Source organism: Streptomyces sp. 2A115 (assembly GCF_052245575.1).
Lineage (GTDB): Bacteria > Actinomycetota > Actinomycetes > Streptomycetales > Streptomycetaceae > Streptomyces.
Window position 1 is genome coordinate 1 of sequence record NZ_JBQQCG010000024.1, and the last position, 57072, is coordinate 57072.

The 57072-nt window shown below is 69.1% G+C and carries 52 protein-coding genes (1 of these 52 only partly in view); 11 read left to right on the forward strand and 41 right to left on the reverse strand.

Features of this window, described 5'->3' with window-relative positions:
• Positions 1-51: 51 nt before the first annotated feature.
• The 36 genes from ACTWQR_RS21765 to ACTWQR_RS21940 all read right to left on the reverse strand — a co-directional run bounded on the left by ACTWQR_RS21765 (position 52) and on the right by ACTWQR_RS21940 (position 43702).
• On the reverse strand, positions 52-885 hold the full coding sequence (locus tag ACTWQR_RS21765) for an IPT/TIG domain-containing protein (protein ID WP_443228782.1): 834 nt from the start codon (positions 883-885) through the stop codon (positions 52-54).
• A 73-nt stretch (positions 886-958) separates the two neighbouring features.
• Entirely contained in the window at positions 959-1384 is a 426-nt protein-coding gene (locus tag ACTWQR_RS21770; RefSeq protein WP_443228783.1) for a hypothetical protein, read from the reverse strand.
• A complete protein-coding gene (locus ACTWQR_RS21775) occupies positions 1384-1665 on the reverse strand; it encodes a DUF7210 family protein (RefSeq protein ID WP_443228784.1) in 282 nt (93 codons plus the stop codon). The genes ACTWQR_RS21770 and ACTWQR_RS21775 overlap by 1 nt, the downstream gene beginning before the upstream one ends.
• A gap of 40 nt (positions 1666-1705) precedes the next feature.
• Positions 1706-2242: a hypothetical protein gene (locus ACTWQR_RS21780; protein ID WP_443228785.1), complete on the reverse strand. Its 537-nt coding sequence runs from the start codon at positions 2240-2242 to the stop codon at positions 1706-1708.
• Entirely contained in the window at positions 2242-2574 is a 333-nt protein-coding gene (locus tag ACTWQR_RS21785; RefSeq protein ID WP_443228786.1) for a hypothetical protein, read from the reverse strand. Before ACTWQR_RS21785 ends, ACTWQR_RS21780 begins: the two co-directional genes overlap by 1 nt.
• Before the next feature lie 18 nt (positions 2575-2592).
• Positions 2593-3447, reverse strand: a complete 855-nt coding sequence (locus tag ACTWQR_RS21790) for a hypothetical protein (RefSeq protein WP_443228787.1) — start codon at positions 3445-3447, stop codon at positions 2593-2595.
• A 10-nt stretch (positions 3448-3457) separates the two neighbouring features.
• Complete coding sequence (locus ACTWQR_RS21795; RefSeq protein ID WP_443228788.1) at positions 3458-4027, reverse strand: hypothetical protein; 570 nt, start codon at positions 4025-4027, stop codon at positions 3458-3460.
• Between the two features lie 149 nt (positions 4028-4176).
• Positions 4177-4638: an IPT/TIG domain-containing protein gene (locus ACTWQR_RS21800; protein WP_443228789.1), complete on the reverse strand. Its 462-nt coding sequence runs from the start codon at positions 4636-4638 to the stop codon at positions 4177-4179.
• A gap of 193 nt (positions 4639-4831) precedes the next feature.
• Positions 4832-5581, reverse strand: a complete 750-nt coding sequence (locus tag ACTWQR_RS21805; protein ID WP_443228790.1) for a GP88 family protein — start codon at positions 5579-5581, stop codon at positions 4832-4834.
• Between the two features lie 39 nt (positions 5582-5620).
• A complete protein-coding gene (locus ACTWQR_RS21810) occupies positions 5621-6868 on the reverse strand; it encodes a hypothetical protein (protein WP_443228791.1) in 1248 nt (415 codons plus the stop codon).
• Positions 6868-7134 carry a hypothetical protein gene (locus tag ACTWQR_RS21815; RefSeq protein WP_443228792.1) on the reverse strand — a complete coding sequence of 89 codons (267 nt, stop codon included), beginning with the start codon at positions 7132-7134 and terminating at the stop codon, positions 6868-6870. Before ACTWQR_RS21815 ends, ACTWQR_RS21810 begins: the two co-directional genes overlap by 1 nt.
• Before the next feature lie 83 nt (positions 7135-7217).
• A complete protein-coding gene (locus tag ACTWQR_RS21820) occupies positions 7218-8510 on the reverse strand; it encodes a phage major capsid protein (protein WP_443228793.1) in 1293 nt (430 codons plus the stop codon).
• Positions 8511-8734: 224 nt separating this feature from the next.
• On the reverse strand, positions 8735-10651 hold the full coding sequence (locus ACTWQR_RS21825; RefSeq protein ID WP_443228794.1) for an NUDIX domain-containing protein: 1917 nt from the start codon (positions 10649-10651) through the stop codon (positions 8735-8737).
• 59 nt (positions 10652-10710) lie between these two features.
• Complete coding sequence (locus ACTWQR_RS21830; protein ID WP_443228795.1) at positions 10711-10932, reverse strand: hypothetical protein; 222 nt, start codon at positions 10930-10932, stop codon at positions 10711-10713.
• A 12-nt stretch (positions 10933-10944) separates the two neighbouring features.
• Positions 10945-11598, reverse strand: a complete 654-nt coding sequence (locus ACTWQR_RS21835) for a hypothetical protein (RefSeq protein ID WP_443228796.1) — start codon at positions 11596-11598, stop codon at positions 10945-10947.
• Positions 11599-11695: 97 nt separating this feature from the next.
• On the reverse strand, positions 11696-11965 hold the full coding sequence (locus ACTWQR_RS21840) for a hypothetical protein (protein WP_443228797.1): 270 nt from the start codon (positions 11963-11965) through the stop codon (positions 11696-11698).
• Positions 11966-11976: 11 nt separating this feature from the next.
• Positions 11977-22887, reverse strand: a complete 10911-nt coding sequence (locus ACTWQR_RS21845) for a hypothetical protein (protein WP_443228798.1) — start codon at positions 22885-22887, stop codon at positions 11977-11979.
• Between the two features lie 71 nt (positions 22888-22958).
• The gene (locus ACTWQR_RS21850; RefSeq protein WP_443228799.1) at positions 22959-23171 is read right to left on the reverse strand and encodes a hypothetical protein; all 213 of its coding nucleotides are present in this window, start codon (positions 23169-23171) and stop codon (positions 22959-22961) included.
• Positions 23172-23177: 6 nt separating this feature from the next.
• The gene (locus ACTWQR_RS21855; protein ID WP_443228800.1) at positions 23178-25622 is read right to left on the reverse strand and encodes a phage portal protein; all 2445 of its coding nucleotides are present in this window, start codon (positions 25620-25622) and stop codon (positions 23178-23180) included.
• A complete protein-coding gene (locus ACTWQR_RS21860) occupies positions 25622-26017 on the reverse strand; it encodes a hypothetical protein (protein ID WP_443228801.1) in 396 nt (131 codons plus the stop codon). Before ACTWQR_RS21860 ends, ACTWQR_RS21855 begins: the two co-directional genes overlap by 1 nt.
• Positions 26018-26058: 41 nt before the next feature.
• Positions 26059-26580, reverse strand: a complete 522-nt coding sequence (locus ACTWQR_RS21865; protein WP_443228802.1) for a hypothetical protein — start codon at positions 26578-26580, stop codon at positions 26059-26061.
• An 82-nt stretch (positions 26581-26662) separates the two neighbouring features.
• Complete coding sequence (locus ACTWQR_RS21870; RefSeq protein ID WP_443228803.1) at positions 26663-27784, reverse strand: hypothetical protein; 1122 nt, start codon at positions 27782-27784, stop codon at positions 26663-26665.
• A gap of 89 nt (positions 27785-27873) precedes the next feature.
• On the reverse strand, positions 27874-29952 hold the full coding sequence (gene fxlM / locus ACTWQR_RS21875) for a methyltransferase, FxLD system (protein WP_443228804.1): 2079 nt from the start codon (positions 29950-29952) through the stop codon (positions 27874-27876).
• Positions 29953-29975: 23 nt separating this feature from the next.
• A complete protein-coding gene (locus tag ACTWQR_RS21880; protein ID WP_443228805.1) occupies positions 29976-31244 on the reverse strand; it encodes a lanthionine synthetase C family protein in 1269 nt (422 codons plus the stop codon).
• Positions 31241-34204, reverse strand: coding sequence for a lantibiotic dehydratase (locus ACTWQR_RS21885; RefSeq protein ID WP_443228806.1), 2964 nt, complete (start codon positions 34202-34204; stop codon positions 31241-31243). The genes ACTWQR_RS21880 and ACTWQR_RS21885 overlap by 4 nt, the downstream gene beginning before the upstream one ends.
• 219 nt (positions 34205-34423) lie before the next feature.
• On the reverse strand, positions 34424-34600 hold the full coding sequence (locus ACTWQR_RS21890; protein WP_443228807.1) for an FxLD family lanthipeptide: 177 nt from the start codon (positions 34598-34600) through the stop codon (positions 34424-34426).
• A 203-nt stretch (positions 34601-34803) separates the two neighbouring features.
• Entirely contained in the window at positions 34804-35727 is a 924-nt protein-coding gene (locus ACTWQR_RS21895; RefSeq protein ID WP_443228808.1) for an endonuclease/exonuclease/phosphatase family protein, read from the reverse strand.
• Positions 35724-36665, reverse strand: a complete 942-nt coding sequence (locus tag ACTWQR_RS21900) for an endonuclease/exonuclease/phosphatase family protein (RefSeq protein WP_443228809.1) — start codon at positions 36663-36665, stop codon at positions 35724-35726. Before ACTWQR_RS21900 ends, ACTWQR_RS21895 begins: the two co-directional genes overlap by 4 nt.
• Before the next feature lie 88 nt (positions 36666-36753).
• Positions 36754-37404, reverse strand: coding sequence for a JmjC domain-containing protein (locus tag ACTWQR_RS21905; protein WP_443228810.1), 651 nt, complete (start codon positions 37402-37404; stop codon positions 36754-36756).
• Positions 37401-37769 (reverse strand): hypothetical protein, encoded by a 369-nt coding sequence (locus tag ACTWQR_RS21910; protein ID WP_443228811.1) that lies wholly within the window; start codon positions 37767-37769, stop codon positions 37401-37403. Before ACTWQR_RS21910 ends, ACTWQR_RS21905 begins: the two co-directional genes overlap by 4 nt.
• Before the next feature lie 220 nt (positions 37770-37989).
• Positions 37990-39354: a glutamine synthetase family protein gene (locus ACTWQR_RS21915; protein WP_443228812.1), complete on the reverse strand. Its 1365-nt coding sequence runs from the start codon at positions 39352-39354 to the stop codon at positions 37990-37992.
• A complete protein-coding gene (locus ACTWQR_RS21920) occupies positions 39354-40847 on the reverse strand; it encodes an amino acid permease (RefSeq protein WP_443228813.1) in 1494 nt (497 codons plus the stop codon). The genes ACTWQR_RS21915 and ACTWQR_RS21920 overlap by 1 nt, the downstream gene beginning before the upstream one ends.
• Before the next feature lie 103 nt (positions 40848-40950).
• Positions 40951-42033 carry a hypothetical protein gene (locus tag ACTWQR_RS21925; protein WP_443228814.1) on the reverse strand — a complete coding sequence of 361 codons (1083 nt, stop codon included), beginning with the start codon at positions 42031-42033 and terminating at the stop codon, positions 40951-40953.
• Between the two features lie 45 nt (positions 42034-42078).
• The gene (locus ACTWQR_RS21930; RefSeq protein ID WP_443228815.1) at positions 42079-42489 is read right to left on the reverse strand and encodes a hypothetical protein; all 411 of its coding nucleotides are present in this window, start codon (positions 42487-42489) and stop codon (positions 42079-42081) included.
• Between the two features lie 296 nt (positions 42490-42785).
• The gene (locus tag ACTWQR_RS21935; protein WP_443228816.1) at positions 42786-43217 is read right to left on the reverse strand and encodes a DUF6415 family natural product biosynthesis protein; all 432 of its coding nucleotides are present in this window, start codon (positions 43215-43217) and stop codon (positions 42786-42788) included.
• Positions 43214-43702, reverse strand: coding sequence for an ATP-binding protein (locus tag ACTWQR_RS21940; protein ID WP_443228817.1), 489 nt, complete (start codon positions 43700-43702; stop codon positions 43214-43216). The genes ACTWQR_RS21935 and ACTWQR_RS21940 overlap by 4 nt, the downstream gene beginning before the upstream one ends.
• Positions 43703-43939: 237 nt before the next feature.
• On the opposite strand from ACTWQR_RS21940, the gene ACTWQR_RS21945 reads away from it, so the two are divergent.
• Genes ACTWQR_RS21945 through ACTWQR_RS21955 form a run of 3 tightly spaced genes read left to right on the forward strand, consistent with a single transcriptional unit; the run spans position 43940 to position 46312 of the window.
• A complete protein-coding gene (locus tag ACTWQR_RS21945; protein WP_443228818.1) occupies positions 43940-45292 on the forward strand; it encodes a hypothetical protein in 1353 nt (450 codons plus the stop codon).
• A 10-nt stretch (positions 45293-45302) separates the two neighbouring features.
• Positions 45303-45857: a GNAT family N-acetyltransferase gene (locus tag ACTWQR_RS21950; RefSeq protein WP_443228819.1), complete on the forward strand. Its 555-nt coding sequence runs from the start codon at positions 45303-45305 to the stop codon at positions 45855-45857.
• Positions 45854-46312, forward strand: a complete 459-nt coding sequence (locus ACTWQR_RS21955; RefSeq protein WP_443228820.1) for a gamma-glutamylcyclotransferase family protein — start codon at positions 45854-45856, stop codon at positions 46310-46312. The genes ACTWQR_RS21950 and ACTWQR_RS21955 overlap by 4 nt, the downstream gene beginning before the upstream one ends.
• Positions 46313-46355: 43 nt before the next feature.
• On the opposite strand, the gene ACTWQR_RS21960 is transcribed toward ACTWQR_RS21955, so the two are convergent.
• Positions 46356-46688 (reverse strand): hypothetical protein, encoded by a 333-nt coding sequence (locus tag ACTWQR_RS21960; RefSeq protein WP_443228821.1) that lies wholly within the window; start codon positions 46686-46688, stop codon positions 46356-46358.
• A 107-nt stretch (positions 46689-46795) separates the two neighbouring features.
• On the opposite strand from ACTWQR_RS21960, the gene ACTWQR_RS21965 reads away from it, so the two are divergent.
• A complete protein-coding gene (locus tag ACTWQR_RS21965; RefSeq protein ID WP_443228822.1) occupies positions 46796-47782 on the forward strand; it encodes a PIN domain-containing protein in 987 nt (328 codons plus the stop codon).
• 73 nt (positions 47783-47855) lie between these two features.
• Here the strand turns inward: ACTWQR_RS21965 and ACTWQR_RS21970 are convergent, their stop codons facing one another.
• Entirely contained in the window at positions 47856-48947 is a 1092-nt protein-coding gene (locus tag ACTWQR_RS21970) for an ATP-binding protein (protein WP_443228823.1), read from the reverse strand.
• 516 nt (positions 48948-49463) lie between these two features.
• On the opposite strand from ACTWQR_RS21970, the gene ACTWQR_RS21975 reads away from it, so the two are divergent.
• From ACTWQR_RS21975 to ACTWQR_RS22005, 7 genes are all read left to right on the forward strand, one after another.
• Complete coding sequence (locus tag ACTWQR_RS21975; RefSeq protein WP_443228824.1) at positions 49464-50132, forward strand: hypothetical protein; 669 nt, start codon at positions 49464-49466, stop codon at positions 50130-50132.
• The gene (locus ACTWQR_RS21980; protein WP_443228825.1) at positions 50129-50371 is read left to right on the forward strand and encodes a zinc finger domain-containing protein; all 243 of its coding nucleotides are present in this window, start codon (positions 50129-50131) and stop codon (positions 50369-50371) included. Before ACTWQR_RS21975 ends, ACTWQR_RS21980 begins: the two co-directional genes overlap by 4 nt.
• Positions 50368-50634, forward strand: a complete 267-nt coding sequence (locus ACTWQR_RS21985; RefSeq protein ID WP_443228826.1) for a hypothetical protein — start codon at positions 50368-50370, stop codon at positions 50632-50634. The genes ACTWQR_RS21980 and ACTWQR_RS21985 overlap by 4 nt, the downstream gene beginning before the upstream one ends.
• On the forward strand, positions 50631-51290 hold the full coding sequence (locus tag ACTWQR_RS21990; RefSeq protein ID WP_443228827.1) for a hypothetical protein: 660 nt from the start codon (positions 50631-50633) through the stop codon (positions 51288-51290). Before ACTWQR_RS21985 ends, ACTWQR_RS21990 begins: the two co-directional genes overlap by 4 nt.
• Complete coding sequence (locus tag ACTWQR_RS21995; protein WP_443228828.1) at positions 51287-51991, forward strand: hypothetical protein; 705 nt, start codon at positions 51287-51289, stop codon at positions 51989-51991. The genes ACTWQR_RS21990 and ACTWQR_RS21995 overlap by 4 nt, the downstream gene beginning before the upstream one ends.
• Complete coding sequence (locus tag ACTWQR_RS22000; RefSeq protein WP_443228829.1) at positions 51988-52647, forward strand: hypothetical protein; 660 nt, start codon at positions 51988-51990, stop codon at positions 52645-52647. The genes ACTWQR_RS21995 and ACTWQR_RS22000 overlap by 4 nt, the downstream gene beginning before the upstream one ends.
• A 108-nt stretch (positions 52648-52755) precedes the next feature.
• Positions 52756-53211 (forward strand): hypothetical protein, encoded by a 456-nt coding sequence (locus ACTWQR_RS22005; protein ID WP_443228830.1) that lies wholly within the window; start codon positions 52756-52758, stop codon positions 53209-53211.
• Between the two features lie 295 nt (positions 53212-53506).
• Here ACTWQR_RS22005 and ACTWQR_RS22010 read toward each other — a convergent pair whose 3' ends face one another.
• The 3 genes from ACTWQR_RS22010 to ACTWQR_RS22020 form a co-directional block, all read right to left on the reverse strand.
• Positions 53507-54760 (reverse strand): hypothetical protein, encoded by a 1254-nt coding sequence (locus tag ACTWQR_RS22010; protein WP_443228831.1) that lies wholly within the window; start codon positions 54758-54760, stop codon positions 53507-53509.
• Positions 54760-56010, reverse strand: coding sequence for a hypothetical protein (locus ACTWQR_RS22015; protein ID WP_443228832.1), 1251 nt, complete (start codon positions 56008-56010; stop codon positions 54760-54762). The genes ACTWQR_RS22010 and ACTWQR_RS22015 overlap by 1 nt, the downstream gene beginning before the upstream one ends.
• A gap of 327 nt (positions 56011-56337) precedes the next feature.
• A protein-coding gene (locus ACTWQR_RS22020; protein WP_443228833.1) for a hypothetical protein crosses the window boundary here: on the reverse strand, positions 56338-57072 show its 3' portion. It continues 495 nt past the right edge of the window; 735 of the gene's 1230 nt are visible here — the last part of the coding sequence; its start codon lies off the right edge, out of view — the gene reads right to left on this strand; its stop codon occupies positions 56338-56340.

A 57072-nucleotide genomic window follows, 5' to 3' on the forward strand; every position in this document is an offset into this window, starting at 1 on the left:
GGGGACCTCCCTGTCTTCGTCGGGGCGGAGGGGTTCGGCCGCAGGCCTGGGTCACGCGTAGGTGAAGCCGCCGGTCTTGGTGACGTTGCCGCCCGCGGAGACGACGACGACGTCCTTCGCGCCGGTCGTCCCGACCGGGCTGATGACGGACAGCTCCGTGTCGTTCTTGAGGATCAGACCGGTGCCGGCCGTGCTCCCGAAGTTCACGGCGGTGACACTGCCGAGATCGGTGCCGGTGATCGTCACGGCGGTGCCGCCCGCGGCCGGGCCGCCCGACGGCGTGATGGTGGCGATCGTCGGCGTCGGAGGCTGGAACGCCGGGTCGTCCGTCAGCACGTACCAGGCATCCGTGTCATCCCCGCCCTGGACGGCCAGGCGCAGCGGCAGGACGCTCTCCTTGGTCTTGGCGAGTTCCTTGGAAACGCCCTCCATCTGCATCGTGCGGGGGATCACGTAGCGGTAGTGCTTGCCGCCGTCGATGACCTCGATGCACCCGGCGATCTCGGTGCGGCCTCCGATCCGGGGCGGGGCGAACCGGAAGTGCTTTCCGCCTCCCGCGGCCGGGGTGATGGCCGTGATACTGCCGCCGCCGTACACCGCCTTGAAGTTGCGGACGGACCACTGCTGCAGGTCCACCTCGACGGTTGCCGCGTCGGTCGTCTGGAACGTGCGGGTGGGGTAGGAGGACTGGGCGGAACGGACCTGCTCGAAGTTCGGCTCAGAGTTGAACTTGAGGGAGTCCTCGGTGAACAGGCCGACTGTGTACCAGCCTTCGGGCATGGCCACCGTGGCGTCGGCCGGGGCGACGGTCCCGACCGGGGCCAGCCACATGCGGCTGAGCTGAGGGATGAGAATCTCGTTGTTGTTCGTGGTCTCGCCAGCCATGGCGGCCTTCTCCTTGGTGTCCGGTGGTGGGGCGCGGACACCTTGGAGAGCGGGGGTGGTTAACGTCGCGTCGTCACGGATGCAGGGTGACGGAGAGGTTCATGACCCACCTGGGTTGGCCGTCGACGAGGGGGCTCCACACCAGCAGCCCGGACGGCTTGATGCCGCTGATGACCGGCCGGCCGGGAACGTGGGGCGCCTCCACGAGGTCCTGTGCGGCCTTGGCGCAGCGCAGCAGGATCTTCCGCAGTTCGGCCTTGCCCGGCCATCCGCCCGGGTCGCCGTACGCCTCGAGGGTCACCTCCGGTGCGATCCTCCAGCGCAGGTCCGCCAGGTCGCCGCCGGGGCCGTGGTCGATGCGCAGGTGCGGCCAGGGCGCCTCTTCGATCCCGGACACACGGCCGGGGCCGCCGAGCGCGTCGGCGACCTCCGGGTGTTCCTGTAGCCAGGCGAGGATCGCAGAGACCGGATCCGCGTCCGCCAGGGTCAGCTCGCTCATCAGACCTGGGTGGCGTAGCCCTGGCCGTGCAGGCGTTGGGCGTAGTCCGGGGAGACGAGGAGCTTGGCGCCCGGCGGGTAGTCGGTGCCGTCGATGGTGTGGTGGTGCGCCAGAGTGACGGTGACCGGGTCGACGCCGGCGGGCAGGGCGGGGCCGACGACGTCCGGGTCGGCGGCCGCCGTGCGGGCGGGGCGGGGCGGGGCGGTCTCGGTGACGGCCTCGACGGATTCCTCCGCCGCGGCGTCCGCGGCGGGCTTCTTGGGGGTGGAGTTCGTAGCCATGGCGCGCACTGTGCGGGCGCGGGCCGCTTGTGTCGCGTCGTCAGCGGCGGGCGGCGACGATGGCGGCCGCGCGGGACATGAAGTGTGTGCCGTCGGCGCGCAGGTTGCCCGGGTAGACGGTTCCCACCTCGGCCTCGACGACCATGGGGGCTTGGACGGAGACGGTGACCGTGACCCGCTTCCCGGCGACGACCGGCTGACCGGTGTTGATGTGGCGGGCGATGCCCTCCGGGTCCTTGTGCGCGCGGCAGCGGCAGTTCTTGAGGTTGGCGACGGCTCGGGAGGTCTCATCGAGCGGCTCGAGCATGTACGTCGTGGGGCCGACGCCGCGGTGCACCATGTCCCAGCGCATGGAGTCGATCGCGAACCGGAGATTGCCGGGGACTTCCTGCCCGTTGGCGGAGACGTGGGTGGGGCGGACCTTGTCGTCGCCCATGGTCACCCATCGCTTGGTGGGCGGTGCCAAGCGCTTCGCCTCGATCTCGACCTGGTGGGCGATGCGCTGCACTGCGGGGGCCAGCATGCGGGCGAGCTGCGCCTCCAGGCCCTGCGCGGGCGTGAACTTCGCATCGGCCATCACGGCGCCTCGGGCGGGTTGAGCGTGGCGGTGGCCTGGACGTAGTCGACATCAGGCACGCCGGGGACCGCGTGTTCGCGGGTGCTCGACAGCGTCCAGGACCGGCCGGTCTCGTCGGAGATGGTGTCGCCCTCCTGGACCGGCCAGGCCTGCGGGTCGAGCCGTACTGACCATGAGCCGTCGGGCTGCTCGAGGACCGACCCGGGCCAGGTGCCGCGCGGGGCCGGCTTCTGGTTCGGGTTCGGCGGTACGGGCACGCCGTTGGCGTCGCGCGCCCAGGGGTGGGCGAGCGCGTACACCGTGAGTACGGCGTTCGGCAGCACGACGGCCATGGTCGGCAGCTCCCTTCGTCAGCGGCGTCCGCGAGTGGAGGAGTACGGCCACGGCGGGCGTGCGGGCCGGTTGAGGGGCTGGAACAGGCGGCGCTTCCAGCGGGAGAGGCTGCTGAGCTCGGGCAGCGCGCCGGCCTGGCCGGTAGTCGGGGCCGACTCGTAGGAGATCGACTGTCCCTCCGCGCTGACGGAGGACACACGGCGGCCCTGGGAGCCGACGCCACCAGGGCGGAGGCGTTCGGACTCCGCGGCGTGGGTGGTGACGTACCGGACGACGGGGTCGTTGGCGGCGCCGTTGAAGCCGACGAGGAAGTCGACGTCGTAGGTGCCATCTCCGCGGCCGCGGTAGGCGGAGACCTGGACCAGGTCGTCGACGTCGAACGGCCACGAGGCGGGGTCCTCGAGTCGGTCGTCCCGGCCCCCGTGGGGTGTCAGGGCGGTGCGGGTGACGAGCTGGGGGATGACGGGCTGACCCAGGTATCCGACGACGTCGGACTGTGCCTTGCGGATGGCGGTGAGCAGGTCGTCGCGCTGCTCCGCTGTGAGAGGGAGCGGGACGCCGAGTTCCTTGGCGACCGCTTCGGGGGAGGTGACGAGGCCCAGCCCGAGGGGCAAGTCCAGGCGTACGGACTCGTCCTTGACGGGCTGGGCTCCCTCGCTCGGGGTGAAGGTGACAGTCGCCCAGTAGCGGCCGGGAGGCACATCCGGGAGCGCGAACCGGTAGACGCCGGCGCGCATCCGGGCGGCCGGTCCGGCGCCCGCCACGAAGGTGGTGCGGTCCGGGCCGCCGTAGAGGGACACGCTGGTGACCTGTCCCCCTGCCGGTTCGGGGTCGTAGTGCGCCCCGCCGTACATGGGCTGGTAGTCGTACACCCCGGGCTCCTTACTTCTCGGCCTGGGCGGCGATCCGCGCGGCCTGGTCCTGCAACCGGCCCCTGATGCGCGCGGCGACGCCCTCGGAGACGTGGGCGCCCGCAGGCTGCAGGAGTCGGTGCACCGGGTTTCGGTGCGGCCCGAGGAACGTCTTCTCGACCAGGCGCACAGTGCAGACGAGGACGGAGCCGTACTCGGTGAGCGGGACGAACACGGAGTCGACGTCGGCCGGGGGCTGCTTCGTGGCGTCGTCGATGATGACCTCGGCGAGGTTCTCCTCGTCGGGGATGACCTCGGTGGGGGTGGCGTACACGGGCGCCGCGGGTGCCGCCGGGGGCTCCTGTACGGCCGGGGGCTCGAGCGGTGCGGCTTCGGGTGCCTTCGCGGCGCTGTCGGCCGGGGCTGTCTCCTCCACGGTGGGGGCCGTCTCGTCGGCGGCCGCCGTGGTGTTGGCGTCTCCAGCGGGCGCGGACTCGTCCGCCGCCGCGATGCTGGCCGACTCCGCGGCCTCGGTGGTGGCGTCGGAGGCCTCCGCGGGCTTCGCGGCCGCGGTCTTACGGGTACGGGTGGTGCCTGCCATGAGTGGCTCCCTCTCGGGGGTTCTTGTCCGGACGGCGCGCACCCTGCACACCGGACGTTGCTTGTGTCGCGCCCTACCTCGAGCGGGTGGGAGCGCAGTGACCCGGGCGGCCCCTGGTTGGTGCGCAGGGGCCGCCCGGGTCAGGTGGATCAGGCGTAGGTGAAGCCGCCGGTCTTCGTGACGTTGCCGGAGTCGGCCGCGACGACGACGTCCTTCGCACCGGCCGTACCTGCGGGGGTCTTGACCCGCAGCTCGGTTGCGGACACGACCTTGAGCTCGGTGCCCGGGGTGGCGCCGAAAGTCACCGCGGTGACGCCGGCGAGGCGGGTGCCCTTGATGGTGACGGTGGTCCCGCCCGCGGCCGGGCCGGTGGCCGGGCTCACGGTCGCGACGGTCGCCGCCGGGGCGAAGAGTCGATCGATCTCGGACTGGGGAACGATGGTTCCGGCCTGGTAGAGCAGGTGTCGGCGGGAGCCTTCGGCGCGCCCGTCGCCGGGCCCGTAGGGCTTCGACTCGTACACGTCCTCGGTGATCCGCATGGGGACGTCCGGGACAGCGGACGCGGGGAACGCCGACCTCTTGATCAGCGTCCCGTCTTCTCTGTGCAGCATGGAGGTTGGTCCCTTCTGGGGTCGGTGGCCGGCGAAGAATGGAGTGCGGGGCCGGCTTGAGTCGCGCGCTACCGGGAGAAGGGGGCACTTGCCCAATTGGGCAAGAATGATCTTGATGCCGTCCGGCACGGATCCGGTGCCGGGTGACGCTTGCCCAATTGGGCAAGAACGATCATGGTGTGCCCCGTGACGACTACGGCCGTCCGCTCTCGAACTGCTTGCCGGGGCCGCGGCGGCGCTCGTCCTGGGCGCGCTGCAGGTCACTCCACCGGTGGGGGCCCTGCTTCTTCTTGAGGTGCTTGATGTTGTTCGCGGCGATGCCGACCTTCTGCGGGCCCAGCACGGACACCAGGCACCCCTCCGAGGCCGTGCCGCGGGAGGCGTATCCGGCCTCGGCGAGGGACTCCTCGTCGGGGAAGATGTCGACGTGCCGCTCGATGGTCACGTCGACCAGGTGGTCCTCGCGGCCGCCGAGCGAGTACACCCACTTGAAGTTCTCCGGCGGGTCCGGTTCGACGGCCTCACGGAACAGAGAAACGCTCTTGGTGTACGCGTAAAAGCGGACGCCTGGCGCGGCCCTCATCACACGCATCCAGGCATCGGTGTACGGCCGAGAAAAGAAGTCACCGGCGTCGTGGCAGCGAACCCAGCGGTCTTGGTACCGCTTGTGCTGGAGCTCGGCGGTCATCTGCGCTTCCCAGCCGGGCAGATCGTCCAGCACCATCATCAGGTTCGCCTCGTGCCGGGCCTTGACGCCCGGGAATCGGTAGGCGCCCTGTCGTGCGTAGCAGAGCGGGGCGCAGATGCCTGCCGAGGGGCATGTGTTGTAGTTCCGGCCGTCGGGCAGGGTCCCGGCCCACGCCGGGATCGACCAGTTGTAGATCCCCTGCCTGCGCATGTCTGTGTTCTGGGTGAGTAGCCACCGTGGCTTCTTGTCAGTCATGCCGGGGACCGTGGGGTTCCGGCACTGCTTGCGTCGCGTTCAGAGGATCCGCAGGTCGTCCCAGCCGTCCGGGCCGACGCTGAACACCAACAGGCCCGAGGACGAGACTTCGCCGGAGCGGACGGCGTACCAGTCGCTGCCGTTGTCCAGGGTCGGGGCCTGAATCCACAGTCGGCCGTTACCCATCTGCTGTGCCCGGAAGTGGTGGAAGTGGCCTGTGATGAGGATGTCGGCATCGGCCACGGGCTGGCGGCCGAAGGTCTGCCCCCGCCACCAGTCGCCGGCCTTGTCCGGCCGCGGGTACTGGTGGCCGTGGGACAGGCCCACGATCTTCCCGGCGACGTCGAGCGACACGGTGTCCCGCCACCGCTCCGGCATCACGAACGAGACGTGTCCGTAGGCGTCCTGGTTGCGGGCGTAGGCGTCGGCGATCTGGGACATGACCTCGATGCCCCAGTCGTCGACGGGCGGGCCCACGGCGTCCTTCCCGCGGCGCACACGGCCGTGGTTGCTGCCGCAGGTCGCGGCGACGACGCGGCCGAACTTCCCGGCGAGGCGGTCCAGGCCCTCGAAGGTGATGCGCCGGTGGACACGGACCATCTCGGTCAAGGTCAGGTCGTTCGTGAACGCCTGCTGCGCCGTGTTCTCGAACCCTTCGACACAGTCTCCGGCGTCGGCCCAGTAGGCGACGGACGGACCGCGGCCTACGGCCTTGAGGTCACGGATGTGGTCATCCAGCCTGTCGAACCGGTCGGCGACCCGGGCGATGAGCTCCGGGGTGCCTCCGTCTCGGCCCACCTTCCCGGCCTGGGCATCGGCGTACACCACGACCAGGGCGCGCTCCGCAGTGTCGAAAGCCGGGCGGGGCTTTCGACGGCGACGCATCGCGTCCCGTACGAGAGTGTCGACGTCACCGGCGGACAGCCACGCGGGGGCGGCCGGCTCGATGACGTACCGGCAGCGCCACACGGCGCGGGTGACGGCGTCGTCGCCCTGGTTGTCGCGGTGCCATGCGGCCGGATCATGCTTGGCCTCCACGAGGCGGACGCGGAAGCCGTCGGGAATGGCAAGGCCCATCGCCTCGACGCGCTCGCGCCAGTCGGCCTCTCCCGCGGGCGGCTTGTCGGCGGGCGGGGCGGTGACGACCATGGTGCCGCCCGGCTCGAAACGCACACCGGACTCCCAGCCGCGGGGTGCGGCCGGATAGACGCGCTCCGCCTGGGTGGCCTGGCTCTGGCCGTCGGAGACAGGCTCGAGGAGCGCCTGCAGCTCGTTGTTCAGGGTCATCACTCGCACCGGCATCCGTTGGGCTTCCCGCGGTGTCGGTTGACGGTGTAGGCGGTCACGGCGTCGCCGTAGCGGCTGAGCGTCTCGGCGATGGCCGTAGCGGAGACGTTGGTCGTGTCCAGCGCCGCGCGGAGTGACGCGGCCACGTCGGCATCTGCGGCTTCCAGGAGGGCACCAACGCTGCAGCGGGGGCCCCGGTGAGCTGCGGGGGCGCCCGTGAGGGCGTCCAGCTCCTGGGCGAGGCCTATGGGTTGTTTCTCGATCACCGAGCGTCCTCCGTCGTCTTGATGGTGGTACGTGGGAGGGGGTGCACCCGGCGCCCGGGTGCACCCCCTCACTCCGGCATGGATCAGCCGGTCGGCTGGGTCCAGGAGCCGATGACGAACGACTCAGGGCGCGGGACCTCGAGCGCCAGGCGCTCGTCGGCCCTGAACGTGATCAAGCCCTTCTCATAGTTCTCGGCGTTCTCCGAGGAGACGGTGACGGAGACGTTCTCTCGGTCGTGGAGCTGTGCGCCGAGCCCGAACGCACCGATGAGGAAGTCGGTGTCAGCCATCGCGGTCGTCTCGACGACATTGAGGCGCCACACCTTCTTCTCGGCGCCGATGGCGACGGCGATGGCGACTCGGAAGGCGCCGTTCTTGTCCTCCTCGACCTCGACGTGCTCCCACATCGTGGGCGACAGGACGATGCCGGTCGGGTCGTACTCGGCGAGCAACGCCTTCGTGATGCTGCGCCGAATCTGGACGCTGTACTGGTCGGTCGGGAGCCCCTGGTACTGCTGGACGCCCGGCGTGTTGTAGATGCCGGTGAGGGACTGGCCGTCGCCGACGCTGTGCAGGAGGTCCCAGTCCTCGGCGTACTTGACGCCCTCCACCATGCGGGTGTTGATGAACGTCTTGAGGCGCGGTTCGTCGCTCAGGATGTTCTTGTGCGCGTCGAGGAGGTGCGCGACCTCTGCGACCGGGTACATCACCGGGGTCAGCGTGAGCTTCGACCGCGGCGCGCGGCCCCAGGTGTCGGAGTCGGCGCCGGTGGCCGGCGAGACGCCGTCCGCCGCGTACCGCTCCTTGACCTGGCGGGCCGCGTTCGTCCAGCCGGTCTCTCGCGCGCCGTACAGGACAGCGTTCTTGGTCGTGGACTTCGGGAACAGATCCCGAATGTGGAACTTCCGGAACGGGCGCTCAGCGATGCCCAGGTTCTGCGCGGAGCCGAGGACCTGGTGGGTCACGGAGCCCGCCGACATGGAAAAGATGGACTTTCCCTCGATGTCGGCGCGGATGTACGGCTTGTCACGGAACTGCTGCGACGTGGCGCTCTGGAAGGAACCGGACTCGACGAACAGGTCACCGAGGGACTTCTCCTCGACGCCCATGGGGCGCTGGCCGTAGTGGCTGGCCGCGGCCGGCGCCGACTCCGGGGCCTCGAGGTACTGCTTGATCTCGAGGTTGCTCTGCTCGGCGTCGATGAGGGCCTTGATCTCCTGCGCCTCGCCGGAGACCTTGCGGAAGGCCTTCGCCTGGTCGGTGGAGACGACGAACTGGCCGCCGTCCTCGACCTTGAAGGTCTGGCTGATGCGCTCGGCTTCGGAGGACTTGAGCTGGAGCGCCTTCTGCAGTTCCTCGATACGTGCGGTGGGCATTTGGGGTGCTCTCCCTGTGCTGGGTGCGGTTGACGTGCGTCGCTCGCCCGGCCAGCACCGGGACGCCTCAACGCGAGGCGGAATGGAAAGGGGAGAGGGGTGTTAACGTCGCGTGCTGCCCGCTCGGGACGTCAAGAGCGGGCAGCGCATGGGGTTTGACCTGCTGTTTTGTTGTCGGCTTGTCTGTGGGGTCCGTGCGGAGTGTGCGGGCGCGTGGGTGTAACTCAGCTCCGCATCAGGGCGAGTGCGGCCTTCACCTCGTCGGGGTCCAGGCGGACGGTTTCCTCCGGCTCCGCGGCCGGTTCGGCGTCCTCTTCGTCCTCGTCTTCGTCGCCTACGGGGTCGGTGTCCTCGTCGCCGAAGGTGTCTTCGTCCCACAGGTCCAGTCCGGGAGTTCCGCCCGTCGGCCGGTTCGCGGCCGGGGCCTGCTCCTCGTAGACGTCGAGGCCCTTGGTGGACAGTGCGGCGATCAGCTCCCGGACCCTGTCGCGGACGTCCCCGAGCTGCTCGGGGCCGGCGGTGCTGCTGCTGACGCGGGCGGTGGCGTCGGCGAGTGCTCCGACGGTGGGCTGTACGACGCGGGCGTCGACGTCCTCGTCCTCGGTGGCGGTACGGGCCGCGGTGCCCTCTGGCACGACGATGGTGGCGAGCTCCACGGGCTGCGGCTTGTCGAGCGTGATCTCACCAGCCGTGACCGTGTACGGGATGGCGTAGTGATTGCTGCGCCGCTCGTCCTCGCTGTGTACGGAGACGATGACGCGGTCCGGGTAGGTGCCCTCGATGCACGTCCAGGTGCCGCCGTCTTGGTCGAGGAGCTCGCGGACGGTGTCGGCGAGGCGGGCGCGGAACTGTTCCTGCGACTCGGGCAGCGGCTTGGGTGACATCACGGGGGCCTCCAGCGGGGCGGGGATTCTGCTCTTGGCCTCGGCGACCATGGAGCGGGCTGACTTGTGCTCGATGCGCGGCAGGGCGCGGGCGGCCTTCACTGCGGCGTGCGCGGACTTCTTCTCGTCGCTCCCGAGGGCCTGGTAGCGGGACATGACTCCTTCGGTGAATTCCTTGGCCTGGGGCGTGGTCTTCGGAGCTGGGGCGTGCGGGAGGGCGGCGCCGGCCAGGAGCGCCCACGGGGTCTCGCGGCACTCCGGCCGCAGGAGCGTCATGTCGGGCAGTGCGGTGATCGGCCACCAGGCGGTGACTTCGGTCGCGTCGCCCTTGGGGTCGTCTGGGTTGGCGACGCGGCGGTCGTCGTGGGGCGCGTTGATCGGCACGGAGTCCTCGGTCGGGACCACGGCGACGTAGCCGCGGTATATGCCGTTCGTGGCGGTCCAGGAGCCGACGACGCTGGCCGTGCCGGGCAGGGTCGAGCCGGTCTCCTCTTCCCACTCGCGCAGCGCGGCCGTGAGGGGGTCCTCGCCGTTTTCGCGGTGCCCGCCGGGGATCTCCCACGTTCCCGCTGCGGGGTCGTCGTCGTCGAGTGCGCGCTGGATCATGAGTACGCGGCCGGTGTCGGCGGCCTTCACCACCAGGCCCGCGACCTTGATGGTGTCGTCCTTCGGGGTCGTGACGACGTCGATCTCGACGTGGGAGGGCGTGGACTTGTACTCGAGACCGTCGTGCCCACCGGTTGCGGACTTCACTTCCAGGCTGCGCGTCAGGGGGTGCGCGCCGTGCAGGACGGGCGAGACCTCGAAGAGGTCCAGGTGGTGGATGACGCGCACGCCGTCGCCGCGGAGGCTCGCGTTGGATTCGGCCACGCGGTAGCCGATGGAGAACGCGGCCTGCTGGTGCTCATGCCACTGCTTGACCTGCTCGTAGGCGTCGCGGCCCTGGCGGGTGCGCAGGTTGTAGAGCACGGTGGCGACCAGGGCGCCGGCCTCGGGCGGCCAGCCGGGGATGTCAGCGAATCGGCGGTCTCCGGGGAGCCACTCCTCGACCTCGAGGACGACGCCGACGGGGTCTTTCCACCCGTGGTGCCACACGGTCTTGACGGGCCGTGTGGCCAGGGTGCGGGCGAAGGCGCCGGGCATGATGAGGTCGTTGACCTCGTCGACCACGCCGGTGACGGCATAGATTGCCCGGCTGGTGCCTCGCTGGGTGGTGCTGGGACGTGCGGGTCTGGTGGGTGGAGCAGCGGTCGGCACGGCGGGGAACCTCCGGCGGTGGACAGTGGGCCGCCGGGCACCGTGCCGTTCTCGTAGAGCTACTGTCCTGCGCTGACCTCTGCGGTCTGTTTGGGCTGCGTCTCAGCCTCGGAGCGGGCCATGGACCACCCCTTGGTCCAGTAGCGGTATCCGAACCGCTCCTCAACGCTGCTGCCGTACATGTTGTACGGGCAGGCGTCGGAGGGGTCACCGTTGGTGAACGCGGCCTTGCCCTCGTTGAGCCGGTCCTGGAAGGTCTGACGGTCGAGCTGGATTGGCACGGTCGGATCTCCTTACTGGCCCGCGAACATTGGGTCTTGGACGCCGCGGTCGCTGGCCTGGGGTGGGCCGCTTGGGGCCGCTCCTCCTGCCGCGTTCGCTCGGTCCTCGCCGTTGTGGTGCGTCTGCGTCATCTGCGCGCCGTCAACGTCGGTCGACCATGCGTCTGGGTCGGTGTAGCGCCACACCTGGCCGTCGCTGTCCCGTACCCATCCGGTCAGTGTGCCGTCCGGGGCCTTGTCGAGCCAAGCCTGTTCGCCGCCGCTGCCGGCGTAGGCGCACCAGGCGTCGGGGCCGTCGGGGTCGGTCTCGTCGCCCTCGTTGTACTCGTCCCCTGCCCAGGGGCGGGAGTCGTCGTCGGGCTGTTCCGGGGCGGCGCTGGGGTCTTCGCCGACGCTCTCGCCCTCCGCTGGGACGTCCGGCGCCGGTGGCGCCGCGGGGTCCTCTGCTGGTGCGGCGGGGTCCTCCTCGGGGGCGGCCGGGGCCGCCGTCGGATCTTCGGGCAGGTCCTCCTCGTCCTCGGACAGTTCGGGGTTGGAGACGCCGGGGCCGGCCTCGCCGAGCGGAGCCTCTTCGGTGCCCGCGGTCTCCTCGTTCTCGTCGTCTTCCTCCCCGAAAGGCTTGCCGCCCTGGGGGAGAGCCTTGATGGCGAATCCGTATCTGGTCACGGGCGGAGGATGCGCATGCGGGGTGCCTTGTGTCGCCGCCACCGTTGCACTCCACATGACCAAGATCATTCTTGCCCAATTGGGCAAGTGGCCCGGATCAGCTCTCTGGCACGCGTGCCTGTCTTGGTACGGCTCCGCTCTCCTCGACGACGTTGGTGTACTCGCGGAGCACCGCGAGGACGGACGCGTCGTCGTCACCGGCAACGGCCTTCATGGGTCCGGTCGGTGACAGGGCGATGGTCTCGCCCTGGTGGAGCTCCACAAGGGCCGCGGCCCGGTACGACCCGATCACCGGGCGGTCGGCCCGCCCGGTGATCTGCACTGTGTAGGTCGCACCGTCGTCGAACGCTCCGGTGACGGTGAACACTGCCTGCCTCCTTACCTGGTGGCCATCAGGCCCAGGAGGAACGCACGCAAGTCGTCGTCCTGGTACCAATCGCCGCTGAACATCGCCTGCACGGACCGCGCGAGACTGTCACCGGTCTCCGGTTGCGTCTGCTGCCGCCGCAGGAGCCGGTCCAGGGCGCTCAGCCGCATCCGGCGGGCGCCGGGCCGGCCGGTGTGCGTCCTGCTGAACCAGAACGCGCGCTGTGCGGCGTCCAGGTCGCCAAGGTGCCGGGCGAAGTGTTGCGCCAGAGCGTGTCCGGCGGTGCCCAGTCCCTCGTCGGCAAGGTCAGCGACCGTGATCCGCTGCGCGTCGGGCTCGTAGCGGCCCTGGTCGCCGTTCACGGCTGTCACGCGGCGTACCTCGGGGGTGCTGAGCCACGACCGCGGGATGAAGCGCTGAACGCCCCGTACGGCCCGCTCGGCGTCCGGGTCGGTGTCGGGGCCGAACACGATCGCGTTGTTGCCCTCGGGGCCCATGTCGCGGATGTCGGCCAGGGCCGCGGCAACTGCGAAGGGCACCGCGTCGGCGTACCGAGTGCGCATGTCGGCGTACTCCTGGCGGGCAGTCGACAGCTCGGTGCGGGCCGCCATGATCTCGACCTCGAGGTCCGGGTCGTCCGGGATCGTCGCGCCGCTGCGGGCTCCCTGGAGGCTGACCAGTCGCCGCTCGCTGGTGGCCACGTAGTCGTCGAGGTGCTGCAGTGTGGCGTGCGGGTCGTCGCCGAAGTCGTCGCCCAGGGCGGCGGACAGACGACGGGTCACGTCTTGGTCGACGTCGCTGCCGGCCGCCCGCAGGGCCGCCATGTGGCGCAGGGTCGTCAGGCCGGGGCCGCCGTCGGCCGCCCGGTCCGGCGTCCACTGGATGCGGTCCGACCGGTCCGGGAGCCGACCCGCGGCGAGCTGTCGCCACGTCGTGGGACGCCAGAAGGTGACACGGCGCTGCGACTGCCCGAACCGCCCCGGCTCCGGCATGAGGCCAGCCCAGTGGGAGATCCGTGCGGCCAGCGAGTCGCCGTCCGCGTCGGGCAGGTTCACTGCGCGGTGTAGGCGCGCCAGGCGGCGGGACTCCGGCCACTGCCGGACACGGCGCACCATGCGGCCTAGGAAGGCCCGCAGGCGGCGCAGGCGTTCGCGCGAGCTCCGGTACTTCTCGGCGATCTTCCGGGCGCCTGCCTTCACGAGCTCCGCGAGGCGCTTGGCCATGCGGATCAGGAGAGCGACGATCCGGGCGAGGAGTCCCGGCTGTCGGCCGGCGTCCGGATTGGCCGCGGCGACCCGGGCCGCGATCCGGCGGGCGGTTGCCTGCCGGGACCCGGCCATCTGCTGGGTGAGGATGCGGGCGATTCGCTCGGCGTCGCCCGGGTCCACGCCCGCGGCCTGGAGCTGCTGCAGGAGCGCGTTCACCGCGTCGTCCGCGTGCCCCGTGACTGCCCGGGTGACGTCCGGGTCGGCGTCGGGGTCGGTCGACGGTCGGCCCGCGACCTGGTCCGGGATGAGGCGCAGCAGGTCCCGCGCGCGGGCCGCCAGGTCCTCTTCGCTCTCGCCTTCCAAGGGCTCGAGGTCGTTGATGGTGCGCAGGGCTGCCCGCACGGTGTCGGTGTGGGCCTGGTCGCGGGTGTTGCGAAGGCGGCGCTGGGCGGCCGCCCGGTCCCGACCGGTGATGCCCGCGGCGTCGAGCGCTGCAGCCCCGTCCCTGCGGACGGACTGGCGGGCGTCGCGCAGGGCCTCGGCGGTGAGGCGCTGGGCGATCTGCTCGCGCAGGGCGTGGATGTCGCTGGGCGGCTCCGTGCCCGCGACGGCCTCGTCGATGATGCGCGCCGCGATGCTGCGGGCGTGGTCGCTGACGATCCGGTCGACGTCGGCCTGCGTCACCTGGTTGGGGTCGCGGGGCGTGCCGGTCGGCGGCAGGGCCGGGGTGGGCCGGTTCCGGTCGTAGATGTTCACGGCGCGGCCGCTGTGCAGACCGAAGTCGTGGACGTTGCCGTCCTCGTCGACACCGGTGAGCTGCATCCACCAGCCGTTGCGCTGCGGCTCGCTGATGATGGTCAGCCTCCGGTGGCCGTTGAACTGGTAGCCGGTCCGGCTGACGGGCGCGTCGATGACGTCGCCGGCGCGCAGATTTCCCGGCGTGTCCCGAGCCACGGGAAGCGGGGGCTCGTCCGGGGTGGGTGAGGGGTCCGGCGTGCTGGGCGCGGCCGGAGCGCTCGGGGTTCCCGAAGCGTCCGGGGTGGATGCGTCCGGGGTCGGGGTGGTGTCGTCGGCGTCGGGCGGGGTGACGGGGTCCGGCTCGGCTTCGGGGAGCTGCCACACGGGCATGGCCCCGTGGACGACTCGGCGGCGCCACTGCTGGTTCTCGTCCTCCAGGAGGAAGCTGCGCAGCCCTCCGGGGCCGTCCTCGGCGTCGATGACGCGGAAGATGCGCACCTGGTCGCCATGGCGCTCGTCGGGCATGGCCACCAGGTCGCCCTCGCCGGTCTGAGCGGCGTTCGACGGACGGGGCCGGTCGAGGCCTGCGGGCGGGTTACGGCCGGCGGCGTGGTCGAGGTGGTCCGCGGCGCGCAGTGCGGCGCGGCCCTCGGGTGTCGACGGGTCCGCGGCCGCGCGCAGTTGCGTGGCGAGGGCCGCGGCCTGCTCCGGGGTGACGGGCAGGTCTGTGGTGATCCGTACGGCGGCCTGGTGGGCGTCGGGGTCGTCGTCCGGGCCATCGGCGTGGTCGCCGATGACGTTCCGGTCGCTCGAGTCGAGGTCCGGGTCGATGGTCGGGCCGGTCACCGGGTCCACCGTGTGGGGGGTCTGGTGAACGGTCAGGTCGTCGTCCGGCTCGGGGGCGTCGTCCGGGCCGAGGTCCGGGGCGCCTCCGTCCGGGCCTTGGGCGCGCGGGAGGACCGCGCGGGCATCGACGTCGATCTCTCCTATCTCGCCGGTGGTGGTGTCGGCGTACTGCAGGGTGACGCGATCTCCGTCCCGGCTGGGCGGGCTGGTGATCGCGACGGTGGCGAGGTGGCCGTCGAGGTCCAGGACCACGACGTCGCCGTCCTTGAGGTCCGCGGCCGCAGGCTCGTCGATGCCGGTTACCGGGGCAGTGGCAGGGGCCTCGTCGCGTACCTCGCCGGTGACGTTGAGGTCTCCGGCGCTACGGGTGATGGTGCCGTCGGCCGTGGTGATGGTGACGGTGTCGCCGTCGACGGCATCGACGGGGCCGAGGAGGGCTCCGTCTGTGTCGCTGACGACGTCCTGTGTGGTCACGCGGTGCCCGTCGGCGGTCCAGCCGTCGGGGCGCTGTCCGTCGGTGACGGTGACCGTGGTCGGGGCGAGCGCGGTGTCGTCGTTGCCGTCGGACCAGTGCACCGAGACGGTGGTGTCGGTGGCGCCTGTGACAGTGCCCTCGCGGTCGCCGGTTCCGGTGACGGTGCTGCCAGGGAACACCCCTTGGCCGTTGCGGTCCGCCGGAATCTGGTTGGGCAGGTCCCCGGAGCGGAGCGCGGCCTGGGCGCCACTGGCCGGAGACCCGGGCACGACGTCGTCCGGCGCTTCCGCGCGGGCCGCGGTGGCGTTGACGGACGTGTAGATGTTCCCGGACGCGCCGGTGCCGTCCGGGTTCTCCGTGACCCAGGTGCGCCACATCTGGTCGGTGCGGCCGCGGCGGGTGACGTCCACGAGCTCGGGCGTGGTGTGGACATACCCAGCACGCTGGACGGGGCGGCCGCCCTTGGTGGTGCCGTTCATGCGGACCATGTCGCCGGGCACCAGGTCCTCGACACGGGCCCAGTGCGCGGGCTGCCCGCCGATCGGTTCCGGGTCCGGCTCCGGCTCGGGCTCCGCCGGCGGACGGGGGATGTCCTCCGGGGTGTTCACGGGCCCGTCCGGGACGGGTGCGGCGGGAGACGGAGCTTCGCCGTCGCCCTGCGGCTCGTCGGCGCGCGGCCGCTCCAGGTCGCTGTCCGGGCCGCCGAGGGCGTCACGGAACGCGCCTGCCCAGAAGGCGCGGCTGCTCAGGTCGGACAGGGCCTCACGCTGCTCGCTGGTGTTCCGCTTGTTGCGGCCGACGGCGTCGTGCAGCCACGTGAAGTCGTCGTGAGCCTGCGCCAGGTCGTCGCGGAGGTTCCCGCTGAGTGAGCGCTGGTCACGGAAGGCGTCGACGAGGGCGGACAGGCGGGCGTACCGCTCGTTCGCCTCCGAGTTGTTGCGGAGGGGCTCCGGGAGTTCCGGCATCGCGTGCCGTAGGTTCGCGAGACGCCAGGTCACGCTGTCCCACACGTCCGTGCTGCCGTTCGCCGGGTCGGCAGGGCCGCCCTGGAGAGCGAGGGTGACCAGGTTGGCGACGGCCGTGTCACGAGACTGGGTACGGCTGTTGCGTGAGTCGTCTATCCCGAAGAACGGTCGGGCCGTCCACCTGGGTCCGCGCTCGGGGTGCGACGCGTTCAGGTTGGTGATGGTGCCGATCCGCTGCCCGTTCAGCCACACGGACTCGCCCTTGGAAGCCTCGTCCGGACGGAGCTCGGCCATGTCGGCGTACTCCTGCAGCCGGTCACGACCGCCGTATCGGAATGCGGCGTCCTCGTCGCTCTCGCCTTCCATCGAGGCCGGCGGGGCAGGGGTGACGTCGTCGGCCGTGACGGTCGTCGGCTCCGTCGGCTCCTTGGCTGCGCGGCGCTCCTCTTCCTCGTGCGCGTGCCGTTCTGCGCGGTCGTCGTTACGGCGGGACTGCTTGAACTGCGCGAAGGTCTGGCGGCCGCCATGAGTGTCGAGCCATTCCTGCAGCTCCTCACTGGCGTACTGGCGCCACCGGTCGTTGGCCGTCAGGCTGCCGCCGGAGAACAGCTCTCGCTCGTCGAAGTCGGTAAAGCCGTACTTGTACTCGCGCTTGAAGAAGTAGCCGTTCGAGAAGTCGACGGCCTGCCGGTAGCGGGCCTCGTCCCAGTCGGCGAACTCAGCGCGAAGGGCCCGGTCGGTCTCTCGCTGCCGGTACTGCGGGTACGTGAGCCGGCCGTTACCGGCGTTGGTGTCGTCGCCGAACATCCAGAAGTTCAGCTCAGGGGAGGCCAGTTCCTTCGCGCGCTTGTTGCTGTATTTCCCGCCGGAGAACACGGCCCGCGGGTCGATGCCCTGGGCCTCGGCGTCCGGGCTGAGCATGCGCCCACCAGCGGCCTCCATGGCGGCCTGGAAGCGCTCCTCATCGAGGGCGTCGAACTCGCGGCGCATCCGTCCGGGGGTGGCCGGGGCGGGCACCGTGACGTCGGTGTCGCCGAAGCCGAGAGCCTCGTCCATGAGGCGGCCCTCGCGCTCCGCCTCGTCGGCGTTCGCCGGCGGCGTTTCCGGCACCGCAGCGCGGATCCGCTCGTCGACGTAGCCGTCGCGGCGGTCCATCTCCGCCATGACGCGCATGGTGTCTTCCGGGCCCAGGCCCTGCAGGGCAGCGGCCTCGAGCTCCGGGTCGCTCAGGGTGGTGAGGTTCTCGGGCAGGGTGAAGGCGCCAGAGCGCTCCTGCTCGTAGTCGTCCTGCACCGCACGGAGCGCCTGGGGAAGGTTGCGGCCTTCCCCGTCGCGCCATGCGGCGACGCTCGCGGGGCCCCACGGCTGGTGCCAGTCGAAGGGGTCGCCGTTGCCGTCGGTGATCTCCTCGAACCTGCTGGCGAGTGCCCGCGCCTCTTCGGGATCGTCGGAGGTCAGGGTGATGCCGGGCAGGTTCGTGCCGTTGCGGGCCTGGGCGAAGCGCCACACGGTGGTGCCGTCGCTCTGCGGCTCCGGGTACGTCGCCAGGCCGCCCTCGGGCGACAGTGCAAGGCCTTCCCGGTCCGCCAGGTCGGCCAAGAGGGCGCGCCGCTCGGGGGTGTCCTCGTCCGAGGTGAGTCCCTCGCCGTTCCGCCAGGCGTTCCGCAGAGAGTCGACGTCACGATGCCGGGAGCGGCCGCGGTCACCCTCACCGTCCTCGGTCGCGTCCGGAACGCTGAAGTCGGGCAGATTCAGGTGTGGCAGGCCGGGCCCGCCGGGGCCGCCGTTGCCGCCTCCACGGTTACGGCGGCGACGACGCCGGCGGCGCTCCTCGTCGTCCTCGCCCTCCGGGGCGTCCTGGTCGTCGTCCTCGTTCTCCGGGCCGTCGCCGTCGCCGCCGTCCGGGGAGTCGGGCGTGCCCGCACTCCCACCGTCAGGGTCGGCCGCTCCTCCGTCGGGGTCAGCGTCGCGGCGCTGCCGGCTCTCCTCCTCGTCGTCCTGGCGCTGCTCGTCCTCGTCGTTCCGGGCCTGGTCGTCGTCCTGGCCGCTCTGCTGCTCGTCGTCCTCGCTCTCCGGGGTGCTGCTCGTGTCGTTCTGGCCGTCGTCGTCCTGGCCTTCGTCGTCGCCGCGGCGTTCGCCGCGGTCGTCCTGCTCACCGCGGGCAATGCGCGCAGCACGACGGAACCGGTCGGCTGCGAGCTCCCCCTGCGGGCCTGCGAGCTCGTACTGCTCGGCGAGTGTGTCCAGGCGGTCGGCGATGTCGCGGAGCTCCGCATCCCGGTCCTCAGCAGAGTCGGCGCGGTCGAGACGGTCGTCGAGCTCCTGCATCTCCGGCAGCGAGTCGCCGCCCACGGCGTTCATGCCCTCGCCGAACAGGTCCTGCGCGCGGCTGGCCCGGTCGTCGCTGTCGCCTTGCTGCGGGCGGTTCGCGTCGTCGTCACGGGGGCCGCTCAGGCTCGGCAGGCCGCCATCCCGCATCTCCTGGGCGAAACCACGGGCCGCATCCTCGGGGGTGTCGTATCGGCCCTCGCTCGTCTGACCGCCCGGCCTCCACCAGTAGTAACGACCCTTCGGCTTGTCCCTTCCGAGGAGGCCCTCAATCCGGCCGTCGACGTAGATGTTGCGGGGGCCTGCACCCTTCTTCGGCTTGTCCAGCCAGACGTCGTCCCCCAGGTCGTCGGCCCATTCGTGGACGGCAGGGGTCGGTTCGTCAGGTGTGCCCTGCTGGAAGTCCGGATGGCGAAGGTCCCGCTCGGCCTTCATGCGGGCTGCGGTGGCCCACGACTTGGCCCTACGGGTCTCGTACGGCAGATCCACGTTCGGGTCGGTGAACTGGCTTTCCAGCCACGCGGCCTCGTCACGGATCTGGCGAAGGTCGTGCTGCAGATCGTCCGTCTCGCCCCGGCTGACGCGCTGGATGAGGTCCTGCAGCCGCTGAATCCGCTCGGGGTCCTGGAGACCTTCCCTGCGCTGGAGGGTGGCGATGTCGTCGCCGATGTCGGCCATGCGGGCACGGAGTTCGTCCGAGTAGGCGGGCCCGTGGACGGGCTGGGCGGCGGCCGCAGCTCGTGCCTCCTGCTCGGTGCGCCGTGCCGCATCGCGGGAGCGTGCCTCGTCCATCTCGCGGCGAACGTCAATGTTGCGGACGAGCGCGGCCACCGCAGCCGCGCGGCTGGAATGCTCCAGCGGACCAGAAGGTTCGTTGACCCTCTGGAACAGCCACTTCCTACCGAGCTGGCGGACGGTGCCGGCTTCTTCGCCGTCGACGGTCACCGGATACGAGCCGTCATCGTTGCGCTTGCCGATCTCGGCCCGCGCGAGCGCTTCGGCCCGTTCCTGCTTCTCCTTCTCCCGCTTCTCCCGGTCCTGTCGGGCGGCCTCACGCTTGCGCTGTTCCGCCCACAGGTGGCCCCGGCGGTTACCGACAGGCGAGAGTGCGAGCATGGCGTTGCCCTGAACGCGCGGGCCTTCCCCGGTGCTCGCGACGTGTCGGTTCTGCCACGCCTGCAGCTCCTCGAGCTCGGCCTCGATGTCCTCGTCGGTCATGTCTGCCGGTGACGTGTCCCGGATCGGCGCATCGGGCGCCGTGGCGTTGTCGGCTGCGTCCGTCTCGTCGGCAGGGGGGTCGGTCGGCGCCGGGGCGTCTTCGCTGTCAGGGGCGTCGGTGTCCGGTGCCGTGGTGTCAGCCTCCGGGGCGTCGGCATCCGGGGTCTCGATGTCCGGAGCGTCCGTGGACGGGTTGTCGCCTTCCGGGGTGTTGGCCTCCGGCGCGGTCATCTCCGGTACTTCCGGAGCGTCTTCGTCCGAGTGCAGTACGCGCAGTTCGTTGTCCGGGTTGAGGAAGTACTCACGGCCGTCTTCGGTGACGATGCGAACGCGGCCGCGGCCGGTACGGACCGGTGGCTTCGCGACCGTGTGCGTGCGGCCCTCGGCGTCGACGAACCGGTCCCCCTCCTCAAAGTCCTGAGGCGCACGGGTCTGCATGGGGCGCAGCTTGCTCGTGTCGCGGCCCTCGGCGGCCGCGAACATGTCCGGGGTGCCGAACTCGTCGTCCGGCCGGTCCAGCGGGTTGTCCGGGTCGGCGAACATCGGCTGCGGCTCGTCCTGGCCGACATCGAACAGGCCGCCCGGCTCCTCCACGGGCGCCTTGGGCTTCGGCTCCTCCTTCGGCTTCCGGCCGGCCCGGCGGGCTTCCTCCGCCTCGAGGACCCGCAGACGAGTGCGGTCGACTCCAGACAGCTCACCGCCGTTGGCCATCTCCCGCTCCATCAGGGAGACGATCTCGTCGCGGATCTCGCCGTCTTCCATCCCGGACGGGGCCTTGGCGGCACGAGCGGCCGCCGCGGGCGCGTTGACCTCGTCAGGGCTCAAGATGACCCCACCCGGGGCGTCGGCTGACGACGACTGGTCCGTGTCGCCACTGGCGGCGTCGGGAGCATCCGCGGTCGGGGCGTTGGCTTGCCCCTCCTCGCGCTTGGCCCGCAGCTTGGCCTCAGCCTCGTCGACGCGCTTGGTGTAAGCCTTGTGGGCGCGGATCTCCTTCGGGTCGGAGTCCACTCCTTCGCCGCCCGCCAGGGTCCACGCCCACTCGAGGAGAGCGCGGTGCGTTTCGACCGGGGCGGTCACCTTGAGGCTGCCGTTACGGTTCCTGGTGGCCTCGGTGAGGGCCTTCCGGGTGTCCGGGTCCTCCATGGCCGCGGTCTCTTCGACGTTCAGGAAGTCGGCGAGGGCCTCCGGCATCGTCAGGGTGACGAGGTTCTCGGGGTTGTCCCAGTCGTGTTGCAGCGGTTCAGGGGCAGGCTCGCGAGCTGCCCGCTTGCGCTTGTTCTCTTGGATCGCTCGGGCGTCAGCCGTGAATCGGTCGGCGTTGTCGTCCAGGTGCTCCTCGAGGCGGTGTAGCGCGCGCTGCATGCCGTCGTCCAGGCCGTCGGTGTCCAGCTCGTCGAGGGCGGTGAGGGCACCGCGCATGGCCTCGCCGTTCCGCCGGTATCCCTCGGCGCCCTTGGGGTCGTCCGTGACGTTCTGCATGTGCTGGACGAGGGCGCGGAACTCCTTGGGCGCACCGTCCGGCCACTGCTTCTCGGTGAACTCGTTGACTGCGGCCCAGTCCTTGAGGATGGCCTCGGCCGCGCGCTTGGCGTCGCCACTGTTGGGGTGCTGCTGCATGTTCGGGGTATCGCGCTGCACGTCCTCCGGGCGGCGGCGCGCCCTCGGGATGACGTTCATCGTGTCGCCGGTGTCCGCACCGAACTGGTGGACCTCACGGCGGCCGCCGAGATGGCGGGTGGTGAAGGTGCGGCCCCCCGGGTAACGGCGTACGCCCGTAATGACGTGGCCGAACTCTCCGCCCGCGACGACGTCGCCGACACGGACGCGGTCGGCGCGGACCTTCTCAGGAATGTGTCCGTCGGTGTGCCCAGACACTGCAACCTGGTTCGGCATCCGCCTCATGCGCACGCTGTCGCCGGATGTCATCGCCGTGCCGTCCGGGGAGGTCAAGGTGGCGTCCAGCAGGGGCGCCCACTTGGTCCTGTCCCCGTCGTAGGTGGGGGCGAGGGTGCCCTCGAGGGTGACCGTCTCCGGCTTGTCCTGATCCCGGGTGCTCGCTGGCCATTCGATGTCGCTGGCGCTCACGGTGACCTTGATGCGGTCGCCGGGGCGCAGCTCCTCACGGCTGACCGTCGCCGCGGTGTTGCTGTTGGCGGGCGGGGCGGGCCGGGCAGCGTCGAACTCCTGGCGGGTCCGCTTGATGGCAGCCTGGATGTTCTCGCCCTGGGCGGAGCGCCAGGTGCTGGCGGTTTCGTCGAGGTCCGGGTTGGAGAAGTCAAAGCCGCCGTTGCTCATGGCGGAGCCGCCGGTGTTGAGGTTGAGCTGCCGCGCGAAGTCGTGGGCTTCTTCCGGGGTGGCGAAGTCGCTGGCCGTGTTCATGCGCTGCCCGGTGCCAGTCGCGGTCAGGTACCAGCGGCCGGTCGAGTCATCGCGAAGGGCGATCAGGCGGCCGTCGTGCGTGGTCGCAAGGTGGTCGTCGTCGCCCGCGACGGACCGCAGGAACTGTGCCATCTCCGGCTTCTGGCCTGGCCGGTCGGCGAGGTCGAGGAAGTGCTGGCGGACGGCCGCGGTGTCCCGGAATCGGGAGGGACTGTGAGGCCGGTTGGGCAGCGCCTGGACGTTGACGGGCAGCTTGCCGTCCGCGGGCTCGTCCTGGTCGTCGTTCTCGCGCGGACCGACGGGGTCGTCGTCGCCGATGGGGCGGCCGCGGTCGTCGACGTCATGGGGGTCGTTCGGGGTGTCGGGGTCGCCGTCGTCGTCCCGGGCCACGCCGTTGCCGCGGCGCGGGTCCGTATGCCGCTTCTCGTCCTCCTCCTGGACCTTGTTCTCGTTGTCGGTCGGCGCGGTGCCGTCCGGGCGGGTGACCATGGACACCCACTTGGCACTGGTGGTGTGCCTGCGGCCGTTGAACTCGTTCGGGGCTGTCTGGTCCTGGACGAGGATGCGGTCGTTGGGGAGCGCGCGGACGACGCGCGCGAGCTTGCCGCCCCACAACCTGACGGTTCCACCCGTCTCGATAAACCGCCCCTTGCTGTCCCGCGGGTGCAGGGAGGGGTTCCACTTCCGGCGGGCGGCCTTGACCTCGAGTCGGGCACTCAGGTCCTGCAACTCAGCGTGCTCAGCGGCGGGGCGATTCAACATGTCGCGGACCATGCACACCGCGAGTGGTTAACGTCGCGCCCTACCGCGCGGGCGCGACCTGGGGCCGAGGCCTACATGGTTTCGGTGAGGATGTGGATGGCGAACCAGCCGGAGAATCCGAACCAGCCGACGGCGAATATGGCTCTGCCGACCTTGCTGGTGCGGGTGCGGAACAGGAGTCGGAAGTTCTCGGAGAGGGTGTCGTTCTCGCGCTTGTTGGCCAGGGCGATTCCCTCGGCGATGGCGAAGATGGCGGTCCAGACGATCCAGATGGCGGGCCACATGGCGGGTTACTCCTCGGGGTCGGTGTCGTAGTGCAGGCGGCAGCGGCAGTTCACAGTCAGGCCGATCGGCGCGAAGGGGTCGCCGGGGTACCGGAGCTGGGCGCCGTTGATCTCGTACGGGGTGCCGACAGGCAGGGTCTTGCCGTGCAGCGCCTTGTGGGCAGGTCGTACACGGTCGTCCTGGCGCGTGATCCACGTCCGTACGACTCCGGGTCCGGCGCTCTCCGCCGCGGCGTCCGCGGCCCCGTTGATGGTCGACACGGCGCACGTCTCGGCGACGCGTTCCACCAGCGCGGGCGCGGCCGCGTTGTAGAAGCCGCCCACGGTGTGCACGAGGGTCTCGAGGTCAAGGCTCGGATCGTTCTCTTGGGCTTCCCGCAGCACTTCGGCGAGCTCGCCGAGCAGCGCGGTCACGGCCTCGCCGGCGTACATCGCAGTTACGAGAGCGGCAGCCACGGCGGCCGGGGGCACCGCGTCGGTGCTGGCGACGGCCTGGCCCAGCTTGCGGGCGGTGGTGGTCGCAGCCTGCTGCAGAATCGGGGCGAGGGTGTTCGTCGTCTCCTCCGCCCAGCGGGCAGCACTCACGACGCGGTCCTCGTCGATGTTCGCGTCACCGCCGCGGGTGTCGTTCTCGTTCTCCGGCTCCCAGAACCGCGTGTGCTTGCGGGTCTTCGGGGCGCGGAGCCGGGCGACTATGACGCCCTCCTGGCGTGCCAGAAGCGCAGTGAGGGCCGCCTGGACGGCCATGGACAGGCTGTCGAAGTCGGCGTCGGTGACCTCGAACCCTTCAGCGGCCAGAGACTTGGTCTCGAGCTGGGCGCGCGCCGCGGCGACGTCCTCGGCGGCGGGCCCGTCTTCGGGCTGCGTGATGGTGGCGCGGGCGCGGGCGACGTCGTCAGCGGCCTCACCGGGGGTGGCCTCGGTCGTCTGGGCGCGGGCTGCGGCGACCTCGTCGGCCGCGGTGCCCCCGGTTCCGGAGGGCAGCTCGAGGGGCGCCTCCCCGCGGGCCAGGGCGACGTCGGCGGCGGCAGTGGGGGCCGCCTCGAGCTCGCGGGCCTCGGCGACCGCCGCGGCGGCGGACTGGTCTCCGCCGGCCGCGGGGAGTGCCGCGTTCGGGTCGGCGCCCGGCTCGGGGGCCAGGCCCAGCGCGGCCGCGTCCTGGTCGTTGGCGGGGACGGGTGCCTTCTGCGGGCTGATCCAAAGGGCGCGGGACTGTGGCGTGTTGAAGGGCTTCCGGTTGGCGATCTGCCGGTACTCGTCGATCGTGATCAGGCCCGCGTCGAACTCCTTGCGGGCCTCTTCTCGGGCCTGACGGCGGGGGAACTCGAGCGCCTGGACACGGGAGGTGTCGAATCGGATGACCCAGTCGTCGGACAAGTCCGAGTCGAAGGCCGACGCGATCAGGTTGAGGTGGGGGAGCTCCGTGTGGGACCAGAAGTTCCACTCTTCCCGGTCGGCGTTGTTGAACGTCCTCTCCGAGGCGTTGCCGATGACGGACTCGTACACACCGAACGCGGAGAGGATCTCGTTCTTCGCGGTGCTGGAGAGGGTCTCGTAAGCCATCTCCCGCGGGCGGGCAGAGGTGTCGACGTAGGTGACGCCACCGGGACCTGTGCCGACGAGGGTGAGCTGTCCGGCGTTGTGCGCGCCCGGGGCGAGGCGCCTCTGGATCCGGTCGACCTCGTTGGAGTCGACGCCGTCCAGGTCGATACCGACGATGCCGCCGGGGCGGCCGTCGTTGTCGATGAACGAGATGTTGTAGGTGCGCGCCTTCACGTCCAGGTCGATCGACAAGCCAGCGGCCTCGAGCGGGGTCACACCGCAAAAAGGATCGACCGGGTGCGGGTCCCTGATCCAGATGACCTTTTCCGGTTTGAGCTCGCGGATGTGCCCGCGGTAGTCCGTGAACTGGAAGTGCTTCACGTACGAGGCGTTCTCATCGTCCGGGATGACCTCGACGCGGTCCGGCGGAAGCAGGTCAAGCCGGGTGAGGACCCCTCCGCGGCTCTTGGTCTTCTCGATGAACACGCCCTTCTTGCTGAGGAGCAATTGGGCGCTGAGACGCTTCTTGAAGACGTCACCCGTCTCGAGCGGGTTGGCCTTCTTGTTCAGCAACCGCAGGAGCGGGTGGTCCTCGAGGACCTCCTCGAACTCGCGCTCGTCGCCGCCGCGGCCGATCTGCACCGGGAGAGTGGAGGCGTGCTTACTGATGGCCTCGACGCTCTTGAAGGTCCAGATGCTGCGCTCGTAGCCCTCGACGACGACGCGCTCGAGGTCCCAGCCGTCCGCGCGGCCCGGGGTGCCCCATACGTTCGTGACACCAGCGAGCGTCACGGACGTGTAGACGCCTCCGGCCAGGAGATCCTTCGTCTCGGTGGGCGGGGGCGCTGGTTCCACGGCCCCTCTGGGGACGAGGAGGCCCCGGAGTGCGGGGAAGAGTTGGCGGGGCATCAGGCCCCCTCAGCGCTGGAGATCCAGAGGCCTGCGGTAGCCACAAGGGCGCTGATGGCCAGCCATCCCAGCGGGGGCAGCAGGTAGAACAGGACGGCTGTCTGTCCTGCGTAGCCGCTGAATGCGGCGATGGCTCCGGCGTCTTGCTGCCATCGGCGCGTGGAGTTGCGGCGGACGAGAACACCGCTGGCGCACAGGCCGATGAGAGCGGCGGACAGGCCGGCGGTCCAGTGCAGGGCGCCCAGCGCACCGAGTCCGCCGAGCGCACCGAACGAGAGCAGGAGGAGCCCGAGAGCCTCCCGGCCGACCTTCGCGTCGGGGAGCACCGACCCAGTGATGTCGGTGGTAGCGACAATGGGGTCGTCGTTCGACGGGTGAGTTTGCTGAGTAGTCACGCCGCGCACCATGAACAGTGGGCGGCGTTAACGTCGCGCGCTCAGCGCGGGGGCCGGGACACCCCAGTCATGTAGGCGCTGATACCGCGCCGGTTGATGGTGCCGCCGGAGATGATCCGCGCGTTCGGGGGCGGGGTGGGCACCTTCCGCTTGGCCCGCTTGCTCTGGTCGCCGCCGATCAAGTGCGTGTTGTCGCTCTTGGCGGCGCAGTCGTCGCCCCTGACTTCGTCGTACGGCCGGCGGCAGCCCCTGCAATACACCTCGAGTGCGTCGACGCGCTGCCCCTCGGAGGCCTTGAAACTGCCCCGATAGTCGGCGACGCTCGCGATCTTCGGCGTGACCTCGATCTCCGCGGCGACGACCCAGACGTGGGAGAGGTCGGGTGCCTCAGCCTTGGCGGCCGGCGGCTCCGGCGGCGGAGCGGTCTTGTGCTCGGGCGCGGGTCGTTTGGCCGGAGCCGCGATCGCCTTGGGGGCGGTCTCGGGCTCGAGCCAGGAGAACAGGCTGTCCTGCATATGGGATCGGCCGGTCTCGGGCGAGGGGGGAGCTTTCGCGATCGTCACCGTTCCTCCGGATCACTGTGGGGTTGACGCAAAGCTCAACCCCCGTCACCTCCCGAACGTCAACGGCCGTGTTCTGTTACACCTACAACACTGCGGACGGCCCCGTGCGGGCTGCGACGCTGCTCCGGATGACGCGGTCGCTGACGCGTATCGCGGCCTTCACCTCGGCGTGTAGATCGGCGGGGAAGGCGCTCGCGCCGAGCGCGCAGTCATGGAGGAGGGCACGACAGTCCTGCGCCTCTCGATCGGTCGCGAGGGCGGTGAACGAGGGGTGCACAAGGATCTCCCGGGCGGCATACCCGTCGGTCGTCGCCGTCGCCCGGCGGTGGAGTTCCGTGACCACCCGGCGCGCGGCTGAATCCTCGGGGGAGCCGACCGCGTCCAGCACCGTGAGACCGAGCCTGGTGTTGAAGACGGTCATGCCCTGCTCGTCCGCGCGGACGAGGTAGGCGGCCACCAGATCCTGCAGGTGGCGTTGGAACGGTTGGCTGGCCGCCCGGCGGCTCAGCACGTTCAGGCAGCCCGTGACGGCGTCCTCCCACGGCTCCCCGGGTTCTGTGCGGGCCAGGAGGTCCGCGGTTGCGGAAGCGTCACCTGCGGTGAGAGCAGCGAGCACGGCGACCTGGCGGCCGTCGAACATCCTCTGCCCGACGCCGCGGTGTTCTTCAATGTGGGCGAGCGCTTCCGCCCAGCGGCCGGCAGTCGTAAGGGTTCGTGTCCCGTCGGCGAGGAGGACCCGCCACAGCCAGGCGCGGACCTCTTGGCGGTCCTCGGCGCTCGCGGTGAGGTCGGCCGGGACGACGATGCCCTCGAAGTCGGCTGCGGTGCCAGTGCTGACGGCGTTGTATAGCGCAAGTAGGCGCTGGCGGCCGTCGTCGGCGTGCCCGGCGCGGATCTGGAGGCGCGCGAGGTTGACGACCGGTTCGAGGGCCCGGATCGCGGTCATACCCGGCAGGGGGCAGGCGTGGAGATAGGCGGCGGCGTGCTGGTGGCACATCCTGCGGGCCAACTCGGGCAGGTCGAGGTCGGAGGCAACGAGAGCGGCTTGGTTGTAGACCGCGGAAGCCAGGCCCTGGTCCGCCTTGTCGGCGGCGTTGTCAGCCAGTTCGGTGAGCGCGCGCACGCGTTTGGGTAGCGGTAGGCAGGCGGGCCGGAAGCGGGCGACGAGCGGGAAGCGCTGGGCTATGGGTCCGTGCGGGTCCATGGGTCCCCCCGGGGCGAGAGCGGAGAGGTGCTGAAACGACGGTGCCCGCTGGCGTGTGGCCGACGGGCACCGACCGCTGGGACGCGGTGTCACTGCCAGTTGACGATGACCCGGTTCAGGGGGTTGTCGATGACGAACCGGCTGGGCCGTTCTTCGACGGAGGGGGTGTCGAGGGACTGCAGCTCGAAGGTGGCTTCCCGTCCGCGGAACTCGCGGTCCCAGGTACGGATGGCGTCGGCGACCTTCGCGGCCAGCTCGTCACTCCCGGGGCCGTGGCCGATGACGCCGAACTCCCACAGCTTGCCGCCCTCGGGTGTCTTCTGGTCGGACAGGCGGCGGGCGAGGTAGGTCACGGCGCCCTTGTCGACGGCCGCGGTCGATGAGGGGTAGGGGTCCTCAGTCAGGAGGGTGCCTTTGGCGGCCTGCGGGAAGTGCATACGGACCAGGCCCGACGGCATGGCGCAGGCGACGAACAGCTCCATCCATTCCGGTGACTCCATGGCGCGGACCATCATGCCGGTCCACTCCTCGGTGCGCGGCTGCTCCAGTACTCCGGCCAGGGCGTCGGCGTTGATGTTCTGGGCTGCAGGCGCGTGGAGCCGTACGGTGCCGTCCGTGCTGAGCGGGATGTCGCGGCGGTCGTCGTCGGCGATGCCTCGGCGCAGCGGCATGAAGGTGTTCATCTCGCTGCCGCGGGACACCCACCGGCCGTCGTGCTGCTCGTAGACGATGGAGCGGGAGACGCTGCCCTTGAGTCGCTGGGGGGCCACGAGTCGACCACCGGGGGCGAGCTGTTCGAGCCAGGCATGGGGGATGCCATACGCGCCGACGGTGGCGATGATCCGGTCATACGGAGCCCCCTCGGCGTGTCCGAGGGCGCCATCGCGCGTCACCGCCTCCACGTTGGTGAAACCGGCCGCGGCGAGGTGCGCGCGGGCTCCCTCGACCAGGTCGTCGTCGACGTCGATGGTGGTGACGTGGCCGCTCTCGCCGACGAGGTGGGCGATCAGCGCAGCGTTGTACCCAGTACCGGCGCCGAGTTCGAGAATCCGCTCGCCTGGCTGGGCTTCGAGCTGGTCCAGCATGAGGGCGACGATGCCCGGCTGGGAGGCACAGGAGATCGACGAGCCGTCGGCGTCGTGCTTGACGTCCACCACGTTGTTGGCATACGCGGCCTCGAGGGTCGCCTCGGGCACGAACAGGTGCCGGGGCACGGTGCGCAGGGCGGTCTCGACGGCGGGGGTACGGGCCTGCCCGTTGGCCTTGACCTGGTCAACCAGGGCATTGCGGAGCCGGACGGCATCGGCTTCGGCGGTGGTAATAGTGTCGGTGTTCACTGCGCTGACGCTATCGGCTGCGTGCGGCGCCCCGGCTGATGAAGAGCTGTTTTCACTCGATCCCATGACTACCTCTTTCGCGATGTGAGACAAGGCGTGCTGCTCCTCTGGAGGGAGGCCGGCACGGTTGGCGTGGAAGAGAACGTGGTGCGCGAGAACGGCGCGAAGTCCGCGGGTGAGTCCTCCACCCGTGGCGAGGTCGGCGAGGGCCGCGCCGGTCCGCTCGAAGGCGGCCACCCACGGGGTATGTCCGTCGAGCGGGCCCCCGGGGCGGCACAGAGCCGGGGTGCTGGCGGTCATCAGCGTGCGCATCGCCGGGGCCAGGGCGGCGGTCCGCTCCGGAGGAATTGGTCCGGCGGCCGGGCGCAGGGTGGCGTACTTCGCCCAGACGTCGCCCTGCTCGAACCAGTCCAGACCGGCGGCCCGCATCATCGCGCTCGCCAGGAGAACAGCCGTCTCCCGGCGGCCTAGGCGTCCCGGGGCGGGCCGGTAGCTGAGCAGGTGACGGCAGTCGGCGTGAAACAGCTCGTGCGCCGCGTCCATGGCGTACTGGCCGCCGAACGCGACGGTCTCGGGCTCGTAGATGCCGGGCAGCCAGGAGCGGACAATCCCATCGTTGGCCAGGTCGCTCAGGAGCCGTTCGACGAGCGGGGATGGCTCGGGCGCCTGGTAACGCAGCGGCCAGGGCTGCTTGTTCATGAACCACCAGCCGGTGACCTGCCCAGCTTCCTCGGCTGCGAACAGCACCGGGCCGAGGCGGTCGGTGATGGCGTGCTGCGCGCTCCGGCGGTCAGTGAAGACGACGTTGTGTTGGTGCCAGTCCGGGGGCATGACGGTCCTTCGATCGGCGGTGGTCAGGCAATGAGGAGGCAGGCGTCCCATGCGGTGTGGGGCGGCGTGGTGGTGGCGGGAGCCAGGAGTGCCAGGGCGATGCCCGCGGCGCCGTCGAGGAACCCGGGTCCGGCTTCGTTCGCCATGGTGGGCGCGGCGGCTGCCGGGTCGGTGCCGGGTGGGCAGATCGTGGCGAGGAGCGCAGGGATGACGGCCTGGAGCTGTCCGGCGGTCGAGGGGTGGGCGTCGGCGGCGGTCCGGGCGGCGACGTGGGCAAGGCCGGCGAACCCGTGGCACAGGCCGTTGTCCGTGGTGGCCTTGAGCTGTGCGGTGTCAGTGAGGGCGGCTACGAGCGCGTTCTCCGCAGCGATACGACGGGGGCTGTCGCCCAGGGCGAGAGCAGCGAGCTGCTGGGCGCGGGCCAGGCCGGCGGTGCCATAGCACCACGACGGTCGCCGTGGCGTGGACGGGGCGAGTTGGTCGTCGCGAAGTTCGGCCCGGGTGACCCAGTACGGCCAGACGGGGCCGTGGCCGGTCTCTTCCTGCCAGCGGTCGAGCCACGCGAGGATGGTGCGCATCGCGTCGTGGTGTCCGTCGACGACGGTGTTGTGCCGGGCGGCGAGGGCGAGCAGCGCGAGGACGCCCCCGATGCCGTGAGACATACCTGAGTTGGCATGCCCCTCGGGGAATCGGTCGGTGTCCGGCCGGCCGGTGGGTGCGGTCGGGGTCCACCAGCCCGGGAGGGTCTCGCCGGCGTGCGCGATCGGCTCAGTGAGGCGTACGCAGTAGTCGAGGACTGTATGTACCGCGGCGCTGCCCGGGTTGCGGCGCAGGAGGTAGGCGCCATAGCCGGACAGACCTCGGATCGTGTCGAATTCCGCGATCTCGGGGAGCTGTCCAGCATCAAGGCGACGGTGCGCGGCCGTGAGGCGCCGCAGGACGTCCCGGGCGATCTGCTCATCCAAGGTGTTGAGGGCGCGCTCGTACGAGCCGGGCATGTGGTCGGTGGCGCAGGCGAGGACCTGGGCGAGGGCGGGCGCCCCGTAGAAGGGGTGGCTGTCGGCCCCGCTGGTGAACGGTTGCCGGGCAGAGGCGGTGAGCCAGGCATGGGCGCGGTGCCACGGCGCGAGTCCGGCCGCGGCGCGCTCGATGTGGAGCAGCGCGATCCCAGGGAGGCCGTAGGCGATGTGTTGCCGGTCCTCCGCCGCAGCGCGAGGGCCGAGCGGCGCGGTCTCGGGATCGGCCAGGAGGTCGGCCAGGGCGGTGGACAGCTCGGCAGCGGGAGCGATCACGGGCGTGTCCTCTTTCTCTTCTCGGTGCGGCCGGTCCAGGCCAGGGAGGCGGCGCGCGCGAGGTAGAGGCAGACCTCTTCCTCGGGGAAGTTCACGGCGGCGTGCCGCACGAAGTGCGTGTGAAGCAACGAGGTGAGGACGTCGTCGAGCGCGATGCCGTCGGTGTCCGGGCTGAGCAGGTGTGGCCGGTACGCGGCGAGCGTGACGTCGCGGTCGGCCCAGCCGGTAACGATGGCCGCACCGCCTGGCTCGGTGTGTAGTGCCGCCCAGCCGTCGGTGGGGTCGGCGAGCCGTACGGCTTCGGTGAACTGCCCGCGGGGGAGGGGCTTCGGGGCTGTGGCCGGGACGTGGTCGATCAGCCAGCGGGTACCGGCCTCGACGCTACCGAGGAACGCGCTGGTGATTGCGATGGTGTGCGCGGCCACCAGCGCACGCTGGGGTGGGCGCTGCGGCTCGCGGAGTTGGGTGAGTACGGCGCGCGAGTCTGCCCGGAAGACGTCTTCGGCGGCCTCCCATGCGGCGCCGGAGCCCCAACGGCCCATCTCGCGATAGGAGGTGGGGAACCGCAGGTCCGACACCAGTCCGGCGGCGCGAAGTTCTCCGACCCAGGCGGCGACCTTCCCGGCGGTCTCGGCAAACGCGCCAGGGTCGGGCAGGGCGATGCGCAGACGAAGGTGCTGATCGGGATCGCGGAAGCGGATGAACCACCACGACGGTGCGCCGAGGCGTTCCAGGAGGCCCGGCAGGTACTGCGTCAGGAGAGTGTCCTGTCGACGCAGGTCGCCGTACACCGCGGCGAGCAGGACTGAGGAGGCAGCGGGTGTCTGCATCTGCGCCGAGGAGAGCGTACGCGCCACGGTCGGTGTCGGCAGTGGTGGCCACCCCGGGGATCGGGTCGCTTTGAGCGGCAGAACGACCTCGTGGGCGCGGCCGTCGCACCAGCCGTACGCCTCCGAGGCCGGTGCTTCGTGAAGGACAGCCGTACCCACGCGGTTGAGGTGCTGACGTAGCAGCGTCCGGTGGCCTGCCTGGTCAAGATCAAGGAAGAGTCGGCGATCGTCCTCCACGAGGAACACACGCCGCGGCGCGCGCAGCCGTGTCCGCCAATCCTCCAGGGCGGCGTCCCAGTCCGCCGAGGGGCGATCAAGTCGGGGGAGGTCTGCCGCGACCAGGCGCCAACGTGCTGGAGCCAGCACCGTGCGGCCGTAGCGCAGCCGGGGCAGGTACGGCATCGCAGCGGCGGCGCCCCAGTCGAAGACGGTGACCTGGGCGCACTGGGCGCGGGACAACTCGGTAAGGAACCGCACCAGGGGCGGGGTGTGGTCCTGGAGGTTCAGTGCGTGCATCCCTACCGGCTCGACCCGGCGGCCGCGTGCGGGGGCGGCCAGGTACATGCGGCGGCCGTCGCAGGCCACCGACAAATCCTCCGGGGTGAGTACTTGATCGGCCGGAGCACGGTGTTCCTCAACGCTGAGCAGGGTGGGCAGCACCTGAGGGGTACGGGTGACGTGGGCGCTTTCGGGCAGCAGGGGCGGGAAAGAGAGCTGCACGGGGACGGTGTCGGAGTCGGCGGACGGCAGGTCGGACAGCTCCGCCGCCAGGGCCGCGCGGTCGTCGGGGGCCAGCACGCTCAGGAAGCGGCCGGAGGAGACGCCGGCGCCGCGCGAGACGCTGACGACCTCTAGCTGGAACCGGCCGCGCTCCAAGTCCTCGACGCTGGCCGCGTGCACGCGGACGCCGATCTCCAGGTGCGGCGGGACGCGGGGGCTCTTGGGGCCGACGTCCAGCTCCGCGAGCTGTTCGTCGGTGAGGACGACCTCGGCACGGCCGTCGAGGACAGCGGTCTGCGCGATGCGCACCAGAGCGTCATCCCGGGTGGAGAGCTGAGGTCGACGCGGGCCGGCCGGGGCGCCGGGGTATCCCTCCGGGAAACCAGTGCCGCTGTCCGCAACGACCTCGCCCAGTGGCACCATCGTGCCGATGCCGTACCGCTCGTAGAACTTCTGGTGGTAGGCGCCCCATGCGGCGGTGCCGTACGGGCGGGCACACATCCGCGTGAGGGCCCAGGCGGCGCGCTCGGCCTCGCGGGCGACCGCTTCCGGCAGGGCGATGCGGGCGTCCAGGCGCAGGTCCAGCGCGAGAGGGTGACGGCGCAGGCCCGGCTCCAGGGCCCGCATCCGCTGGGCCACCTGCTTCCGTGCGACAGGGGTCTCACACGTGGTCAAGTCAGCGTGGATCGCGTGGAGTTCGTGCACCGTGTCCGCGATGGGGCCGACGGCTCCGGCGTCAGCGGCGTCGAGCTGGTCAAGGAGATACGCCAGGGGATCGGTCACGGTGCTGGGCGCCTGCAGCGCGGTGAGGAGTACGCGACGCCGGACCAGCCCCTCAATGAGCTGCTGCACCCGCTCCGGCGCCGTCCCAGGGAACTCCGCGGTCAGCTTGCCGGCGAGCGCATCGACTCGAATGGGCGTCCGGCTTGCCGCGAGGACCGTCCGTACGGGATCGGTCAGGGCCAGCGACGCTTCGACGGCGCGCGGCCCGTCCTCGCGGCTGTCTGCCTGGAACGGCACGATGAGCCGGTCTCCGCGGACGCTGATCGTGTTGTTGACGAGCACGGTCAACCGGTCGAGCAGAACAGGGCAGGTCTCCAGACGCTGGACCACGGTGGCCAGCCATTCCGCGCCGGCGCGGGAGGTAACGGTATGCCGAGTGCCCCACTCCGCTCGCGCGCGTGGGCCGACCGTCGCTGTGGTGATGCCGGCGAACAGGCCGAAAGGAGTCGGCCGGTGCTGGGCCCGCAGGAGGTAGCGGGCCACGGAGAGGGCGGTGCGCCGCACATCGCGCGCGGAGGGCTCGTCGGCGGCGAACAGGGCCTCGACTTGCGCGGCCAGCGTCGGCGCGGCGTGTTCGAGAGCTTCGGCGTCTTCGCCGGCGGCCCAGATCTCACGCAGCCACCGCATGCGGTCCGCGGTGGCTGCGTGAGAGCGACCGTCGAGATCCGGCGTCGCAGGGCTGGCAATGGTGGGGTGGGCGACGGAGCGCACCAGAGCGGTTGTGCTGGTTCGGAACACTGTGGTCGAAGCAGCCACCACTACCTCCGAGTGGGATAAGGGGGCGGGCGGTCGGTGCCGCTGCGCCACTGGCACAGCGGCACCGACCTGGAGACACGTCGTCGAGGGTCAGGCGACGTTGGTGGTGCAGGCGCCGCAGGTGCTGCCGCAGCCGTCGTTGGTGAGGTTGGTCAGGCTGGCGCTGTCGGCCACCTCCACGAGGGAGACGTCGAGGTCGAACCCGTCCGACGAGGCGGTGGCGGGGGCCTGTCCGGTGGTGGTCAGGGTGACGATGCTTGATGCCATGAATCTCAACTCCAGTTCATTCGTGCCGGATTGGTGTGGGAAGTGCACACCAGGGCAGCACCGGCGGAGCGCAGCCATGGGGCTACCTCGGCAGGTGATTTCCTGGCCATCCCCGTTCACCAGACTGGTGGGCCTGAGTGAGCTGGGAAGTCGTACGCCGCTCGGTGGGCCGGGCTCGGGGCGTCCGCCACCGAGCGGCAGTCTCAGGGGGCGACCAGCGACTCGAGCGCGCTCGGCTGCTGGTTGAGGACGTCAGAAAGGCGGTCGCCGTCGAGCGTGACTCGAACGATGTGGTGGTCCGAAAGCTCCTCGGGGACCTCGATCACATCTACGCCTGTCACCGTGTCCAGCAAGTCGGTGGTGGCGTAAACGCGGTCGATGCGGGAGTCCGGCCCGTGCGTCTCGTAGGCGTTGGCCGTTCGGGAGGCAGCCGCGTTGTCTCCGTGCTTGGCAGACCAGTGACGGGCCACGTCCTCTAGGCCGGCGGTGCGCAGCGCCTCATCCGGGCGGGTATCCATCACCCGGGTACCGTCCGGGCCTATGAACGAGCGGTGTAGGCGGTGCGGCCGGTCCTTGATCTCGTTCAGCACCGGCAGCACGGGGTCGCTCTCGATGCCGGGGACTGGATAGCTGTTGTTGTCCCCGCCGGCGAGGCACGGCATCCGTACGGTCTCGCCCTGGGAGGTGGTCCACTTCTTGTCGGCCCACGTTGACAGCCATTCCGCCTCGGCTGCACGGTTGGTGCTGGATGCGTAGTTGAGGTGGTAGGAGGCCAGGGCGAACGGTGTGGCTTCGGTGCCAGCGGGCAGGTAGCGCATGGTCAGTGCTGTGGGCGGTAAAACCCACATGGGGCCGGGCTTGGGCCACTCACGCACCGGGTGGAAGAAGCGCGGGTCGGCGAAGATCGCGGTGCACGATTCCGGGCCGAGCCAGCCGCGCATACCGAGCACGCCCTCCAGCTCGTACAGGATCGCGTTGCCGTCGGCGTCCGCGCGCCACATCTCCTGACGAAGCACCAGGTGCGGGCTCAGGGACACCAGCATCTCGTGCGCCTGCAGGCGCTTTGCGGAGTCACCACCGCCGTTATTCTCAAAGTTCCAGGACAGTAAGGTGATTTTGGTGCTCATGCTGCGACCGCCTTCTCCCACGGGGTTCGGGACAGGGCGCGACGCAGGGCATCGAAGCTGAACGTCGCCATCACTAGCGCGTGATCGGATGCTTCGATCACCTCGTCGGTCGCGACGACTTCCAGCCGGACCAGGGCCTCGGCGATCCGCGGCGTTGCGTACATTCGATCGATTCGCTGCCTCGGCCCCTGGTCCCCGCGCCACAACGACGCCGTCGGGGCCAGGGCCTCCGGTTGTCCCAGTACGGTCGCCGCCCGGTGGGCCAGATCCACAAAAACGGGGGGCCATCCTTCGTGCTCACCGGTGAGGATTTCGTCCGGGACGGTGTCGGAGAGCCGTTTGCCGTTCCGCTCGATCGTGCGGTGCACGAAGTGACTTCGGTCCTCGATCTGACTCCAGTCCGGCAGTGCTGCTATCTCGTCGGCCGTGCGGTGCGGATAGGAGTTGCAGTCGCCGCCGATGATCGTTTCCAAGCCCGGTTTGCCAAGTGTGACCAGCCTGTGGGCCTCGACCGCTCGATTGGCAGGGGAGAATGAGCACAGGTGGAAGGAGGCCAGGCTCAGCTTCCTCGCGGCACCGCTGAGCTGAACCACCGGGTTGCAGATCGGATGCCACATCGACGTGCGGTGCTCGAACAACTCGGTGGGCTGGAGCAGGTTCCTGTCGACGTAGACGCCGGTCGGGTTGGCGGACTCGCGGGTGGCGCTGGCGAGGAACGGAATCATGTGGCTGCCGATGCGAGCGGCCTCCGCCCATACCGCTCGCCCGCCGTACATGTCGGCGCGGGTCAGCTCCTGGCGAAGGAGCACGTGCGGCTGGAGTTCGGTGAGCACGTCCATGGCCAGGTGCCATTTCGCATCATCACCGCCGTTGCTGATGCCGTTGTGCTCGACGTTCCACGAGACCACACGGAAAGCGTCGTCATCGAGCCCGGTCAAGAGGTTCTCCCTGGGAGTCTGGTGGGTTGGGGCGTTGTCTCGGCCCGGTGGTCACGGTCGTACGTCATCTGGGCCGATGGGCAGGTGTTCATGAGGCGCTGGGGCTGAACGCCTCGGGACGCGGATCAATGGGCCGGTTCGTAGCGGCGAAGACCAGGTGCAATGAGTGACCCGGGGTCTCAGGGGTGCTGACCTCGTGCTTCATGCCGTGCGGCAGGACCATCACGTCCCCGGCCTCCATGCGGATCTCCTCGGGACTGCCGTGCGCCCTCGGCCAGACCCTCCAGCATTTCGCGCCCGAGATCTGCACGACAACGCCGGTCCAGACGTCGTCGTGCACACCGAGATTGAGGTCACCGGCATGAGACTCGTAAGCCGTGCACACCACATCGCGTCGCACCAGACCAGCCAGTTGGAGCGTCGCCAGGCTCAGCCAGCTGTCGCTGCGCACGTGCAGGCTTTCGTACACCCGGGTCCTTGGCCGCTCCCGGTGGCCGCGGGCGGCGCCTTCTCCGCTGGTCGTGCGGGTGAAGCCGGCGCCGTCAGCCAGGGCGATCGTCTGGCCTCGCTGCGTCGCCTCCGCCGTCGGCAGTGGCCGGACCGCGAGCCACTCCGCCGTGAACACGCCCTTCTCGTGTCGGAGTTGGCCGAGCGCAAGGCGTATCTCGGGCAGGACCATGGCCGCCAGGGGCGCGAGGAAGGCGGTGGCCGTGGCGACAGGCGATTCAGGTGACGTCACGACTCACCCCGCTGCTGGGCCATCACGTACCAGTGCGAGCCGTCCTTCTTGTAACAGTCACTCGCGCGGGCCTGGAGGGCGTGCTCGTTGAGGGCGTGGTCGGCCGGGTCGAGAACCCGCGTCGCGTGGAGTACGTCCTCGGGACGGAGATCCGCCAGGTGCCGCGGACGGAGCTCCACCACACGCCGCTCGGCGTCGACCTCCTGGACGAGCACCTCGTCCACTCCCAGGGCCAGTTCCCCCGGCATGAGCAGGAGACGCAGGGCCGCGCCGATGGGGTGCCGGTGCAGCACGGCGTTGAGTTCGCGGAACAGCCCTGCCTGCTGCTCGACCAGCGTCGGAGCGTCAGCACTCGCAACGGACATGTGTTTCTCCTTGGTTCGAAGGCGATGGTGTTGTTGCGCAGGGGGCTGGTGAGGGGTGGTGTCCCGGTCTCCGCGGGAGCCACCCCGCGAAGACCAGGACGGGTCTGGACCCACCAAGGACCAGGCCCTCTGGCCTTGTCAGGGGCCGCGAGTCGGACCCTCGGTTCCCGGCCGTAGTCGGGTCCGGGGAACGAGGTGTTGCACCCTGCTGCCGGGGAAATCAGCGGATTCCGCGGCGCTGTTCCGTGTCGGTGACGTGCCTGCGGTGCCAGTCGAGTTCGGCGTGGGCGGCATGGGCGTAGTGCTGCACGACGTCCTTGCCTAGCAGGCTGTCCGCGATGGGGCTGTGCTCGAAGTGCTGGAGCGCTTCAGCCAGATCGGCGTAGACGGGTACCGTGCTGCGATCCTGGTAGGCGTCGCCTTCGCAGGGTGGCCGTGGCGTCAGCTTCTCCTCGATGCCATGGGCCATTGCGGCGAGGTAGGCGGTGAGGACGAGGTAGGCGTTGGCGTCGGCGCCGGCGAGGCGGACTTCCAGGTGGGTGCCTGTGCCGTGGCCGGTGACGCGGACGGCGCAGCCGCGGTGATCGATGCCCCAGTTGTAGCGGGTGGGGGCGAAGCTGTGCGGCTGGTAGCGCTTGTAGGAGTTGTGGCTGGGCGCGTACAGCGGGGCCAGGTTCGGCGAAACGGAGATCAGGCCTGCGATGGCGTGCATCATCAGCGGCGGTAGGTCTTCGCCGCGGTCGTGGGCGAATCCCGGATCGCCGTGCTCGTTCCACAGCGACACGTGCAGGTGGAGCCCGCTGCTCGTGCCGGTCTGCGGGGCTGCCATGAAGGCTGGGACCATGCCGTCGCGCCCGGCAACATCGCGCGTGAGGAGCTGGAAGACGGCATAGTCGTCGCAGGCTTCGCGGGAATCGCCGTATTCGAACGTGACCTCGGTCTGGCCTGCCGCGCCCTCCGTCTTGATCGCTTCGTAGGGGATACCTGTGTCGGTCATGGCGTCGCTCAGATGGCGGGAGAAGTCACTGATGTCGGGCGGGTGGTCCAGGGCGTAGTCGAGGTTCTCGCTCCACGCGGGTACCAGGCCTGAGTCCCATTTTGAGAAGAGGACGAATTCGCTCTCCACTCCCGTCTTTACTTCGTATCCCAGCCCGCGCATCCGGTCGAGCTGGGCGTGCAGCATGTGGCGGGGGTCCACCGTGACCGGTGTGCCATCGTGGTGGAAAGGGGCCCCGATCACGATGGCGGTACTGCGCCGGGTGGAGAGCACTCGGCCGGTATTCAGGTCGGGTGTGACGAGGAAATCACCGAATCCCTGTTTCCAGCCGGTGAGTTCGAACCCGTCCAGGGGGTTCATGCCGGTATCGGTGGCCAGGAGGTAGGAGCACATCTCCGCACCGCTGGTCATCCGCTCCAGGAACACGGGCGCGCTGAACGTCTTACCCTTCAGACGTCCCTGCATGTCCGGGAAGCCGAGCATGATCTCGGTGATGCGCCGTGCCTCCACGGCGTCTCGAAGCGACTTCTCGGAGACCGCTCCGGACAGCCAGGGCGTAGCGGGACGTACCGATTTTCCGGTCGTCATCAGAAGCCTCCCCCGCTGAACTCCGCGGCCTCGCTGGGGAGGGCGGTTTCTGCGGCAGCGAGCTGGTAGTTCCGCTTACCGCGGGTCATCCACGTGACGGTGGCGAGCAGCAGCGCGACCAGCAGCGTCACGCCGGCGTAGTTGAAGGTCTCGCCGGTGATCGGCGTGGACTGCGGAAGGCAGAACACCACGGTGATGATGACGACGTAGATGACTGCGATGACGCCGACCGGCCGCCGCCACCGCCCCAGGGTCCACGGGCCGCTCTCGTAGTGGCGTCCCTTGCGCAGGGCCAGGAAGACGGGGATGCCGTAGGTGGGAATCATGCCGACCGCGTTGATCGCGGTGATCGCACCGTAGGCGGCAGGCGACCAAAGGGCCGGCAGGGCGAGTACGAAGGGGACGACGACGGCGAACCACACGGCCCGCGTGGGGGTCTTGGTCCGGGCGTTGACACGCCGCCAGCTCTCCCAGCCGGGCAGAGCGCGGCTGCGCGAGAACGCGTAGATCATGCGGCTGGCCGCGGCGACCTCGGCGTTGCCGCAGAACAGCATCGCCACAATGACGATGAACAGCAGAACCTTGGCGCCGGATGCTCCCAGGACGTCGAGGAAGATCGCGACCGGCGGGACCCCGGTCGCCGTGTTCTGGGTGGCGGTGTAGTCCTGCATCGCGAACAGCAGGCCGGCGATGAGCACGAAACCGGCCACCCAGGACACCCAGATGGAACGGACCATGCCCTTCGGGGCGGACATCTGTGCGTCGGTGGTCTCCTCAGCCACGTGTGAGGAGGCGTCGTAGCCGCAGAAGGTGTAGCCCGCGAGCAGGCCGCCGATGAGCGCGACGTAGACGGGGCTGAAGCCGGTGTCGTTGTGGAAGTGCGTGAACACGAAGCTCACCGACTGGTGCTTGGTCGGAGCGAAGGTGAGCGTGCCGACGATGACGGCGACGCCGATGAGCTGCCACCACACCGAGATCGAGTTGAGGATGTTGACCAGGCGCACGCCCGCGGAGTTGAGCAGTCCGTGCAGGAGCAGGATGGCGGCAAATATCAGCAGGGTGCTCGTCGGGGTGGGGGTGATGTCCCACTGGAGCTGTGCGAAGGCGCCGATGAACGCGGCGGCTCCGTAGTCGATGCCGGCGATGGCGCCGAGCAGGCCGAGCAGGTTCAGCCAGCCGGTGTACCAGCCCCAGCGTTTGCCGCCCAGCTTCTCGGCCATGAAGTACGGTCCGCCGGAGGTCGGGTAGGCGGAGACCACGTCGGCCAGCGACATGCCGACCAGCAGCGTCAGCCCGCCAATCACGACCCAACTGCCCAGCATGACGACGGGCCCGCCGTGCGCTAGGCCGAAGCCGAACAAGGCCATGCCGCCGGCCAGGACGCAGATGACGGTGAGGCTGATCGCGTAGTTTCCGAACGGGCCCATCTTGCGGGACAGTTCAGGCTTGATTCCGAGGGCTTCGAGGACGTCATCGTCATCCGGCGGCGTCATTGTGACGGCACTTCTGTGAGACACCAGAGTCCATTCAGGGAGAAGGGAGAGGTTTCAGGGACGGAAGGGGCAGGCGCTGGGCGCGGCGGCGGCGCACGGCTGTTCATCGGGGCGCACCCCTTCCGAGGACGGTGGTGCGGATGCGGAGGAACTCATCGGTCCAGTCCCTGGAGCGGCCCAGGCTTTCCAGGACGTCCTTCCACGGCTGCGGTGTGGCGTAGGGGCCCAGCGCCCGGAACACCCAGGCAGCGCGCTCGGTCTCGCCGCAGCCCACCAGGGCATGCGCCAGGTGGTTCAGGTCCCAGGGCGACACCCAGGCGTACTCGGTCCTCGGGATGTGGGCGAACCATCCCTCGTAGGCCCGGGTCGCGAAGTGCCGCACTTGTTCCGTCTGCCAGAACTGGAGGGCGGAGTTACGGCCGTCGCTGTGCCGCTCCCGGTAGAGGTCCATCTGTGAATACAGAGGCAGGACGAGCAGTTCGGGGTTGAGCTGGCCGCCTGCGACAAGCCAGTGCGTGTACTGGCTGGAGACAGAGGCCCCGTGACGGTGCAGGAAGTATTCGCGCATGCGGTGGTGGCCGTCCCGGCTGCCCGGATGGCGCCGGTTGACCTCACCCAGAAGCGGCCACGGGCCCTCGTGGTGCATCACGGGATCGGCAAGCTTGTTCCACGGCTCTTGGCGATTGCGCCAATGGGGGTCGAAGTACCGTGCGTCGTAGGGAAGTTGACTCAGCTGAAGTCGCCCGGACCACGGCTCCGGAGAGTGCGGCCACAGCTCGTCCACCTTCTTCCACTCCTGCTGGGCCATCGCCGCAGCGCGCCCCACGACCTCGGTGTTCGCACCCTCGCGGTGGAGGTCGATCGCTCCCCGGGTCAGCGACCACGCCCAAAGCGTGGCGGCGTGTGCACTGTGGGGCTCCTCGTCCCGCCACATCTTCAGGACACCGCGTCCAGCCGCGCTGTCCGTGAGGCGCTGACTCCGGCTCGCGTACAACGACCAGTTGCCACCCGTACGGATGAGCAGGTCGCGGGCGGCCGAGTAGCGGCCCATCTTCAGGTCCTCCAAGACGGAGCGCAGGTCGGAATCGGCACCAACGGGCGTCACAATCAGGTTCATGGCATTGGGGGCTGCCGTACGTTCTCCGCGGCGGGCGGAGACGGCGCTGGTCGCTAACGAGTCGGGCATGGATGGCCTCGTCGTTGAAAGGGCGGGGGGATTTCGGACAGGGGTCTACGGGGCGGCGGACGTCGCCAGGTCCTCGAGCAACTCGTCGAGGCCGACGGTGCGGAACGACTGGAGACGGCGAACCAACTGCGAGGCGAGGAACGTCCCGATGTTCGCGTGGCCGTACGGCAGCGGCGCGTCCGGCTGGGCAACGACCTTCACACCCTGCCCCTCGAGGCCGTACAGGGTGCCGTGCACGCCGAACAGGGGCGCGCTCTTGGCCAGGAAGACCATCGGGTTGTCCTCGAGGTGCGGACAGAGCTTCGCGGCTGCACGGGCGTGCTTCCGGCACACGGGCGGCTGGTTCGTGAGGATGCGCGCCTGGGTCGGGTCGTGGTCCCTGGGGCCGGCGAGGAAGATGAAGCCGAGCGGCGTCCGGGCGGTGCGCGTGCAGACCTGACAGACCATCGTCTGCATGCACACCATCTGCCGGTGAGGGTGCATCAGCTTCCACTGCGGTTCGCCGGTAATCCGGCCTTTCGCGTCGACGGGGTTCCAACTGCACCGGGCCCACAGGGCGCCTCGCGGGTCTCGGTCCCTGGGGTCCTCATCTCGGTAGTACAACCGCGGGCCGGACGAATGCCGGGCGATGAAGAGGTTGTCTGACGCTGCGTCTTCCCCGGCCCTCTGAGTGATGTAGGGCACCAGCGAAAGGCGCGGCTCCCGCGGGTCTATGGCCCGGGGGTTGTAAGCAAGTCTGACGGACGGGAAGGTCACGGCTCCTCCGTGAGGCACTGGTTCTCCACCAGCAGTTCGAGGAGTTCGTTGAGTGTCCACGCCATCTGCCGGACGGCTCCGACGGCCCGCCGGTGGTCGCTGGGTACTTCCTCGGACCGGATGATGCGACCCCGCTCAACGAGGCCGGCCACCTTCTGATCCCGCTGGTCCACCTTGGAAGTGACGGCGAGATTTACGAGGCACATCAGGTGGCCACGGAGCCGCTGCGCATGTTCGTCGGCCTCGTCCTCGCTGGGCATGTAGTCGTCCAGGACGGCCGCGATGTCGTCGAGTAACAGGCCATCGACGTACGGCGCCCACCTCTGAATCTTCTCGAGGACTCTCTTCAGGCCCGCCTCGGCGAAGGGCGGTACGGCTGCCCGTACGGGATGGTCCCAACAGGGGGCAAGGGCGGAACCTGTCGTCACCGCGCCTCCTCGGGCAGGGCGAGACGACACCAGGTCTCGGCGCCGGCATCGCGAGTTCCCCAGTCCCCGCCGTTCTCCTGAACCAGGGCCTCGACGAGGGCGAGGCCGCGCCCGGACTCAGCCTTGTCGTTGACGTACTTGCGTGTGGCACTGCCTGGCATGTCGTCGGTGACGGTCACATTCAGGAAGCCGTCTCGGACTGTGATGCTCAGGCTGATTTCCTTGGTGCCGCTGTGCAGCAGGGCGTTGGTCAGCAGCTCCGAGATGATCACCATCACGTCGCCCTGCATCGTCTCAAGTCCGCAGTGCCTGAGCCGCGCTGCAGCGATCCGGCGCATCACTCCTACGCGGCATGCGTCCTCTGCGCGGGGCGGTGCGTCACCGCGACGAGCAGCGACCTTGAAGCGCTCACTCATCACGTCGCCGTGACGGACGGCGCGAGGCGTCCGTACGACTGTCGTCGCTCCGGCAACTCTGGAGGGCATGGGGGGACTCCCTGATCCATGAATGTGCACGTTCGGGCACTCTCAGCGAGGGCTGTTACGAGGGTTGCAACAGCGTGCAGACGGCTCTACCCCCAGACGTCCCTCGGGTCTTGGCACGAAGTTGACGGTCTTCCTCGGAACTTCCTCGGACTTCCCCCGGACCCGCTAAGTAGCGTCTGTACGGGGCATCTTGATGGGGACAGCGTTCTACCGTGGTGGCCGTGAGGTGCCAGGCAGATGGAATGGGAGGCGAGCGCCGTGTTGTTCTTTCGGAAAGCCCTCGAAGCGCGCGGCATACGCACGCCCGAGGACATCCTTCCGCTCTACAGGGAAGCGGCTGCGAGGCTCGGCTTAGAGAACGCTGAACCGGCGTCAAAGACTGTCGAGGGATGGTTCTACGACGGTCGTAGGCCCCAACGGGCTTTCCGCCCGGTCATTGTCGAAATGCTGGGCTTCAGCATCGACGACTTGTGGACCGAGGTGCCCGAGGGCGCCATCCCGACCTTCTCTCCACTGACTGGCGTGTCACCGACTGCACTCCATGCCGAGCCTGGTGTGGACCTGAACGAGATGAAAAGGACGGGCGCTGTGGCTGTGCAACGCGCGAAGGAGTTCCTCCTGGGGAAGGACCGCGAGACGGTGGGCGACGATACGCTTGACCTGCTCGACGACGAGGTGGGGCGCCTGGTCGCCGCCTACCCGCGTGACCCCCTGTCGACGATCTGGGACGACCTGCTCGAGACCCAGGAGCAGGTGTTCCGCCTCCTCGAGGGCGGCAGGGTCCGGCAGCTCTCGCACCTGCGCGACCTGAACGTGAAGGCCGCTGTGTTGTCGTTCCTCGTCGCCAAGGGCTTCAACGACATGGAGTCGCCGCACCAGGCGATGACCATGACCCGCGTCGCCGCCTCCTGCGCTCGGACCGCCGAACACCCGGGTCTCATCGCGCTCACCGACGGGCTCAAGTCGCTGATCGCCTACTGGGCGGACAAGCCGGAGGACGCCTATCACTACGCAAGCCAGGGCGCGGCGACCGCCGCCGGCCTGCGTGGAACCGTCGGGCTGTGGCTGCTCGGCCTCCAGGCCCGTGCCGCCGCGGTCCTGGGCGACGAGGCGACGGTGCGCATCGTCAACCAGGATGCTGCCGACCGGCGAGAGCGGGTAGCACTCGACGACTTGGACCGACTCGGCGGACTGTTCACCTACGCCCCGGAAAAGCAGCTCTACTACGCAGTGGAGTCCGAGGCGCTCCTCGGCCACGGAGACGCGCAACTCGCCGCGGAGGCAGAACGGGCCGTGCAGGGCTTCAGCGACCCCAGCTCCCCGAACTGGGCGTTTGGAGACCTCGCAGGATCGCAGTGCGACCTAGCCCTGATCCGTCTCTTCAGCGGTGACTTGGACGGCACCGCAGCGGCTATTCGTCCCGTGCTGGACCTGCCGAACTCGCATCGAAACAACGGCATTGTGGTCTCGGCGCAGCGCGTACGTCAGGCGCTGATGAGCGGCCCGGCGCGTACGGCCGTTGTCGCCCGGGACCTGCGTGCGGAGATCGAGGCCTTCCCGGCAAGTCGGCCGGCACTGCCCCGCGGGTAGAGTCCGAGACATGTACCCGATTAAGCGCTCTAGCCCACGCCTCGAGCTGCGGGAACTCGCCATCGAGGACGTCGACGCTGTGCTCGCCATCTACGGCAGCCCGGAGGCCGCAGAGCACCTCTCGTTCGAGCCGCGTACGCGCGAGCAAGTGGGCCAGATCGTGGCTCGATCTCTCGCCTCGGCCACCGCGGAGCCACGCAGCGAGTACGCACTCGCCGTCATCGAGCGGGATACGAAGCAACTGATCGGGTTCGGCCGACTCGCCATGGATCCACACCAGCAGCTCGCGGCCACGTTCGGCTTCGCGCTGCGCCCCGACGCGTGGGGAGTCGGATACGGCCTCGAGACCGTCCGCCTTCTCCTCGGGCTCGGGTTCGACGACCTTGATTTGCATCGCATCTGGGGTGCACGCTCCCCGCTCAACGAGGCTTCGGCGAAGACCATGACGGCGGCGGGCATGGTCGAGGAGGGCACTATTCGCGCTCACATCAAGAAAGCTGGCCGATGGCGTGACTCGGTCGTGCACGCGATGCTCGATGACGAGTGGAGAGCGTTGTGTCGGTGACCTCCAGCCGCCGACATCTGCTTCCCGACGGCCCGAACGAACTCTTCGTCTACGGCACGCTGAGGTTCGATGTCGTCCTTGAAGCCCTGTTAGGGCGAGTACCTGCCCGCACGTCAGCCTCCGCGCCCGGGTGGCGCGCCGCCGCACTGGAAGGGCGGGTGTACCCCGGCCTCGTGGGCTCGGCGCGCGGCGGCGCGGCCTCCGGCCTGCTGCTGACTGACCTCAGCTATGAGGAATGGGAGATCCTCGACGCATTCGAGGATCTCCGCTACGAACTGCGAGAAGTCGCCCTCTCCACGGGCAAGTCGGGATGGGCGTACATCTGGCGAGGCGACGACGTCCAGGAAGACGACTGGGACGCCGAGGGCTTCCAAGCCCGGCACCTCGTGGAGTACGTCGCCCGCTGCGCGCGGATCGGTCCTCGCCTCGCTGGAGGGTTCCCCAAGGGCGAGTAACTCCTAGCGGTATCCGAGGACGTCCCCGCGCGCGGATGCCGCGTCAGTCCTCCGTCACCGCCGCCGGGTTGTGCACGGGGACCTCGTCGAATGGGTCCTTCTTTCCGGCCTGAGCCGGGCGCACGTAGACCTTGCGAGGAATGGAGGATCCCTTGGCCCAGCGGCCGGCGTCCTCGAGTTCCTGATCGGTGGCACCCGCCTCGGCGAGGTCAGTGGCGCCGCCCGCACTCAGGCCATGGGAGGTGACTGGTCGGCCGTCGCTCACCAGCCCGGCCTTGGCGAACCAGTGCTTCACCCGCTCGTTGACGACGTGCCCCCGAAGGTGCGCGCCGCACTTCGGGGCCGTCTTCGCCCGGGTCTCCTCCGTCGCGGGCATGCCGTTCTTGATCGGGCCGCCGCATCTCCAGGTCCAAGGCGAGCGCGTCCCGCAGGGCGAACAGCGAAAAGCTTCAGTCGTGGTCGTGTCTCCCCTACGATCTCGCTATGCTCCGACTACTCATCGACACGTCTGTTTGGTTGAATATTGCAAAGCGTCGGGACGGTCAGCAGATCATCGTCCCCCTGCGATTGCTGCTGTCTCAGAAGAAGATCGAACTCCTTGTCCCATCTCTGATCCTGGACGAGTTCAACCGAAACCGCCCGCGCGCAGAAGCGGCAACATCGACGAGCGTTCGAGAGCGCTTTCGAGTTCTCCGTCAGGATCTTCAAGATTATGGCGATGACGAGGCCCAGCGTTGGATTGCCGAAATGTCCCACCAGATCCCGTACGTAAGTGCTCGCTCTCTCCAGAACTTCTCCGAAATCTCAGATTTGCTGCGCGTAGGGACACAACTTCTGTCGAGGGACGTGGAGCATGCGGCCGTCGTCAGGCGTGGCCTCGAAAAGCGGGCCCCGCTCCATCTCGACAAGAACAGCGTGGCTGATGCGCTATTGGTTGAGCAGTATGCAACCGCCCTTGCTGCCGGATCGGGCGAAGATCAGTACGTCTTTGCGACGGCCAACTACATTGACTTCTCGGTTCCCAAGGGCGACCGACGCCAGCCCCACGACGACATCGCTAACCTCTTCACAGCATCGAACTCTCACTATGTCTATGAAGTGGATGGCCTGGTCAAGGTTCTCGGAGAGGAACTGGGCAGCGATTATCTCGATGAAGCCGATGAGGTGGAATTCATCCAGAACGCATCCGAGACCCGATCACTCGCAGATATTCTTACCGCCGAGCACGAATTTTTTGACAAAATCTGGTATGGGCGAAGTGTGATTAGTGAGGAGCTTCATCCGGAGAAGCATTCCGAACTGCCGGAGTCGATTAAGGAAGGTATGATGGCAGCCCGAAAGCGCGTCGAGGACACGTACGGCCTGGAAAGCCTTCCGCCAGTCGATGATTGGGAATGGGGCTTCATGCACGGCAAGCTCTCGGCTCTGCGCTGGGTGCTTGGGGAGGAATGGGACTTCCTCGACACGTGAGTGTCGACCACGGCTCGAAGGCGCGCCGAAACCCCGACTTCCCCCGGCACCGCACCATGCCCGGCGGTATTGGTCACTCGTCGTCCTGGGGTAGTTCCCCTCTTCGGAGAAGAGCACGGCCAGCCGCCAAGGTCGCATGAACGGCTGGAGCTGTAATTGGGATAGATGACTCGCCGCGCCGGCGCACGATGCTAATGAAGGCGCCTTCGACTTTCCCATCCATTATCGCGCCATGAACAAGAAACGGCTTGTGCTCCTCGGGCTGTGGAGGGATGTGGAGAACCACCAAGTTCCCTTCTTCAACTGGCACCGTCTCGATGTCGAGATAGTCCGGCGGCGGGTACAAGTGCTGCTCGATCGCCGTCTGGTAATTACGTAGCATTCGGCCATCCATCGGTACTGGACAGATGGCGCTAATAATCTCTCCGCCGGGAACCTTCTTACCGCGCATCCCTACCACGACTATGCCGCCGTGTTCGGCATTAGCGAAGCGGGCGACAGCCTGCGCGATGGAGATCTTTCCTCCGGGCGACCTGAGGTCGTAGTGGGCACTCTTGACGTCGAGCCATGGCCCTTCTTCCTGGCCGATCAAGACCTGGGCATTGCCGGAACGCAGAAGGTCCAGGGTGGTCTCGCGGGTTAGCTCTCCGCTCTCAAATGCCTCTAGGAGTGCAAGGGCGCCCTCGCCCACCTGGAAGAGGGCGGCCATGTCGCGCCCGCGGGGCGAACAGGAGATTTCGATATCCCAGATAAGGGGGTGATAGTAATTTGCGTTCATTTCTATGCTGACAAGCGAGGCGCGGTGGCGTTTCAGATATGGGCTCAACAAGGGGGAAATTGCGGTGGTCGCAGCTTCATCGGTATCGTACTCATCGGTTGCAAATGAGATATTGACCGTCAAAAGACCTGTAGAGAGAGTGAATGAAACCTGGTCCCGGACGGAATATTCCTCATCGACTGCATCGTCGTGAGTGACGTCAACCGTGACGTTTGCTCCGTCCCGCCCGCGCCTCAAAGCCGCTTTCAAGTCAGCGGCACGCATTCCCTTGAGGTCTTCGGAGTGGACGAGGAAGTCATCGGTATCAAGCCCGCGGCGAGACGTGCCATCTGCCAATACGAGGCAATCTTTCTCCCGATCGAAAACTACTGACTTAGTCGCTGCCATGTGGCGTCCCCTCCCTTTGAGGGATACAGCTTCGCAGCCCGTGGGTGCTTTCTCAATCACAACCGGCAGGAACTACGTCGAGTTCGAGGCGCAGCCCTGCTAAATGAGCTCAGCTCCGCGCTGCCTAACTCCCAACTACCCTGCGATGCCAGAGCCTGCTGGGCGTGGAGCGCGCCGCCGTACACCATGAGCTGCACCCCGTGGCCTGCCAACCGGCTGCATGTTCCAAGGATGAGGGAGCCGACCGGTGAGGCGTACGTCGATGGCCTGGTGACTTCCACCCTGAAGCAGTCCCGCCTCTGACATTTGCTGCCGGACGACGGCCACGAGTATCTGCTCGGCCCGTCATGGGTGAGCCCGTGGACTCTGAATTCGCTCGGATGCCACCTGTCGTTTTTGAACTTACGGACCTGCTGACCAGTGGAAACGCTGAAAACGTAACAGGAATCGAGGCCCCGACGTACATGTCATGAGGGCTGGCCCGCTCTCGCCCCCAGCAACAGGAGATGCCCCTCCATGAGCACCCCACGGCCCGTGTCCCTGCAGTGGTACGACAACCGCGGCATGCCCGTTGCGCCGACCTGGGACCGTGCCCACCTGGTGGACAAGGTCATCAACGCGTACGCGCTCAATGGCACCGAGCTCGCCCGCGATGTCGTCGACCTTCACCTCGCCGAGGCCGTCGACAAGGCGGCGTGTTCCTTGCTGAGGGACCAGTGGAAAGACGGCTTCCCGGTCGCTGCGTACTCGGAGCTCCTCTCGGCAATCGCCGCGCTGCGGAGTCTTCTTGGCTACGCGCCGACGCCGACGGCTCGGGATGTCCATGACTGGGCCCGTGCCCTGCGCGACATCTCCCACGAGGCGGTCATGGGCGTTCCGGCGGACCTGCACGAGGTCAACATCGTCGAGGGCCCGCATCGGGGCATCGCGCTCGCACTGTGGGGCCCGAAGACAAGCCAGGCCCCCGACACGCTGCCGGGCCCGCCGCTGACCCTGGAACTGCCGATCGTCCACGGCGACAGCGAGACCTTGGAGCACGGCACCGCCTTCTACTCCCGGCTCAAGAGGCCCAACCTCAACAGCGGGCAGTGGGAATTCTGGCTCGACCGCAGCCACGAGTTCCCGGCGGAAGGCTCGCGCCCCCACATGCTCCCCATCACGCCCGACCAGGGCGGCCGCGCGTGATATCCCTCCCCTCCGCCATCATCTCGTCCCCGGCCGCGGACGCCGCGCACGACGCTGCACACGAGACCGCGGCCCGGTTTCAGCACGGTGCCTACTCGGTGCCGTGCCCGGAGTGCCACGTCCCGGCCGGCGTGCTCTGCCTCGCTCGGCGCAACGTGCACGCTGCCCGCCGAAGCCTGTACCTGCAGAGTCCGAAGTCGCCCGGCCTGGTGCCGCTCCTCGTGGGCCGTGCCCGATGACGGCAATCACCACATCGGCGCAGGCCGCAACAAGAGCCGTCTCCTGGGCGACGTCCGCTGAAAACGCCGACAAGACCGCGCGGGACCGCCGCCAGAAGGGCGACCAGTGGGCGTCCCAGCGCGGCGGACTGGGCAACTCCGTCGACTGGTACGAGCGGGCCGAGTCCTACGAGCGGACCCGCGACAAGGCCGTCGCCATGGCGAACATGTGGGCCAACATCGCCGGCGTCCTCCACCTGGCCGAGCAAGGTGAACGGTCTTGACCGCTCTAGCCGTTGAGGTCCCGGCCGCGACCCAGTGGTTCGGCCGCCTCGTCGTCCGCGCCGCGGGCCGTCCTCTGCTGCACATCGCGACGGAAGGCGTCATGGCCCCCGCGATGCCGGTGTTCACCGTGCCCCTGGAGTGCGAGCCGGACGCCGAACGGGCGCCAGGCGTACGGCCGTGGGACGGGCCCGTCACCGAGGCAAGCGTCTGCCCGACCTGCCTGCGCTCGCTGCGCGGGGAGCCGGAGCCCGAGCAGCCGCGGCCAGTCCCTGCCGGGATCGCCGAGGAACTGCCGCAACCCGATCCAGACCACCGCGGCCGCCGTCCTTGGGCCGTCCCGGACCCGGTGACGTACGGCGAGGCACCTCTACCGACCGAACACGCGCGACGCCCGATCAAGTGGTCGTTGCCGTGGGGGCCGATCCCGGTCATCACTCACTACGACCCCTCGTGTGAGTGGTGCGGCGACCCCGCGCACGGCGAGATGCTCCGTGGGACCCAGGGACACCCCTCGTCCCAGATCGCGCCTCTGCGGGTGTTCCTCGCGCGCCGGTGCACCGCGTGCCAGGAGATGACCGCGTACGAGCAGGTCGGCAGCGACCTCCAGACCATCGCCCACCACAAGTCGCGCGCCCCGAAGGACTGCAACCGATGAGCCCCACCCTTGCCGCTGTCGCTAACACGGCTTCCGACATCACAGCTCTGGAACAGCGCATTGCCCTGATCGCGTGTGGCGAGAACTCCAGACCTGGGAAAACACAGGACTGCGACCGCCACCGCCACCAGGCCCGCGCCCTGCTGACCATCGCCGCCGAGGGCGCCGCCGACGCCCTCGCCGCGGCGATATGCGGCCACAAGGGGAAATGTCAACCATGCAGCGCCAAGGCGCTCGAGATCATCCGCGTCTACAACGAAGGGGCCCCACGCGAAGCGGTCGCGTTCGACCTCGAGGGCGGTCTCATCGACGTCTCCCGCATACACGCCCTGGCGAACGACGCCTCCCGGTTCCACCGGGCGAGCCTCGGCTGCCCGCCCAACCGCGAGGTCGTGAACGCGGCCCGGTGGGCATACGAGAACGGGAAAGTCGTCCTTGTCATGACGGGCGGGGACCGGCGCCTGGAGCAGCTCGTGGCCACGTGGCTGGGGAGGAACGGCGTGCCCGCGACCATGGTCCTGATGAGGGGCCGCGGCGACTACCGGCCCGGCGCCGTGGTGAAGCGGGAACAACTGCGTGCCGTCTACCGCCAGTTCGGCAACCTCACCGTGTGGAGCGCCGACCCGAGCGTGAACCGCCTGTCGGAACAGGAAGGCATCGAAGTCATACCGCTGCCCGGCTACTGGGGTGACGTTGCGTGACTCGTCCAGGGAACCAGGAACTCGCCCCCGAGGAGCTGTCCAAGCTGCTCGGGGGCGAGTTGCCGTCCACGCTGCCGCTCGAGGGCTGGCACACGCTGACGCTGCATTGCCAGGTCGACGCGATCGGCCCGTCTGACCGGCACCAGGACCTGGTGAAGCTCGAGGTCTCGTTCCCGCCAGCCGCGCCCGATTCGCCGTGCAAGAGGTGCCGTGGACGGAAGATCGTCCCCGACTTCAATCAGTGGAATCCGTACTACGGAGAGCCGAAGCCCGTGCCCTGCCCGGAGTGCACCACGTGCACCGCTACCGCCCTGCACTCTCTCGCAGGCGTCGTGCGCTGCGCCCAGCCGGCCGGGCACTACGACGAGGAGAAGCGGCCGGAGGGCGGGGCGTTCTCCGAGAACCCCGGCGGTTGGCACCAGTCCGCGCCCGACCGTGAGGGTGCCCGGATCTGCTGGACCGACAAGGCGCACGCGGCGACACCGCACGACTCCCCGACCGTGCCGCTCCTCGAGCGCCCGATCCAGCTCATCCGGCTGAACTGCCCGACGTGCGGGCCGACGGCCGTGGAGGAACACCCCCGGCTCCCGGACTCGTTGCGGTGCCGGAACTGCAAGGAGCACCTGGGCCACGGCCACTTCGAGGACGCGCCGTAGTGAACAAGTCGTAAGCCGAGCAAGGGGGTTCGCGGAGGGAGGGCCTTGGCCGACCGGCTGGGGCCCTTGTCGTGTCCGTGTCGGAGGCTCGTGCGATGATCCCCCGTCATGGGGAGACATATCTGGGGGAAGACGGTCGGCACGCTGGTCCTGGCTGCCGCGACGGTGGCGGCGAGCGGCTGCAGCAGCTCGAACGACGAGGACACGACGAAGCCGGCCGCGAAGGCGGAGGCGTTGAGCGTGACGGAAGCGACCACCACCTTCCAGGCCGCGGTGACGAAGTTCGACGAGGACGGCGGCTGCCTGGAGAAGGCGCCGGGGACGTGCTGGGAGCAGATGCAGGCGCTGATGAAGCCTGCACGCGATCTGCGGAAGGCGGCGAACGCGGACAAGGGCACGGGGGCGGAGTTTTGGTCGGAGGCGTACGCCCTGATCGACACGATGGAGGAAGGCATCGCGGTGGGGGATGACAAGGGGGCGACGGCCATCGGGACGAACCGGCCCGACGTCCTCGGCTCCGCCCACGACCTGTCGGACTGGCTCGACGACAACCCCGTCGCGTAGTGGCTCCTGGGCCAACCGGGTTAGCCAGCCGGGGAGTTGATCCCGTACGCGTCGCAGGGGCCCCTGCGGCGTTCGCTGGCCACGGGGGGTGTGATCGAGGTCATGCACCACTGGCCGGGATTCTTTGCTGTTAGGTCCGCCTGCAGTGACCGAGAGGAGAACGTCCATCACTTCCGGCAGAAAGGTGCCGCGAGTTCCAACATGTGCCGAGTCCTCGATGACGCTGCGGCTTCGGCCAGGCCGGGCACCGATGCCAAGGCCAGGGACAGGCCGAGCAACTTTTGCCGGTACGACGCTACTCGGCGGGGCGCGCCTCGTGCGCGAGCTTGGGGGTGGAGCGCTCAACCTGCACGGTGGACCGGTCGGGGATGGTCGGCGCGGCCCGGCGGAAGTCCAGGTCGTCGAATTCTCCGATTGTGTCGGCGAGCTGGTCGCCGACGATGTCGCGCAGCACCTTGATGGCCGTCACCAAGAGGTATCTGTGTTCAGGGGTGAACAGATGGTCGAAAGCGGCCTCGGTGTATGCGTGGTCGCCGCAGCGCGCATCGAAGCAAGCCAGTTCGGCGGTCTGGACGAGGTCCCGCGCGATCGCGGGGTTGGCTCGCAGCTTGGTGACCAGGTCGATGTAGCGGTCAAGCCACTCGGGTGGTTCGGCGACAATGGATTTGAGGCTGGCGACGGCGATGTCCTGCCGGGTGGCGCCGCCCCTGGTGTAGCTGTCGTGGATACGCCGGACTTGGTGTTGGACGAGTTCGTCTGCCTGGCTGAGGATTGCCAGGATCTCGCTGTTGTCGGGATCGCCGAGGGTGACTGCGCGGGCGACCCGTTCCTTCAGGTCGCTGGCGGGTACGACATCCAGGCGGGAGGCGTCGCGGATCGCGGCCAGCAGCAGCGCGATCAGGGCGTGGCTGGCCAGGATCTGTGAGGTCGGATTCGGGACGACGCCCTGGCGTGTGGCGGAGTTCAGCGCGACCAGCGCGTTAAGACATTCGGGCGAGTCGGCCAGCAGGCTATCGGCACGCAGAAACGCCACCAGTCCGCCGGGGATGTGCTTGAGTCCCTTGAGCTGGGTGTCAGTGCGACGTTCCGCCTGTTCACAGCCCATGCCCTGGATGTGGGCGAATCGTTCGGGTACCCAGGCGTGGCCCTCCTCCCTGGAGGCGAGGGTCTGCATGTCCATGATCTGCAGATCCAGCGCCTGGGCGATGGTCCGGCCCCGGCGGGTGATGGTTTGGCGAACGAGGACGGCTCGTTGGGTGCCGGTCAGGCGCTGCAGTCCGGAGAGCCACAACAGCCGATCCGGCTCGCCTGACTGTCCCTTGGTGGTCTTGCATTCCAAAACCGACAGGCTCGTCCGCAGCCGGCCGTCGATGTCGACCGCGAGCACGTCAAGGTCGGTGAGGATTTCGCGCCCTCGGTCGGCGGCTACCCGCAACGGGACCCGCAGGCGAGCTAGGGCGCCCTCAGCGAACTCGAGGCGTCCCACCCGCCGCTCCAGGTCCGCGCCTGGGTCCTCGGGACGGGTGCGGTTCGTCTGGGTGGCCGCCACTAGAAGTTCCTCCGGGCCGTCGTGTCGCGCAGTGCTGACATGAACCGCCGCGAGTCGGCGTCGTCCAATACGACCGCGGTGGCGACCTGGGCGCGCTCGCGTTCCAGGTGGTTGTACGAGCGTTGCTCGCCGATCCCGGCAAAAGTCGTGTTCTCGCCGCCAGCGGTGTTCCCGCGCGCGTCGAGGATCGCGAGCGCTTGCTCCGCGACGTCGGCCTGCAGCAGGCGCATCCGGGCATGGCGGCCGTCGCCTACGACTTCGATGGTTCCAGCGGTTTCGAGCATCGCGTAGTCCTCCGCGATGCGCTCGTGGCCGCCGGCTTCGCCGTCGCGGATGAGGACGTGCAGGAACGCGCCTGGGCTATTGAGCTTCCAGGACGCGAACGTCGATGCGTAGATCATGCTGCCGACGAGCTGACGGATGTGGCCGGATGGGTCGCGGGGATCGGTACCGAACGGGTCTCGATGCAGGTGTGGTGTAAAGAGGAGTTTCTTGTCGCTGGTGGCGAGGACCTGGGACCGCTCGACCAACCCGGCACTGACAGCGAAGTCGATCCACCGCTGTTCGGTGCTCTTGACGTGCTCCTCCGGAATACCGGGCGAGGCCATGACCTCCTCAATCAGCGCACCGACCTCTCGCTGCACGCGCGCGTCCTCAGTGCGCAGCGCGGCCGTCACCACCTCGGCGTCACCGACCCAGATGTTCGGATTGAAGACCACCGCGCGGCCGTCCTCACTCTGCACCTCGCGCACGAGGTTGACGGTGATCAAGCAGCCCAACGCCCGCTCGGCAGACTCATCCCCGTGCCCAGAGCCTGCCTGCAGAGCCGCATGGCGCTCCAGCGGCTGGATTGAGGTCGCCCGCATGATCTCCAGCGCGGCGCGCTGCGTCGGCGTGGCAAGCAGCATGCCCAGCAGCCGATCTGTTGCACCCAACAGCTCGGCATTCGGCGGAACGAAGGCCGCCACGCTGACCAGCCCCCCATCGGGTCGCCGGTCGCACTGAACCCAGCCCAGCTCTTCCATCGTAGGCAGCACAAACCGCTCAAGATCCAACGGTCCGATCTTGGCTTCGATGCCGATGGCCCGTACTCGCTCGACCGACGAAACTTGGGCGTTACGCAGCCGCCAGGCCATCTCGTAGACCTGCCCGGCAAACCGCAACGTCTCCAGTTCAGCGTGCACAGCCGACACCGAGTAAGCGGTCAGGTGCCGAGAAAAACCCAGGATGAGTTGAGCGTCGCTGATCAAGAATCCCCCTGGACGTGATCCGTGAAAGCTAGACCCATGAGCGTAACGGATGGCAACGTCTTTACAGGCCCTGCAATACCGCAAGGTCGGCCGCGTTGCAGCGGCAAGAGCAGAACCCGCCCCACGGCCCGACGGCCACCTCGCACGATCCAGCTGACGAGGTCCGCTGCGGCAATCGGAGTCATGGCCCTGATCTCCACATCCTCATGGAGGGGCGCTGACCGAGTAGCTGGCACCCCCGCCATCGAGAACGTCCCGCCACCTTCCAGCTAGGGTCTGTCCGGCGGATCTTTGCAGGCCGTGCTGGCGCAAGACGGTGGTTCTATGTCATCCACTCGCCGGGGACGCGTCCGAGGGTACTGCCGTCTCGGGCGCGACGCCGGCCTCCGCCAACTCCGCGCTGTGATTGAGGAGTAGCCCACAGAACGGACAGCAGAACGACTCGATACTTCCCACCCCCTCGTTCCGGTCGTCGTGGGGGCAGGTGTCCCACTCCTGCTTGCAGGAGCAGCCCCTGGGCTCCAGGTCACCGTATACGTTGCCGCTGTAGCCGCAGGCCGGGCAGTTATGCCACCAGCGGCGTGTGCCGGATTTCGCCAATCGGTCTTCCAGTAGACGCCCTGAAGCGCTGACTTCAGCCAGGATCGGCGCGATGGACAAGGCAGGGATGTCGTTGTGAACACGACGGATGGCGGGGCCCACGCTCGATGCGAGTACAACCTTGACCATCACTGCGGTCCGCGCCCGCTGCTCGATCTCGGAAGGGCTGGGCGGAGCTTCGAGCGGGAAGGTGTAGGGGACTACGTCGTAGGCGACGAGAAGCTCGCTCGCAGCGTCCCGTATCCGGTACCCAGCGGAGTCGAGGGCGGTGAGCAGGGCGGCGATCAAGGTCGTGCGGGCTACAGTTTCCTGGACGTCGGCGTGCCGCACCTCAGCCCACCATGAGCTGACCGACTGAGCCGTCTGGGCGGCTGTGGTGAGTTCGCGGAAGACCATCTGGGCCTGGCGAAGCGCTAGCTGCTCGGTCGCTCTTTCGATGGCCGGCCGGTCGCTCTGGCCCTT

Excerpts from the sequence above, each read along its gene's own strand:
- ACTWQR_RS21765 (WP_443228782.1), bottom strand. The coding sequence starts at position 885 with ATGGCTGGCGAGACCACGAACAACAACGAGATTCTCATCCCTCAGCTC.
- ACTWQR_RS21770 (WP_443228783.1), bottom strand. The coding sequence starts at position 1,384 with ATGAGCGAGCTGACCCTGGCGGACGCGGATCCGGTCTCTGCGATCCTC.
- ACTWQR_RS21775 (WP_443228784.1), bottom strand. The coding sequence starts at position 1,665 with ATGGCTACGAACTCCACCCCCAAGAAGCCCGCCGCGGACGCCGCGGCG.
- ACTWQR_RS21780 (WP_443228785.1), bottom strand. The coding sequence starts at position 2,242 with ATGGCCGATGCGAAGTTCACGCCCGCGCAGGGCCTGGAGGCGCAGCTC.
- ACTWQR_RS21785 (WP_443228786.1), bottom strand. The coding sequence starts at position 2,574 with ATGGCCGTCGTGCTGCCGAACGCCGTACTCACGGTGTACGCGCTCGCC.
- ACTWQR_RS21795 (WP_443228788.1), bottom strand. The coding sequence starts at position 4,027 with ATGGCAGGCACCACCCGTACCCGTAAGACCGCGGCCGCGAAGCCCGCG.
- ACTWQR_RS21800 (WP_443228789.1), bottom strand. The coding sequence starts at position 4,638 with ATGCTGCACAGAGAAGACGGGACGCTGATCAAGAGGTCGGCGTTCCCC.
- ACTWQR_RS21805 (WP_443228790.1), bottom strand. The coding sequence starts at position 5,581 with ATGACTGACAAGAAGCCACGGTGGCTACTCACCCAGAACACAGACATG.
- ACTWQR_RS21810 (WP_443228791.1), bottom strand. The coding sequence starts at position 6,868 with ATGACCCTGAACAACGAGCTGCAGGCGCTCCTCGAGCCTGTCTCCGAC.
- ACTWQR_RS21820 (WP_443228793.1), bottom strand. The coding sequence starts at position 8,510 with ATGCCCACCGCACGTATCGAGGAACTGCAGAAGGCGCTCCAGCTCAAG.
- ACTWQR_RS21845 (WP_443228798.1), bottom strand. The coding sequence starts at position 22,887 with ATGTTGAATCGCCCCGCCGCTGAGCACGCTGAGTTGCAGGACCTGAGT.
- ACTWQR_RS21850 (WP_443228799.1), bottom strand. The coding sequence starts at position 23,171 with ATGTGGCCCGCCATCTGGATCGTCTGGACCGCCATCTTCGCCATCGCC.
- ACTWQR_RS21855 (WP_443228800.1), bottom strand. The coding sequence starts at position 25,622 with ATGCCCCGCCAACTCTTCCCCGCACTCCGGGGCCTCCTCGTCCCCAGA.
- ACTWQR_RS21870 (WP_443228803.1), bottom strand. The coding sequence starts at position 27,784 with ATGGACCCGCACGGACCCATAGCCCAGCGCTTCCCGCTCGTCGCCCGC.
- fxlM (WP_443228804.1), bottom strand. The coding sequence starts at position 29,952 with ATGCCCCCGGACTGGCACCAACACAACGTCGTCTTCACTGACCGCCGG.
- ACTWQR_RS21885 (WP_443228806.1), bottom strand. The coding sequence starts at position 34,204 with ATGCGGTGGCTGCGTGAGATCTGGGCCGCCGGCGAAGACGCCGAAGCT.
- ACTWQR_RS21890 (WP_443228807.1), bottom strand. The coding sequence starts at position 34,600 with ATGGCATCAAGCATCGTCACCCTGACCACCACCGGACAGGCCCCCGCC.
- ACTWQR_RS21895 (WP_443228808.1), bottom strand. The coding sequence starts at position 35,727 with ATGAGCACCAAAATCACCTTACTGTCCTGGAACTTTGAGAATAACGGC.
- ACTWQR_RS21910 (WP_443228811.1), bottom strand. The coding sequence starts at position 37,769 with ATGTCCGTTGCGAGTGCTGACGCTCCGACGCTGGTCGAGCAGCAGGCA.
- ACTWQR_RS21915 (WP_443228812.1), bottom strand. The coding sequence starts at position 39,354 with ATGACGACCGGAAAATCGGTACGTCCCGCTACGCCCTGGCTGTCCGGA.
- ACTWQR_RS21920 (WP_443228813.1), bottom strand. The coding sequence starts at position 40,847 with ATGACGCCGCCGGATGACGATGACGTCCTCGAAGCCCTCGGAATCAAG.
- ACTWQR_RS21925 (WP_443228814.1), bottom strand. The coding sequence starts at position 42,033 with ATGCCCGACTCGTTAGCGACCAGCGCCGTCTCCGCCCGCCGCGGAGAA.
- ACTWQR_RS21930 (WP_443228815.1), bottom strand. The coding sequence starts at position 42,489 with ATGCAGACGATGGTCTGTCAGGTCTGCACGCGCACCGCCCGGACGCCG.
- ACTWQR_RS21940 (WP_443228817.1), bottom strand. The coding sequence starts at position 43,702 with ATGCCCTCCAGAGTTGCCGGAGCGACGACAGTCGTACGGACGCCTCGC.
- ACTWQR_RS21945 (WP_443228818.1), top strand. The coding sequence starts at position 43,940 with ATGGAATGGGAGGCGAGCGCCGTGTTGTTCTTTCGGAAAGCCCTCGAA.
- ACTWQR_RS21950 (WP_443228819.1), top strand. The coding sequence starts at position 45,303 with ATGTACCCGATTAAGCGCTCTAGCCCACGCCTCGAGCTGCGGGAACTC.
- ACTWQR_RS21960 (WP_443228821.1), bottom strand. The coding sequence starts at position 46,688 with ATGCCCGCGACGGAGGAGACCCGGGCGAAGACGGCCCCGAAGTGCGGC.
- ACTWQR_RS21965 (WP_443228822.1), top strand. The coding sequence starts at position 46,796 with ATGCTCCGACTACTCATCGACACGTCTGTTTGGTTGAATATTGCAAAG.
- ACTWQR_RS21970 (WP_443228823.1), bottom strand. The coding sequence starts at position 48,947 with ATGGCAGCGACTAAGTCAGTAGTTTTCGATCGGGAGAAAGATTGCCTC.
- ACTWQR_RS21975 (WP_443228824.1), top strand. The coding sequence starts at position 49,464 with ATGAGCACCCCACGGCCCGTGTCCCTGCAGTGGTACGACAACCGCGGC.
- ACTWQR_RS21985 (WP_443228826.1), top strand. The coding sequence starts at position 50,368 with ATGACGGCAATCACCACATCGGCGCAGGCCGCAACAAGAGCCGTCTCC.
- ACTWQR_RS21995 (WP_443228828.1), top strand. The coding sequence starts at position 51,287 with ATGAGCCCCACCCTTGCCGCTGTCGCTAACACGGCTTCCGACATCACA.
- ACTWQR_RS22005 (WP_443228830.1), top strand. The coding sequence starts at position 52,756 with ATGGGGAGACATATCTGGGGGAAGACGGTCGGCACGCTGGTCCTGGCT.